The organism is Leisingera sp. ANG-M7 (genome assembly GCF_000813965.1).
Classification (GTDB): Bacteria; Pseudomonadota; Alphaproteobacteria; order Rhodobacterales; family Rhodobacteraceae; genus Leisingera.
The window spans coordinates 163,446-220,157 of the sequence record NZ_JWLI01000016.1; the positions used below are offsets into that span (position 1 = coordinate 163,446).

Consider the following 56,712-nt stretch of genomic DNA (forward strand, 5'->3'; position numbering starts at 1 on the left):
ACCGGGCGGATTTCCTCTATGCCAAGCAGATGGGCATGAAGCTGCTCTGCGCAAACCCGGACATCATCGTCGACCGGGGCGAAAAGCGGGAGTGGTGCGCGGGGGCGCTGGCGCGGCTTTATACAGAAATGGGCGGCGAGAGCCTGTACTTCGGCAAGCCGCATCCGCCGATCTATGACCTGGCCCGGCTGCGGCTGCAGGAGGTCGCCCCGGGAATTGCCGATTCCGAGATCCTGGCGATCGGCGACGGGCCGCATACGGATATTGCCGGCGCCATGGGCGAAGGCATCGATTCCCTGTTCATCACCGGCGGGCTTGCGGCCAGAGAAACAAAGACATCAGTCCAGCCGGATCCGGACGCGCTGGCGGCATACCTGGCGCAGGAGCAGTCCGCGCCGACCTATGCCATTGGTTTCCTGCGGTAAATACAGCGACCGGCACGCTTGCCAGCACACATTGCCTTGCAACCCTGCCCGCTTTGGGCGGGGTTTTCTTTTGTCAGAAATGTCTTGATTTTCTGCAGTTGCAAAGTAATAAAGTTGCGCAAGCGGCCATTCCGGCGCGCAAAAGTTACAACGCCGAACGGTCAGCCAGCATGATCAGGACCGGGCGAACGGAGGATGAAATGTTGGACAACATGCCGCGCGGAACCATCTGCATCGAAGACATCGAGATGGGCATGGTGCGTTACCTGCGCAAAGTCATCACCGACGAGGACATCGAGAAGTTCGCCCAGGTCTCCACCGACCGCAACCCGGTGCATCTGGATGATGACTATGCCCAGGACACCATCTTCGAGGGGCGGATCGCCCATGGGATGCTGACCGCCGGGCTGATCTCAGCCGTCATCGGCGAGCAGCTGCCCGGTCATGGCACCATCTACATGAGCCAGTCGCTCAAGTTCCTGGCGCCGGTGCGCCCGGGCGATCTGGTGCTGGCGGAGGTCGAGGTGACCGACATCGTAATTGACAAGCGCCGGGTCAAGCTGGACTGCCGCTGCATCGTGGATGGCAAGAAGGTGCTGGTGGGCGAAGCCATGGTGATGGCGCCCTCGCGCAAGTTCGACTGAGTTTTCCGCACGCAGCCGTTTCAGCCGCCGGGGGCCGTTGCCCTTGGCGGTTTCTTCTTGCCGTGTCTGTTGTTCTGTTCGTTCCGTTCGGTTGTTGCGCTGAAACCCAATTAAGGGGGCGGCGCCGCCGGGTGGAGGTGGACAGACCCCGCCGGGGGCCTGCTCGGACAGGATATCCTGGACGACCCCCTTTTTATCAGGGCCGGTCTCCGGGTGTCGCGCAGGCAGCCTCACAGATGCCTGCGCCTCGTATCATGGCCCATGCGCGGAGCCATGGCGGGGGATCGCGATCATCTGGCAGTCTGGCAGAGCCGGGTGAGAATTGCGTGAAGGGGGCGTACGGTGGGTACGCAACGCCCCGGTGAGGGTGGGCCATCCCGCCCGGAATCAAGGCGCGCAGCGCCGCCGGGCGAGCGCCTGCCGCCCCACCGGGCTGGCGCTTTGGCAAGTGCAGTAGTCCCATGATGAGTTGTACGGACGGTGCAGGGATAAACTGCCATGCATAACCGTTGCAGCGCCACCCCGCGGGCAGGCGCCCGCCCGGCTCTCTCGCTCTCCCGCCACTGGCTGCTTGAACCGCCGCGCGGGTGCGGATAGGCATGCGCCATGCGTATCGTCAGAGATTATCAATTCGTCGAACACCAGGACCGGGGCGCCACCGTTGCCATCGGCAATTTCGACGGCGTGCATCTGGGCCATCAGTCGGTGATCGAGCTGGCCCGCAAGGCCGCCCCCGAGGCGCCCTTGGGGGTGATGACGTTTGAGCCGCACCCGCGCGAATATTTTGCCCCCGATGCGCCGCCGTTCCGGCTGATGCGGGCCGAAACCCGTGCCCACCGGCTGGAGAAGCTGGGGGTGGAGCGGCTCTATGAGCTGAACTTCAACACCGCGCTGTCGAGCCTGACGCCGGAGGAGTTTGCCCGCGACGTGATCTCTGAAGGTCTGGGGCTGGCGCATGTGGTGGTGGGTGCCGATTTCTGTTTCGGCAAGGGGCGCGCGGGCAATGCCGAAGACCTGCAGCGCTTTGGCGAACAGTACGGGTTTGGCGTAACGATTGCGCCCTTGATGGAATATTCCGAACACGCGGTCTCCTCCACCGCGATCCGCAATGCATTGAGCGAGGGGCGGCCTGCCGATGCCAAGGAGATGCTGGGCCACTGGCACCGGATCGAGGGCACCGTGATCGGCGGCGAGCAGCGCGGGCGGGAGCTGGGCTTTCCCACGGCCAACATGTCGATCGACGGGCTGCATCAGCCGTGCTTTGGCGTCTATGCGGTGCTGGTTGATGTCCTGGACGGGCCGCATAAGGGCAGCTATCACGGCGCCGCCTCAGTCGGGGTGCGGCCGATGTTCGGCGGCGTGGTCCCGAATATCGAGACCTTCGTGTTCGAGTTCTCGGGCGATCTTTATGGCGCGACGCTGTCGGTGGGGCTGGTGGCTTTCCTGCGGCCGGAGATGAAGTTTGACGGGCTGGACGCGCTGATCGCGCAGATGGACGCGGATTGCGCCGAGGCGCGTGAAATTCTGGCGGCGCTATGAAACCTGCAAAAGACGTGATTGACCGCTCCGGCCTGGGCCAGCGCTTCTGGGAGAAGAAGCCGCTGGACAAGATGAGCCAGAAGGAATGGGAAGCGCTGTGCGACGGCTGCGGCAAATGCTGCCTCAACAAGCTGGAGGATGAGGAGACCGGCGAGGTCGCGCTGACCCGGGTGGCCTGCCGCCTGCTTGATGATGCAACCTGCCGCTGTGCCCAGTATCCGATCCGCCATCAGTTCATCCCCGAGTGCATCGTGCTGAAGCCGGAGAACCTGGACACCCACGCCTATTGGATGCCGGAAACCTGCGCCTACCGCCTGTTGTGGCAGGGCAAACCGCTGCCGGAATGGCACCCGCTGCTGACCGGAACGCCGGAAAGCGTGCATGAGGCTGGCGTTTCAGTGCGCGGCTGGACGGTGTCGGAGTTCGAGATCGCCGAGGATGAGTGGGAAGACCACATCATTGAAGAGCCGACCGGCTGAGCCTGCAGCCTGCGCAAGGGATGCTGCTGTTAAACAGAAATGCAATTTAAGGTTGCATTGCACGCAGCCCCGCCGCCATGATGAGGGAATCCCAAAAGGTTTCCCAATGAGGAGGGCGGCAGATGCCATTCGAGCACGGCACCTATTTCAGCGAAAGAGAGACCTATAAAGCCCGGGAGTTCCTTTCGACTCTGGGTCTGAGCAGCAAGCAAGCCAGTGAAATCAAGGCTTGGCACCAGTACCGCCTTGGCAAGCAGCTGATGATTTGGGCCACGGCGGGAACCATTTCCGGCATTGTGCTGGGGCTGCTGTTTGCGCAGATGTTCTGACCCGGCGGCTGCCCGGAACGGCCTTGGCACCGGCGCCGGAACTCCCTACTGCTAGGCAATACCACTGGCAGATCAAGGGACTTCGCTGATGCATTTCGCCTCTGACAACTCCGGCCCGGTGCCGCAGCAGATCCTCGACGCGCTGGCGCGGGCCAACCGGGGCTATGCCATGGGCTATGGCGCCGATGCGGAAATGGCCGAGATGACGGCGCGCATCCGCGAGATTTTCGAAGCGCCTGAGGCGGCTGTTTATCTGGTGGCCACCGGCACCGCTGCCAATGTGCTGGCGCTGTCAACGCTGGCGCAGCCTTGGCAGACGGTGTTCTGCACCAAGCCCGCCCATATCAACATGGACGAATGCAACGCGCCGGAGTTTTACACCGGCGGCGCCAAGCTGACGCTGGTGACGGACGCGGACAAGTTGACCTCCGAAGGATTGCGGGCGGCCATCGAGGGCGAGGAGACCCGCGGCGTGCACGGGCCGCAGCGGGGGCCGGTGTCGCTGACGCAGGTGACGGAGTTCGGCACCGTCTACAGTCTGGCGGAGCTGCAGGCCATCTGCGGAGCGGCCAAGGAGTACGGGCTGCCGGTACATATGGACGGCGCCCGGTTTACCAATGCGCTGGTGTCGCTGGGCTGCACGCCCGCAGAGATGACCTGGAAAGCCGGCGTTGATGCGGTGTCCTTTGGCGGCACCAAGAACGGCTGCATGGGGGTGGAGGCGGTGATTTTCTTTGATCCCCGCCACGCGCAGGAATTCGAGTACCGCCGCAAGCGCGGCGCGCATCTGTTTTCCAAGCACCGCTATCTGTCGGCGCAGATGCTGGCCTACCTGAGCGACGATCTGTGGCTGGAGAACGCCCGCGCGGCCAACGCGAAAACAGCGCTGCTGGCCGAGGGGCTGGAGGCGGCGGGCGCGCATTTCACCCATCCCGCCCAGGCCAACCTGATCTTTGCCGCCCTGCCCCGCCGCAAGCATCAGGAGCTGTTCGCTGCAGGTGCGATCTACCACCTGTGGGACGGGCTGCTGCAGGGTCCGGAGAACGAGATGGTCACAGCCCGGTTTGTCTGCGACTGGTCAGTGCCGGAAGAGGACATCCGGGCGTTTCTGTCGCTGCTCTGATCTGTTGCAGGGCGGCGCCTAGCGTTTGCCCTGCGCCCAGAGAAGCGCGTCTTCCAGCCGGTCGTCGCCCCAGAACACCTCGCCCGCCACGACGAAGCTGGGGGCGCCGAAAATGCCCAGCGCCATTGCTTCCTCGGTTGCGTCCGCGAGCATTTTGACCGTTTTGTCCGACACCGCCTCTGCCAGCACCCTGCCCGGGTCCTGGCCCGCGGCCTGCAGGCTGGCGGAAAGGTTCGGGTCCTCGCCCGCGGGCTGGCCGGCCTCGAACCAGCAGCGGTAGGCGGCCTGGGTATAGGCCTCGCCCCAGCCCTCTGCCACGCCCAGCGCCGCCACCTGGTTGGCCAGCACCAGCTCCGGCAGCGGATAGGGCGCGGGCAGCCGCACATGCAGGCCGTAGCGCCCGGCGCGGCGTTCGATGTCACGCCACATATAGGCGGTCTTTTCCGGCTTGTCCTTGAACGGGATGTTGTTCTGCACCGTCATCACATGGCGCACGTTGAATGGGCGCCAGCGGACGGGAATGCCGGCCTGCGCCGCCGCGTCGCCTATGCGCATCACCGTCAGGTAGCTGTAGGTGCTGCCGATAGAATACCAGAAATCCAGTCCGGGCATGGGGGCCTCCTGTCAGTCACTCCTGCGGTAGAGTTTAGCAGCGGGACGCAGTTTATCCACACACACGGCCTGCCTGCCCCCTGCTGTTGCAGGCTGTTTTGTGATAGAGTTGCGGAAGCGGCGGGTGAGAAAACCCGCGTCCTGGGGCCCTGTGCGAGCAGCAATTGCCAGCGAGGGAGGGGACATTCATGACACGATCCACCAAGGATAGCGCGGCGCTGGAGTATGCCGCGGGCGGCGGGCTGCTGAGCCGCCGGATGCTGCTGGCCTCAGCCGCAGCGGGAGGCGCCGCGGGGCTGCTGCAACCGAGCATGGCCCGCGCAGAAGCAGAGATCCCGGAATGGACCAAAGCGGCGGGCGCGCGGGCGCGTGGTTATGGCGCACCCGCGGCGGCAGAGTCCGCTGTGCAACGCGCCATTATCGAACCCTGGCAGGATGTGGCGCCGGCCTTCAGCCTGTCGGGCACGCCGCATCACAAGCTGCGCGGCACCATCACCCCCAGCGGGCTGCATTACGAGGTGCACCACGGCGGCCGGCCGGACATTGACCCGGCCCGCCACCGCCTGATGATCCATGGGCTGGTGGAACGCCCGCTCCAGTTCGACCTGGACGTGCTGGAGCGCTATCCGATGGTGACGGCGACCCATTTCCTGGAATGCGCTGGCAACAGCCTGTTCAACGCGGTGATGCCTGAGCCGATGCAGGCGGGCTGCGACATGCTGCACGGGCTGGTGTCGAATACCGAATGGGCAGGCATTCCCATGCGCGTTCTGATGGAGGAAGCTGGGGTGAAGCCCGAGGGCAAATGGGTGGTCGCCGCGGGTGCTGACGGGCCGAGCCTGGCGCGCTCCATCCCGATGGAAAAGATCATGAGCGACGGGATGCTGGCACTCTATCAGAACGGCGAGCGGATCCGGCCCGAGCAGGGCTATCCGATGCGGCTGCTGCTGCCCGGGTTCGAGGGCAACATGAACATCAAGTGGCTGACCAGCCTGTGGGTGACGGAGGCGCCGGTGCATACCAAGGATGAATCGGGCGAATACACCGAAATCCTCGCCGATGGCTCCTCCCTCCAGTTCACCTTTGCAATGGGGGTGAAGAGCTTCATCACCCATCCGTCTTCGACCATGACGATGAGCGGGCCGGGGTTTTACGAGATTTCCGGGCTGGCATGGACCGGTTCCGGCAAGGTGGCCAAGGTTGAGGTGTCAGCCGACGGCGGCACCAGCTGGGCCGAGGGCGCACTGGCAGGCCCGGTGCTGCCGCAAGCGCTGACGCGGTTCAGCCTGCCCTGGCACTGGGACGGATCACCGCTGGTGCTGATGAGCCGCGCTTGGGACGAGACCGGCGCAGTGCAGCCTCCGCGCGCCGACTGGAAGGCGCGCTATCACGCGTCGAACTTCCTGCACTACAACGCCATCCAGCCCTGGCAGGTCACGGCAGAAGGAGCGGTTCAGAATGTCTATCTTTAAATGCACCGCCACCGCCGCCCTTCTGCTGACAGCCGCTGCCGCCCGGGCCGAAGGGCCGGGGCTGGGGCAGCCATTGGAAGCCGCGGACATTCCGTTTTACGCCACCTATGTAACGCCTGAGGGCACCGGCCTGCCTGCTGGCAGCGGCACTGCGGCGCAGGGGGCGGAAATCTATGCTGCGAAATGTGCCACCTGCCACGGCGCGACCGGCAGCGAAGGCCCGGTGATGCCGCCGGTTGGCCCCAATGACATCTGGGCCAAGCCCGCGGGCAGCTATTGGCCCTATGCCACCACGCTGTTTGATTACATCCGCCGGGCGATGCCGCTAGAGGCTCCGAAGTCGCTGAGCGATGACGAGGTTTACGCGCTGGCGGCCTATATCCTGGAGCGCAACGGAGTGATTGATGAACAGACCGCGATGACGGCAGAGACCCTGCCTGCGGTGAAGATGCCGAACCACGGCAATTTCCTGGACGTCTGGACCAAGCAGGGCGCGAAGCCCTGGTGAGGACGAGCCGGGCTTAGAACTTGCCGTTGTCGTTCTTCCACTCGCTGCGCGGGGGGATGGCCTCGATGGTGTCCCAGTGCTCGGCGATCCTGCCGTCCTCGATGCGGTAGAGATCGTAGAAGCTGGTGTGGATGCCGCCCCGCTGGCCCTCGCAGGCGCAGAGCACGAAGTTGCCCTCTGCCAGCACCCGGTGGAGATGCTTGTACCGTATCGCGGGGATGCCGCTTTCTATGGCTGACAGTGCGTCATTCAAGGCAGGCAGGCCGTCGGTCAGATCCGGGTTATGCTGGATGAGGTCTGCACGGACGTAATCCGGCAGCAGGTCCAGCTGCCGCTGGATCAGCACCAGCTCCGTGTAACGGCGCGCCAGAGAGCGGTTTTCCCCGGTCTTATGCAGATCGGTGATTTCCGTGGCGCCGTCCTGCATGCCGCGCCCCGACGGACTGGGGCCGCGCAGGGGCTGGATATTGTCCCAGTGCTCTACCGCCTTGCCATCCTCAAAGCGGAACACCTCGAAGGCTGCGCGCAGCGAGGAGAAGTCATATTCGATATGGGCAAAGGCAAAATCACCATCCTCGAACACCCGTTTGAAGGTGACGCGGGGCGAGGTCTTGGCCAAGCGGGCGAAAAGCACCGCCAGCCCCTCGCTGCCCTCATGGGTTTGCGGGTTGTGCTGGATGTACTTTGCCTCGTTCACAACGGCGGCGGAGGCCGGGTCGCCGGTCTCCAGCCCTTTGAGGAGGGTTTTCAGCAGGTCCTTTTTCGATGCCATCTGTGCCGTCTCCTCCATAAGGGGCCATGGTCCCTATCCTGCCCCGTCCATCGCAGTGGTGCAAAGGGTCAGTGCCGGTGCCAGAAGTTGCGCAGCAACGCGGCGGTCTCCTGCGGGTGGGTGATTGGCAGCATGTGGCCCGCGCCCGGCACCGCAGTGTGCGCGGCATCCAGGCGGCGGCTGAGGCTGCGGGCGATGGCGGGGATCACCGGCGGGCTGTCCGCGCCGGTCAGGATCTGAACCCGCATGGCGACCGCATCCAGCGCGCCCGGGGCCAGGATGCCGTTTTCATCGTCGTAAAGCGTGCCGTGGCTGCCTATCACCGCCGGCATGGCGCGCAGCATTGCCGCACGGGCAGGCTCTGGCAGGTCTGGCCATTTCACCTCGCCGGTGCCCCACATGCGGTTGAACAAACGGGTTGCCAGTTCGCGGTCGCCAGACGCCCATGCAGCTTCAGCCGGCTGGCTGGCCTCCTCCAAAGCGGCAAAGGCTGCGGGGTCTTCGCCGCGCGCAGCAGCAAACAGCACCGGCTCGATCAGGGTGAGGCTGCGTACCAGGTCCGGCCGGGCCATCGCCATCCGCAAAGCCACCGTGGCGCCGAAGGAGTGGCCGACGAGGTCCACGGAGGCCGTCAGCAGCGAAAGCCCTGCCTGCATGTTCAGCAGCTGGTAGTTGCCCTGCCCGTCCCAGTCCGGACTGCGGCCATGGCTGAGCATATCGAAGGCGGACAGGGTGACCTCCTCCGCCATCTGCTCTGCCACCCCGCGCCAGGCGCCGGAGTGGGCCAGCGAGCAATGCACCGCCAGCACGGGGCGCGGGCCGTTGCCGAAGTTGCGGTGGTACACCTGGGGGGCGCGGCACGAAGTTTGACGCGGGGTTGAAGGGGGTTTCCCGGATGCCACCAAAAGCTGTTTCTCCCGCTTAGAACTATGCGCGAGGGTAAGTGCATGATAAGCGGGGTTCAATATCACGAATCTGACACATTGCCATTGCTGCCTGGGGATAACAGCCAATGCCGACCTTGAACGAACCCAAGCTGATTGCTGGGAACGCCAACCTTCCTCTTGCCCAAGCCATTACCCGCCGCATGAGCATGCACCGCGGTGTCGACCAGGGGCTGGTGGATGCCCGCGTCGAGCGGTTCAATGACGGCGAGATCTTCGTCGAAGTCTATGAGAACGTCCGCGGCGAGGACATGTTCATCATCCAGCCGACCTCGAACCCGGCCAATGACAACCTGATGGAGCTCTTGATCATCGCCGACGCGCTGCGCCGCTCCTCGGCCCAGCGCATCACCGCGGTGATCCCCTACTTCGGCTATGCCCGCCAGGACCGCCGCACCAAGGCGCGCACGCCGATCTCGGCCAAGCTGGTCGCCAACATGCTGACCGGTGCGGGCATCGAGCGGGTTCTGACCATGGACCTGCACGCGGCGCAGATCCAGGGCTTCTTCGACATTCCGGTGGACAACCTCTATGCCAGCCCGATCTTTGCGCTGGACGTGAAGGACCAGTTCAAGGACCGGATGGGCGAGCTGATGGTGGTGTCGCCGGACGTTGGCGGCGTGGCCCGCGCCCGCGAGCTGGCCAAGCGCATCAACGCGCCGCTGTCGATCGTCGACAAGCGCCGCGAGAAGCCCGGTGAAGTGGCGGAGATGACCGTGATCGGCGACGTGAAGGACAAGATCTGCCTGATCGTCGATGACATGTGCGACACTGCCGGCACCCTGTGCAAGGCTGCCCAGGTCCTGTTGGACAACGGTGCCAAGGAAGTGCACGCCTATATCACCCACGGCGTGATGAGTGGCCCAGCGGTTGAGCGCGTCACCAACTCGGTGATGAAATCGCTGGTGCTGACCGACTCGATCCAGCCGACCGAAGAAGTGAAGGCTGCGCCGAACATCCGTATCGTGCCCACCGCACCGCTGTTCACCCAAGCGATCCTGAACATCTGGCACGGCACCAGCGTTTCGTCGCTGTTCGAGGACAAGACGCTGGTTCCAATCTACGAGAGCCTCTATTCCAACGGCGGCTGAGGAAGCCCTGTTTGAAGGATTTGAGAAAGCCCCGCCGTTGTGCGGGGCTTTTCTTTTACGGGGCAACGCGGCGACGGCCTGCGGACAGGGCAACGGTCAAGGCCGCCAGTGCCATCAGCGAAATACCCGCTGCAGCAATGCCGAATGTGCCGCCGTAGCCCCACCGGGCAATGGCCGGCGTGGTGAAGAACGGCGACAGGAACTGACCGCAGAACACCGAGGCCGTGAGGATGGCGCCCGCAGTGCCGCGGCGCCCGGACGGAGCCAGCGCCAGGGCGATCGCGACAAATCCCGGCGAAACCGTGGCGTAGCCGATGCCGACAGCCATCGCGCCTGCGAGGGACAGGACGGCGCTGCCCTGCTGTGCCAGCACCGTGAACCCCAGAGCAAGCGCGCCATAGCCGAGGGCAAATACGGCACTGTGCAGCAGCCTGGATTTGAGCCGGCCGTAAAAGAGCGCGGCGATACCACCGCAAAGCGACAAGAGGCCCAGCCCGGCCCCGGTCATCAGCGCGCTGTTGAGGCCCTGGGAGGCAAAGAAGAACGGCAGCTGGGTCGGCATCATGAAGAACAAGCCATTGGTCAGCATCTGCAGTGCAGAGACGGCAATGACCAGCAGCAGCCAGGCCGGGTGGCCCGGTGTTTCCACCAGCCCTGCCCTGCCGGTGCTGCGCCGGGGTTCGGGGGCGTGGCGCCAGACGGTGTAAAGACACAGCACCGCCAGCCCGTAGATCAGGAACGGCAGCCGCGGCGACAGGGTGGCGACCAGCCCGGCGGTGCCGATGAAAACCAGCCCGCCGAAGTTGCGGGCGGAGATCTGCAGCCCGGTCAGGATCTGGCGGCTGGCACCGGTGAAATAGTCGCCGATCAGCGCGGTCTGCGCGGTCATGATCAGCCCGACGGCAATACCAAGTCCAAAGCGGCTGATGAGCATCAGGGGCAGGTCCGGCAGGTAATACCCCGCGGTGCCGCACAGGAGGAACAGCCAGATCCCCGCCAGCAGCACGGGCCGCCGCCCCTTGCGGTCGGTGAGCCAGCCCGCCAGCGGCGCGGTCAGCATCACCCCGAGCGAGGGCGCGGTGACCAGCAGCCGCACCAGGAAACCCGCATCAGGCTCCTCTGCAAATTCCCGCTCCAGCCCTGCCAGTGCCGGGCTGATCGTGGCGTTGGCCATCACCGTAAGGCTGGCGGCCATCAGCAGCGCAATGGCCTGGGGATTCCGCCAAAGGCTTTGGTTGTTGCTCGTCATCGGGGATTTTCCTTGTCCTGTCCGTTCAAGGCTGGCAGCCTGCCAATTGAAGCCAACTTGAGGTCAAGGATGAAACTTCTGGATATTGGTGAGGTCGCGGAACGCTCCGGCGTGGCGCCGTCAGCGCTGCGGTATTACGAGGACCTGGGGCTGATCACCTCTGCGGCGCGCAAGGGGCTCAGGCGGCAGTTCGGGCCAGAGGTCCTGCTGCAGCTGTCGCTGATCACGCTGGGCAAGGCGGCAGGATTTTCGCTGCAGGAGGTCGAGGGCATGTTCGGCAAGGACGGCCAGCCCGATCTGCCGCGGGACCAGCTGCACGAGCGTGCCGATGCGCTGGAGGCGCAGATCCGCGAGCTGACGCTGCTGAAGGAGGCGCTGCGCCATGTGGCGGACTGCCCGGCGCCCAGCCATCTGGAATGCCCGAAGTTTCAAAAGCTGCTGCAGGCCGGGTCGATCACGGCGGAGGTTTAATCGACGTCCCAATCGTCGGCGTGCGGCAGTTCGCCGATAGCCAGCCAGGCGGCGCGCAGGCGGGCGGCCCGGCTGTCGGCCCAGGTGCGGAAGACGACCTCGAACCCGTCGCAGGTGATACTTTCCGCCACCAGTTCCGCGCGGATCGGAGCGGTGGTGGCCATATCCCAGAGCGACACCGAGACATGCACTGCCGGCGGGCTGGCATAGGGCGTGCTGAAAGCAACCGGCTGGCGTCGCACCCGCGGCCCGGTGCCGGTCCACATTTCGCCGCCCTCCTCGAAATCCGAGAAAACGGTGACATCGCCCTGTTCGACCCCGGTCCGGGGATTACGCAGCCTTTTCATTCCAGTTCCCAAGCAGTTAGCCCGCTTCTCAGAGTAAGTCATACAGCTGGATAATCCAGAAACCAGCCGAAATACGGCCGAATATGTGGCCTTTCGCGCACGGCGGAATACGGCGGTGCTGCAGCCGCGTTTCCCTTAACGGCACGGGCAGAAACGGCCAGAACGAGGGAAATTTCCCCTCAACCGTCCATATCTCCCCGAAACGGGCCATTCTCCCCGAATGTCGCAATATCTGTGGATTCCGGCGCGCTGGCATCGAGTCCGCGGCGGCGATCTCTGGTGTGTATTCGCATCCGCCAATGCCAGGCGTTTTTGACCCAAGGGAGGAGAAACCCCGTGTCACCATCTGATCCGAATACCGCAAAACCCGGTCTGGGACTGGCGCTGCTGCCGATCCTGCTGACCCTCTTGGTGCTGGGCATCCAGCTGTTCTATTTCGGGGATTTCACCCCGCATATCCCGCTGGCGATCGGCATTGCCATCACCGCGCTGGTCGGCCTGAAGCTGGGCCACAAGTGGAACAATATCGAAGAGGGCGTGTTCCACGTCATCAATATCTCGCTGCCGTCGGTGTCGATCTTGATTACCGTCGGCATGATCGTCGGCATCTGGATTGCCAGCGGCACCGTGCCGACGCTGATCTACTATGGCCTGAAAATCCTGTCGCCGGAGCTGTTCCTGGCTGCGGGCATGGTGCTGTGCTCCATTGTGTCGGTGTCGCTGGGCACCTCCTGGGGCACCGTGGGCACCGTCGGCCTGGCGCTGATGGGGATCGGCGCGGGTTTCGGCATTCCGATGTACTGGACTGCAGGCGCGGTGGTTTCCGGCGCGTTCTTCGGCGACAAGATCTCGCCGCTGTCGGACACCACCAACCTAGCCCCGGCCGTCACCGGCACCAACCTGTTCGACCATATCCGCAACATGCTGCCGACCACCGTGCCGTCGATGCTGATTGCGCTGGGGATCTACCTAGTTGTCGGCTTCACCCTGATCGACACCTCGCAAGTTTCGTTTCAGCGGATCGACGCGATCACCGCGGCGCTGGACGATGCGTTCTGGATTTCGCCGCTGATGCTGCTGCCTGCGCTGCTGGTCATCGTGCTGGCGGTGAAGAAGCAGCCGCCGATCCCGTCGCTGTTTGCCGGTGCTGTTGTCGGCGGCATCATGGCGATGGCCTGCCAGGGCGCGGGCCTGCATGAGACCTTCACCTTTGCCAACAGCGGGTATTCCATCGACACCGGCGTGGCGGAAATCGACCCGCTGCTGAACCGCGGCGGCATTCAGTCGATGATGTGGACCATCTCGCTGGTGCTGCTGGCGCTTGGGTTCGGCGGCGCACTGGAGCGCACCGGCTGCCTGCAGGCGATCATCGAGGTGATCATCGCCCGGGTGAAGAGCTTTGCCGGTATCCAGACCTCGGCCATTCTGACCTCGGTGGCAACCAACACCGTGGCGGGTGATCCGTATCTGTCGATTGCGCTGCCGGGGCGGATGTACGCACCGGTTTACCGTGGCATGAAGTATTCGCCGCTGAACCTGTCGCGCGCCATCGAGGAAGGCGGCACGCTGGTGTCACCGCTGATCCCCTGGAACGCGGGCGGCGCCTTTGTGATCTCGGCGCTGGCGCTGGGGATTGCCGACGGCAACTTTGAGAACCTGCTGTACATCCCGCTGGCCTTTGCCTGCTGGCTGTCGCCGCTCATCGGTATCTTCTACGCGATGACCGGGCTGTTCTCACCCAAGGCAAGCGACGACGAGATCGCGGCCTGGGAGGACAGCGGCGAGCCGGTGCAGGAACTGACCGCCTGATCCTTCCCCGCGCGCGCCGGAGCCTCCCCTCCGGCGCGCGTTTCACTGTGAACGCCCCATCTGTTAGGTTAGCGATATGACATTCCGCAGCTTTGTCCCGAAGGGTGCGGCCAGTTTCCGGGTCGATTACGACGGGCCGCCCAAAGACATCTACTTTCTGCTTCTGCCGAAGCTGACCATGCTGGCCTTCAGCGCCGCGGTGGAGCCGTTGCGGATTGCCAACCAGGTCACCGGCAAGGAGCTGTACCGCTGGTTCCTGCTGAGCGAGGACGGCGCACCAGTTCCCTGCTCCAACGGCATTGAAATCAACACCGGCATGGCGCTGGAGGACCTGCCGCGGGGCAGTTTCGGGTTTGTCTGCGCGGGCATCGAGCCATCGGAGAGCGCCAGCCCCAGGGTGCTGGCCTGGATGCGGCGGCAGAACGCCCACGGCAGCCGCTTCGGCGGCATCTGCACCGGCGCCTTTGCCCTGGCCCAGGCGGGGCTGCTGCAGGGGCAGCGGTTTACCCTGCACTGGGAGAACCAGCCGTCGTTCTCGGAGTATTTCCCCAGGCTGGAGCCGACTGCAAACCTCTATGAGATCGACAAGGGGCTGATGACCTGCGGCGGCGGCAATGCGGCCACTGACATGATGCTGGAACTGATCCAGACCGACCACGGCAAGGACCTGGCGGTGATCGTGTCCGACATGTGCATCCACTTCCGCTCCAACAACCGCGAGGCGCTGCAGAAGTCGGCCTATTCGGTGGCGCTCAGCAGCCGCAACCAGCATCTGATCAATGCCATGCAGTTCATGCATGAGACCATCGAGGAACCGGTGGAGGTTGGCGTGGTGGCAGAGCACGCGCAGATCTCGCGGCGCCAGCTGGAGCGGCTGTTCCAGCGCTATGTCGGCACCTCGCCGGTGCAGTTCTATATCGACCTGCGCGTGGGGCGGGCACTGGCGCTGCTGAACGAGACCAACATGACGGTGGCCGAGATTTCCGCCGCCACAGGCTTCAGCAGCGCCACCCAGCTGTCGATCCGTTTCAAGAAGCGATACGGGCAATCGCCCGCGTCCTTCCGCAAGAGCTGGGCCGAGAAAAAGGGTTAGGGTCAGGCCTCTTCGCTGGCGAGGGCGGTGCTGAGTTCGGAAATACGTTCGAGCCGGGCGGAAATGCGGTCTTGGAACACGCCAAGCTCATCAATGATTGAATTCAGCGATTCCCCGACATTGCCCAGCCGGGCGCATTCGATCTTGCACAGCACCCGGGTGGTGGTCAGCGCCATGAAATGGCGGTGCAGGGTCAGGCAGGCCTTTTGGATGCGCCCGGCCTCAAAGCGGACCGCCTGCAGGCTGGCGCGGGCTTTGCTGAACTGGACGTCCGTCAGGTCATTCAGAATGCCCTTCTCGCGGGGAATGTCGACGGCAGCGGCGGCGCTTTCCTGCTCCAGCTGGTGCCCGCATTCGGTCAGGATCCGGGCCAGGCCTTCGACGAAGATGGCCGCAGTCACCGTGCCCTTGATGGCGCGGAAGTTGCTGTCCTTGCCCCAGACGTGGGCTTCGAACCAGTTCGACATCTCGCGCGACATGGCGCTGTAGTTCTGGGAAAGCACCGTCACCGGCCCGCCGGCCGGTTCAATCCGCGAGGCGATGACCCGCAGGTTGTGGGGGATTGTGCGCATCGATTCAAAATCCTGCACCAGCGCCTCGGTCTCCTCAAACAGCTGACCGGCGGTGGCGTGCATCGCCCGGCGTTCCGCCAGACGGGCGCAAGGCGGCCGTTTCAGGCCGGTATCACGGGCCAGCAATTCCTCTGCCAGGGCATGGCCTGCAAAATCGCTGTAGGCGGCAAAGCCCAGTTCCTTCAGGCGGGCCAACAGGCGGGCGGCGCTGTCCTCGGGGCTCAGCTCCTCTGCCTGTTCGGCCTGGCGCAGGGTGCTGTATTCCTGCTGCACTGTCTTGAGCAGCGGGCTGGTCGGCTTGATCCGGGCCGAGAGGTAGCCGCCGTCGCAGGGTGTAACCACGGCAAACACCCAGTAATAGCTGCCGTCACGGGCGCGATTTTTGACATAGGCACCAACGGTTTCCCCGGCCTTGATTGTGTCCCACAACAGCTGAAAGACGGCACGCGGCATGTCCGGGTGCCGGATCACCTTGTGCGGCGCGCCCAGGAGTTCCTCCAGCGGGTATTTGGCGACCCGGGTGAACACGGCATTGCCGGCCCGGATCACTCCGCGGGGATCGGTGCGGGAAAAGAACACTTCATCAAGAGCAAAAGCCGATTCCCGGCCAGTGGATTGAGCAGCCAGCGCGCGGTCTTCAAAGGACACGTTTCAGTTCCTGTCAGTGATTGTCTCGTGCCGTACCTGTTTACCGGCCAGTGCTTGCCGAAATGCTAATGCGGAGCGGGTTGCGGGTGCTTTCCCGCCCCGGCATTTTCACCGTTCAGGCTGCGGCCTCCTGCATCTGCGCTGCGGGCTGGCTGCTGTCCTCAAGCGTCACCCCCAGACTTTGGCAGAGCGGCAGGCGGCGGGCGGCGAAATTGCCTGCGCGGGCGCGCAGCAACGCCAGGTTTTCCTCTTCGGTTTCCAGAACCCTGCCCTCGTGCTGCAGGCGCTGGCCCTGCGGGGCCAGGATGCGCCAGACCAGATCCGCCCATTCTGCCGGGGTTTCCAGCCCCTCGCTGCGCGCGAGCAGGAACAGCTGCTCGAACCGGTCCAGCTCCACCCCGCCGCCGGTGACCGGCGAAGCCAGATAGCGCAGGGTATCGCTGTCTTCGGCCCGTTTGCAAACCGCGAGGTTGAAGGCGCGGCAGGCGGCGGTCCGGCTCTCCAGCCCTTCCAGCGGCAGCGCGGGCGCGATCTGGCCGGCGCTGGCCAGCACCATCAGCATGCGGGTGATGGCACCCCACTCCATGGCGCCGAACGCGCCCTGATCCAGCAGGCTGCGCACCGTGGCCGGACCTGTGCTGAGCGCCTGCAGGACCGGTGCGTAGTCCGCTTGTTTCAGCGGCACATCCCGGCCGCGGTGGTGGAATTTGAGCGTCCCGCCATGGTAGGGCCGGGTCAGCGCCAGCGGGGTGGCGAACCAGGCGCCGATGCCGCCGCGCGGGGTATGGGCCAGCTTGCCCTTCACAAAAACGTCGGTGCGGAAGTGCTCGTTCAGCAGAACGTCGCGCAGGCCTTCACGCCGGACCGGATCGCTTTCGCTGTCCAGCAAGGCGCGCTGCTGCGGGTTGAAGCGGAGGGCATCGAGATTGTCCATCAAGCTGACAGAACCTGCAAAGCTGAGCTTGGCGGTGCCCAGTTCCGCGGCCAGATCCTCGAAGAAGAAGGGGGTCCAGTCCGTGTTGAAATACTCATGCGCCACGTAATTCGCAGGCATCGATGCCATGTGATCGAGGCGGGCAGCAACCGCGGGATTGCGCTCGAAATAACCGCCGCCGGTGCCGGCCAGCTGGCGGCCGAACGCCATCGCTTCCTGGATGCGTTCCGGCAGGGTGCCCCTGCCCTGTTCAGCCCGGGCCATCAGAATCCGGCGCAGCGGCATGGCGGCCGCCCAGCCGGGCTGGGTGTTGCAGCTGACATAGACCAGCCCGCCCGGTTTCAGACGGTCTGCGATAAAGCGCAGAATGTGCTGGCGGTTCTCCTGCGACACCCAGCTGTAGACGCCGTGCAGCGCGATGATGTCGAAGGACGCAGGCAGGCCGGAAGTCTCGCCGAAATCCTCGAAACTGCGCTCGTGGAAGCGCACGTTCTCCAGCGCCGCCTCCTGCGCCAGCTCAGCTGCGCCGGCAATATGCGAGGGACTGAAATCCATCGCATGGAATTCGATGTGCGGGTTGGCGGCTGCCAGCAGGTTGGCGGAGAAGCCCTGACCGCAGCCCAGCTCGCAAAAGGTGATGTTTTCGCCGTCCAGCCCGTGCCGGAGCCCCTGCGCGGTAGCAGCAAAGCCCAGCAAGGCCGGGGTCAGCTGGCGGTGGAAGTCGAAAGTGTAGTCGATGCCGGCGACATAGCCGGAGGTCCAATCTGTCACGGAGAATCCTGCTGTTTGGGTAAACGTCCTGCAGGGCAATTTCGGAAAATTTGGTGAGAATTGGGTTAAGGAGCAGGGAATGACATGGCAGAAAACAAATCCAGGATGCGGAGGAACAGGGCCGGCAGGCACAGCACTTACGTCGGTTCGTTTCCCAAAAACCTGGTCAAATTATTGACCTGGACACCTGATTTTCTGCGGCTGGCGTCATCCCACGCGTTTGTTCAACCATTGACGAGAGGCTTCTTCGACAAACCAATCAAATGTATCCACATTCCAGAGAAGGTCATCGCGGGTCCACGGTGAACCATCTGGTTTGGGGCGCCGAGCCAGATGGTACGCTTTGTCGGACCACTCAAGATAGCCATACTGTTCTTCGACAACTCCGGCGGCTGAAAACCGTTGGAAAAGGCCTTGCAAAGTTCCTGGATGCCCCAGCTTCTCGTTTTTATGATACATTTTGAACACCGCAGAGAAAGCGTTTCCCAAGTGAGACTGGTTGCAAAGGGGGAGTAACGGTGATGTTTGCAGCTCAAATTTATCGCTTGAAAGGATCAGCTTGCAGGCGAAATACGGCTCCTGAACTTTGACCGCAAACCCACATGTTAACAAAGCCCCCATGGCCAACTCATAGGCGGTCAGCGCATGATCCACTAGAATGGTTCCCGCTGGCACTGTTCCGTCTGCAAGCGTCTGCGGGTCAATGGACAGATGTTCCACATCAAAGTTGGTGGTGAACGCAAACAGTGCTTGAGCATGGTATTTACACAGCTCAACCATCAGGTCACATTCAGCTCTGCTCCAAATTTCCCGCTCAATTTTCATTCGGCCCCACTCTCAAAAGGCGTACGGATACCAAAGCAATCCTCCATGCAACCGGTACAAAAGGCGAGGTAGCCCACTGATTGGCCTTCGGTTTCTTTAATAAGTGAGACGAGAAAAAACGTGGATCCGATTAGCTCAACATAACGCGCCGCTCATCTCCGTGTCGAGGCTCACTCCCGCCCAAAAAACAAAACCGGCCCCCAAAGGGAGCCGGTTTCTAAATCGTCCAAGCCGCGGTTGGATCAGAGGGACATATGGGTGCCCAGGGCTTCCATGTCGGCGAGCAGCTTGGCTGCGTCCTCGACCAGGCCGTGGGGCTGATCTTCCTCTTTCGCGGTCTTGTACATCTCGCGTGCTTCCTCGATCAGATCGTTCATCTGATCGCGGGTCATTTCAGCCATCGGGATCGCGCGTTCGGCCAGAACCGACAGGCTGTCGCCTGCGATTTCAGCAAAACCGCCGGTCACCAGATACTCCGAGTTGCCTTCGGGGCTTTCGACCTTCAGCACGCCGGGGCGCAGGGTGGTGATTGTCGGCGCGTGGCTCGGCATCGCTGTCATATCGCCCTCGGCGCCGGGGATCTGAACCGCGCTGGCCTGCAGCGACGCCAGGGCGCGCTCGGGGCTCACGAGGTCGAATTGCATCGTTTGTGCCATTGGGGCCTCCTTTCAGGGTCCCCCCGCACCGCGGGGCGCGGGGGAAAATCCGTTCTTAGGCGGCTTCCGCAGCCATCTTCTCGGCTTTGGCGAGCACTTCGTCGATGCCGCCAACCATGTAGAAGGCGCCTTCGGGCAGGTGGTCGTATTCGCCGGCCACAACGGCCTTGAAGGACGAGATGGTGTCTTCCAGCGGAACCTGCACACCGTCGGAGCCGGTGAACACCTTCGCAACGTCGAACGGCTGGGACAGGAAACGCTGGATCTTACGCGCACGCGCAACGGTCAGCTTGTCCTCTTCCGACAGTTCGTCCATGCCGAGGATGGCGATGATGTCCTGCAGCGACTTGTAGCGCTGGAGGATCTGCTGAACGTCGGAAGCCACTTTGTAGTGCTCTTCGCCAACGATCTGCGGGTCCATCAGGCGCGACGAGGAGTCGAGCGGGTCCACAGCGGGGTAGATGCCGAGCTCGGAGATCGCCCGGTTAAGAACAGTGGTCGCGTCCAGGTGGGCAAAGGTGGTTGCCGGTGCCGGGTCGGTAAGGTCGTCCGCGGGAACGTAGACGGCCTGGATCGAGGTGATCGAGCCGTTCTTGGTGGAGGTGATGCGTTCCTGCATGGCGCCCATGTCGGTGGCCAGGGTCGGCTGGTAGCCCACAGCCGAAGGAATACGGCCGAGCAGAGCGGACACCTCAGAACCAGCCTGGGTGAAGCGGAAGATGTTGTCCACGAAGAACAGAACGTCGGTGCCGGACTGGTCGCGGAACTGTTCGGCCAGGGTCAGGCCGGTCAGCGCAACACGGGCACGGGCTCCCGGAGGTTCGTTCATCTGACCGTAAACCAGGGCCACCTGGGATTCTTCCAGATTGTCCGGCTTGATCACGTTGGATTCGATCATTTCCCAGTACAGGTCGTTGCCTTCACGGGTCCGTTCGCCAACACCCGCGAACACGGAGAAGCCCGAGTGCACTTTTGCGATGTTGTTGATCAGTTCCATGATGAGAACGGTCTTGCCCACGCCGGCGCCGCCGAACAGGCCGATCTTGCCGCCTTTGGCGTAGGGTGCCAGCAGGTCGATCACCTTGATGCCGGTCACCAGAACCTCGGACTCGGTGGACTGGTCGTTGAATTCCGGTGCGGGCTGGTGGATCGCGCGGGTCTCGGTTGCGTTCACCGGGCCCTTTTCGTCCACGGGCTCACCCACAACGTTCAGGATGCGGCCCAGGGTGGCGTTGCCGACCGGGATCGAGATCGGCGCGCCGGTGTCGGATACGGCCTGACCGCGGACCAGGCCCTCGGTTGCGTCCATTGCGATGGTGCGGACGGTGTTTTCGCCGAGGTGCTGGGCAACTTCCAGAACCAGGGTTTTGCCATCGTTTTCGGTGTGCAGTGCGTTCAGAATTGCGGGCAGGTGGTCGTCGAACTGGACGTCCACAACGGCGCCGATGATCTGGGTCACCTTGCCTTTTGCTTGTGCCATTTGTTGGTCTCCGGTTGTCTCTTAGAGCGCCTCAGCGCCCGAAATGATTTCAATCAGCTCGTTGGTGATCACGGCCTGACGGGAACGGTTGAACTCGATGGTCAGCTTGTCGATCATCTCGCCCGCGTTGCGGGTCGCGTTGTCCATAGCGCTCATCCGGGCACCCTGTTCGGATGCGCCGTTTTCCAGCAGGCCAGAGAAGATCTGGGTCGCCACGCCGCGCGGCAGCAGGTCCGCCAGGATCTGCTCTTCGCCCGGTTCATAGTCGTAGACGGCGCCAGAGCTTTCACCTTCCTCGGCCTCAAAGGATGCCGGGATGATCTGCTGCGCGGTCGGGATCTGGGTCACGACGTTCACGAACTCCGAGTAGAAGATCGTGGCAACGTCGAATTCACCAGCGTCGAACCGGGTCAGGATGTCCTTGGCGATCGTCTGCGCGTTGACATAGCCGATACGCTTGACTTCGCTGAGGTCCACATGGCCGACGAAATCACTGCCGAGGTCGCGCTTCAGGGCATCACGGCCCTTCTTGCCGACGGTCAGAACCTTGACCGTCTTGCCCGCGCCCTTGAGCTCAGCCGCCTTCTGGCGGGCGAGCTTGGCAATGTTCGAGTTGAAGCCGCCGCAGAGGCCGCGTTCGGCGGTCATGACGACCAGGAGGTGAACCTGGTCCGAGCCGGTGCCGCGGAGCAGCTTGGGCGCGGAGTCGCTGCCGCCGACCGAGGCCGCCAGCCCTGCCATCACGGCGTTGAACCGCTTGGCGTAGGGCCGGGAATCCTCGGCAGCTTCTTGGGCGCGGCGAAGTTTCGCCGCGGCCACCATTTGCATGGCTTTGGTGATCTTGCGGGTCGATTTGACCGACTCGATCCTGTTTTTAAGGTCTTTGAGAGAAGGCATGTCCCGACTCTCTCCTTATGCGAAGGTGGCGGCGTATTCGTCGATCGCAGCCTTGAGTTTGTCAGCGGCGTCGCCCTTGATCTTGGGATCTTCGTTGGTGATCCAATCCAGGACGTCTTTGCCTTTGCTGCGCATATGCGCCAGCAGGCCTGCCTCGTAACGGCCCACGTCCTTGACGTCGACCTTGTCGAGGTAGCCGTTGGTGCCTGCAAAGATGACGCAGACGATTTCCGCGTTGGTCAGCGGCGAGTACTGCGCCTGCTTCATCAGCTCGGTCAGACGGGCGCCTCGGGCCAGCAGCTGCTGGGTGGCGGCGTCCAGGTCGGAGCCGAACTGCGCGAAGGCAGCCATTTCGCGGTACTGGGCCAGCGACAGTTTAACCGGGCCTGCAACCGAGGACATCGCCTTGGTCTGAGCCGAGGAGCCAACGCGCGAAACCGACAGACCGGTGTTCACGGCGGGACGGATGCCCTGGTAGAACAGTTCGGTTTCCAGGAAGATCTGGCCGTCGGTGATCGAGATCACGTTGGTCGGAATAAACGCGGACACGTCGCCGCCCTGGGTCTCGATGATCGGCAGCGCGGTCAGCGAGCCGGCACCGAAGTCCTCGTTCAGCTTGGCCGAACGCTCCAGCAGGCGGGAGTGCAGGTAGAAAACGTCGCCCGGGTAGGCTTCACGTCCCGGCGGACGGCGCAGCAGCAGCGACATCTGACGGTAAGCAACCGCCTGTTTGGACAGGTCATCATAGATGATCAGCGCGTGGCGGCCGTTGTCGCGGAAGAATTCCGCCATTGCGGTTGCGGCATAGGGTGCCAGGAACTGCAGCGGTGCCGGGTCGGACGCGGTTGCGGCCACAACGATGGAGTATTCCATCGCGCCGGACTCTTCCAGTTTCTTCACCAGCTGGGCAACGGTGGAGCGCTTCTGGCCAACCGCGACGTAAACGCAGTACAGCTTCTTGCTCTCGTCGTCGCCTGCGGCGTCGTTGTAGGATTTCTGGTTCAGCATCGCGTCCAGAGCAACGGCGGTCTTGCCGGTCTGACGGTCGCCGATGATCAGCTCGCGCTGGCCGCGGCCGATCGGGATCATCGCGTCAACGGACTTGAGGCCGGTTGCCATCGGCTCGTGAACCGATTTACGCGGGATGATGCCCGGTGCCTTCACGTCGGCGACGCCGCGGGTGACGTCTTCGATCGGGCCCTTGCCGTCCAGCGGGTTGCCCAGGCCGTCAACAACGCGGCCCAAGAGGCCGTTGCCGACCGGAACGTCCACAATCGCGTTGGTGCGCTTGACGGTGTCGCCTTCTTTAATGTCGCGGTCGGAGCCGAAGATCACGATACCGACGTTGTCGGCTTCGAGGTTCAGCGCCATGCCCATGATGCCGCCCGGGAATTCGACCATCTCGCCGGCCTGGACGTTGTCGAGGCCGTAAACGCGGGCAATACCGTCACCGACGGACAGCACGCGGCCGATTTCTGCCACTTCGGCTTCTTGACCAAAATTCTTGATCTGGTCTTTCAGGATCGCAGAAATCTCTGCTGCTTGGATACCCATTTATCCGACCTCTTTCATTGCATTCTGTAGGGAGTTGAGCTTGGAGCGGATCGAACTGTCGATCATCTTCGAGCCCACTTTAACGACAAGACCGCCGATGATGGAGGCATCGACGGAAGCATTGATGGTAACTTTCTTGCCCACGCGCTCGGCCAGGGTCTTGGCCAGCTTTTCGCTTTGGGTCTTGGTCAGCGCCTTGGCAGAGACCACCTCGGCGGTGACTTCGCCGCGGGCGTCGGCCAGACGGGCGCGCAGCGCCTCGATCAGCGCGGGCAGCACAAACAGACGGCGCTTGTCGGCCATCAGCGCCAGGGTGTTGCGCAGCACAGGGTCCAGGCCCATCTTGTCTGCCACCGCGGTGATTGCGGCACCCTGCTCTTCGCGCGACACCAGCGGCGACTGGATCAGGCTGTTGAGCTCTTCGCTGTCAGCCAGGGCGGCTGCCAGATCATTGATGCTGGTTTCAAGGCTGTCGAGCGCCTTGTTCTCTTCCGCGATGTCGAACACCGCCGTGGCATAGCGCGCGGCAATGCCTGCAGAAATCGAAGCTGGTTCGGACACGTCCACCCTTCCGATATGTTTTTGGCCCCGGTTGGCGTACCTGGCGATCAGGAGGCGTCCGGGGGCGTGAGACATCCCCCTTGGCAGCGGGGCGTTGAAATCAGCGTGGGTCTAGCAGAGCGGATGCGACCTATCAACTGCCTATAACGGTAACAGGAAAAAGCATGTTTCGTTTACTTTCAATGGCTTGCAGCAAGTGCGGCCCTTTGACCACAGATGATTTTTAAAAAAGTGCGGCTGAACTGCAGGATTTGGCGATTCCGGAAAGCGGCATTTGCGGCAAAAATCGTCACATATGCCCTTTGAACCGCTGTTCCGGGCGCTTCGGAAGGCGCTGCAGCAGTTTCAGGGAATCGAAATCCGCCACCCTTCGGGTCACACCGGTTCCGGCATCGGGTTAGAGAGCCCTTCCAGCACCCGGATGCGGCTGGGGGCCTTGGTGCGGGTCATGTGGCCCTTCTGCGGATAGGTCTGTTTGCTGACCTCAACCATGAACACGCCGCCGGCCAGCATTGCGGGCAGCTTGCGGCCCATCTTTTCCAGCATGGCACCGGATTTCAGCCAGAACCGTTTGTGGCTGGGAAGCCTGTAGAGCGCTGCCGTGTGCTGCTCGATGGCGAACTGATGCTGCCGCAGCTGCCCCTCCAGCTGGCGCAGTGTGTAGGGGCGGCCATAGCCGAAAGGTGTCAGATCGGAGCGCGCCCAGAGGCCGGCCCGGTTCGGCACAATGAAAATCGCACGCCCGCCCGGTCCCAGCACCCGCCAGCATTCCTCCAGCAGCTTGCTGGGGCGTTCCGAAGTTTCCAGCCCGTGCATCACCACCAGCCGGTCGGCGCGGCCGGTGTCGATGGGCCAGCTGGTCTCCTCGCACAGGACCGAGACATTGGGCAGGCCTGCAGGCCATTGCATCACCCCCTGCGGCCCTGGCATCAGCGCCATAACCCGGCGTGCTTCCGGCAGGTAAGGACGCAACAGCGGAGCGGCAAAGCCAAAGCCCGCCACGGTCAGCCCCTCTGCCTCTGGCCACAGTTCCAGCAGGCGGCCGCGGATCGAAGCCTGCGCCGCACGCCCCAGGGTGCTGCGGTAGTAGAAGTTCCTGAGATCCTGAACATCAAGATGCATTGCGGGCGCCTGCTGCTTCGGCCAATCTGGGCGCAGTTTAGCAATGTAAAGGCGAATGACCATGCCTCTTGAGATCATCACCCTGCCCTGCCTGTCGGATAACTATGCCTTTTTGATCCATAATCCGGCCTCCGGGGAGACCGCGCTGGTGGATGCGCCCGAGGCAGGCGCCGTCAAGGCCGCCCTGTCTGAGCGCGGCTGGGGGCTGGACTGGATCCTGCTGACCCACCACCACTGGGACCACGTGGACGGTGTGGCGGAGCTGCGCGCGGCTTATGGTGCCAAGGTGATCGGTGCCGCGGTGGACGCGCACCGGCTGCCAGAGCTGGATATGGCCGTTGCGGACGGCGGCACTTTCACCCTGCTAGGCGAGGAGGTGCAGGTGATGGATGTATCCGGCCACACGGTCGGCCATATCGCCTTTTACATGCCCGGCGCCGAGGCGGTTTTCACCGCCGACAGCCTGATGGCGCTGGGCTGCGGGCGGCTTTTTGAAGGCACACCGCAGCAGATGTGGGCCAGCCTGTCAAAACTTGCCACGCTACCGCCGCAAACTATGGTTTATTCAGGACATGAATACACCCAGACGAACGGTGCCTTTGCGGTCACCGTGGACCCCGGCAACCCGGCGTTGCAGGCGCGGGTGAGCGATATCGCACAGGCCCGGGAAAACGGTGTCCCGACGGTGCCGTCCTCTTTGCAATTGGAACTTGACACCAATCCCTTCCTGCGCGCTGCTGACACTGCTGTTAGAGCGCATTTGGGCATGCAAGACGCTGAAGATTCAGAAGTTTTTGCCGAAATTCGCCAGCGGAAGGACAATTTCTGAGCCAATCAAGTGTATCGGGGCGCAACAGCGAGAAAATAATTGTGACCCCAAAATGAAGAAAAGACCTTGAAGCCGGCGCTCTATCAACCAAACTCTAACCTTATAAGCACATGGTTGAACTGAGGGGTTGGTTAATACCGCCCCACCGGCCAACCCAAGATCAGAGGAGCACGACCGTGCCTTCATTCTCGAGCACCCTGGAACAGGCCATTCACGCAGCGCTGGCGCTGGCGAATGAACGCCGTCATGAATTTGCAACCCTGGAACATCTGCTTCTGGCCCTGATCGACGAGCCCGACGCGGCCCGCGTGATGCGCGCCTGCAGTGTCGACCTGAGTGAATTGCGATCATCGCTGGTGGAGTTCGTGGATGAGGATCTTGCCAACCTTGTGACCGATATCGACGGATCGGAGGCGGTGCCGACTGCTGCCTTCCAGCGCGTCATCCAACGCGCCGCGATCCACGTCCAGAGTTCTGGCCGCACTGAGGTAACGGGGGCGAATGTGCTGGTCGCCATCTTTGCCGAACGCGAGAGCGATGCCGCCTATTTCCTGCAGGACCAGGAGATGACCCGCTATGATGCGGTCAACTTCATTGCCCATGGCGTCGCCAAGGACCCGGCCTACGGGGAATCCCGCCCCGTAACCGGCGCGACCGAGCAGGAAGAGGACAACCTGACCGCCGCGCCCGAGGGCGAGAAGAAAGAGTCGGCGCTGGCGAAATACTGCGTCGACCTGAACGCGAAATCCCGCGACGGCGACATCGACCCGCTGATCGGCCGCGATCACGAGGTGGAGCGCTGCATCCAGGTGCTGTGCCGCCGCCGCAAGAACAACCCGCTGCTGGTGGGCGACCCCGGTGTCGGCAAGACCGCCATCGCGGAAGGCCTGGCGCGCCGCATTGTCTCTGGCGAAACCCCGGAGATCCTGTCGGAGACCACGATCTATTCGCTCGACATGGGCGCATTGCTGGCCGGCACCCGTTACCGCGGCGATTTCGAGGAACGCCTGAAGGCTGTCGTCTCCGAACTGGAGGAACACCCGGACGCGGTGCTGTTCATCGACGAGATCCACACCGTGATCGGTGCCGGCGCCACCTCTGGCGGTGCGATGGATGCGTCCAACCTGCTGAAACCTGCGCTGCAGGGCGGCAAGCTGCGCACCATGGGCTCCACCACCTACAAGGAGTTCCGCCAGCACTTCGAGAAGGACCGCGCGCTGTCCCGCCGGTTCCAGAAGATCGACGTGAACGAGCCGACGGTGGAGGATTCCATCGAGATCCTGAAGGGCCTGAAACCCTATTTCGAGGAGCATCACGGCATCAAGTTCACCGGCGATGCAATCAAGACCGCGGTGGAGCTGTCGGCGCGCTACATCAACGACCGCAAGCTGCCGGACAAGGCCATCGACGTGATCGACGAGGCCGGCGCCGCGCAGCATCTGATCATCGAGAGCAAGCGCCGCAAGACCATCGGCGTCAAGGAGATCGAGGCTGTCGTGGCGAAGATCGCCCGCATCCCGCCCAAGAACGTCTCCAAGGACGATGCCGAGGTGCTGAAGGATCTGGAGAAGTCGCTGAAACGCGTGGTCTTCGGCCAGGACGATGCCATCACCGCCCTGTCGAGCGCTATCAAGTTGGCCCGTGCCGGCCTGCGCGAACCGGAAAAGCCGATTGGCAACTACCTGTTTGCAGGTCCCACCGGTGTCGGCAAAACCGAGGTCGCGAAACAGCTGGCGGATCAGCTGGGCGTCGAGCTGCTGCGCTTCGACATGTCGGAATACATGGAGAAACATGCGGTTTCCCGCCTGATCGGCGCGCCTCCGGGCTATGTCGGGTTTGATCAGGGCGGCCTTCTGACGGATGGTGTTGACCAGCACCCGCACTGCGTGCTGCTGCTGGATGAGATCGAGAAGGCGCACCCGGATGTCTACAACATCCTGCTGCAGGTGATGGATAACGGCCAGCTGACCGACCACAACGGCCGCACCGTGAACTTCCGCAACGTGATCCTGATCATGACCTCCAACGCGGGCGCATCGGAGCAGGCGAAGGCCGCCATCGGCTTTGGCCGCGACCGCCGCGAGGGTGAGGACACCGCCGCCATTGAGCGCACCTTCACACCGGAGTTCCGCAACCGCCTGGATGCGGTGATCTCCTTCGCGCCGCTGGGCAAAGAGGTGATCCTGCAGGTGGTCGAGAAGTTCGTGCTGCAGCTGGAAGCGCAGCTGATGGACCGCAACGTCTCGATCGAACTGACCCGCAAGGCTGCCGAATGGCTGGCCGACAAGGGTTACGACGACCGTATGGGCGCGCGTCCCCTGGGCCGGGTCATTCAGGAGCACATCAAGAAACCGCTGGCCGAAGAGCTGCTGTTCGGCAAGCTGACCAAGGGCGGCGTGGTCCAGGTCGGCATCAAGGATGGCAAATTGGACCTGCGACTGGAAGGCCCGAGCAAGCCGCGGATCTCTGGCGACAAGCCGCCGCTTCTGACCGCGGACTGATGCGCCTCCTAGCGCTGATGACATCCTTATCGCTCGCCGCGCCTGCCGCGGCGGGCGATTTGGTTTTGCAGTTCCCGCTGGACTGTACCCTGGGCGAGGACTGCCGCATCCAGCAATTCGTGGACCGCGACCCCGGTAAGGGGGCCACGGATTTCACCTGCGGCACGCTCAGCTATGACGGGCACAAGGGCACTGACATCGCCCTGCCCTACCTTTCGGACATGCAGGCAGGCGTTCAGGTGCGTGCGGCCGCGGACGGGGTTGTGCTGGGCACCCGCAACACAATGGCGGACCAGTATGCCACAGCGGATAATGCAGACAGCATCGACGGCAAGGAATGCGGCAATGGCGTGGTGCTGCGCCATGGCGGCGGCTGGGAGACCCAGTACTGCCACATGAAGCGCGGTTCGGTGCTGGTGGAGAACGGCCAGAAGGTGAAGGCCGGTGATGTTCTGGGCGAGGTTGGCCTTTCTGGCAAGACCCAGTTCCCGCATCTGCATCTGTCAGTGCGCAAGGACGGTGCGGTCGTGGATCCGTTTTCCCCAGGCGCACTGGACACCTGCGGCAGCCCCGCAGCGCAAACACTTTGGGCTGATCCCCTGCCCTACCAGCCAGGCGGGCTGATCGGAGCTGGTTTTTCCACTGCCGTTCCGGAGTTCGACGCAATTCAGGCCGGCACCGCCAATCAGGCGCCACTGGCTGCGGATGCGCCTGCACTGGTGTTCTGGGCCTATGCCTATGGCAGCCAGGCCGGCGACCGGCTGGAACTGAACGTAACAGGGCCGGGCGGCGAGCTGGTCTCCCACAGCGAGGCGCTGGAGCGGACACAGGCTCAGTTGTTCCGCGCCGCCGGGCGGCGCCTGCGCGGCGGGCAATGGCCTGCGGGCAGCTATACCGGTGTAGCCCGGTTGCTCCGGGACGGTCAGGAGATTGCCCGCTTCGCCCGCAGCATGACTGTAGCGGCCCAATAACGCGCCCGGGAAACCGACCTGGAGCCGCAGCGCGGCTGCCTGGCCCAACGGGCGCAGCCGTCATTGCAAGGGCGAATTAGCTTCGGCCGCGAGCCTCCCGCGCCTGCATATGGTGCTTGGACTGAGGCCGGAAATCCACCTGCTGGATTTGATAAAGCCCGCATCCGCAATAGTTTATAGCTAGCCCTGCTGCCCGGCGGGGCCGCAACCCGCGTGTAACTAGTAGCTTGTCTCCATTAGTGAAGCGGGTTGCACCTTGCTGTGGCCGCAGGACAGGCAGACGCCGGCCACCAGCAACCTGGCCTTGTGGTCATCCGGCACAGTTATCCGGTTCATTTTTCAGTGAATTTCAACTCGATCCGGCGGTTTTGCGCACGCGCCTCCGGTGTGTCTTCCGGGTTCACCGGCTGATATTCCCCGAAACCGTTGGCCGCCAGCCGCGAGGGCGGCACGCCCAGCGCCTCAACCATGTAGCGCACGACAGACAGCGCCCGGCCTTGGCTGAGCTCCCAGTTGTCGGCAAATTTCGGATGCACTCCCAAAGGCGTATTGTCGGTGTGCCCGTCCACCCGGATGATCCAGTTGATCTCCGGCGGGATCGCAGTCATCACGCTTTGCAGGATCGACACCACCTTGGCGATCTCCACCCGGCCCGCAGGCGACAGGGTGGCGCTGCCGGGTGGGAACAGCACCTCGGAGGCAAAGACAAAGCGGTCGCCCTGGATGCGGACGCCCTCCTGCGTGCCCAGCAGGTCGCGCAGGCGTCCGAAGAACTCTGAGCGGTAGCGCTCCAGGTCCTGTGCCTTGGCGGTAAGCGCCTCCGCTTCGGCCTCCAGCCGCTTGCGCTCCTGCTCTTCCAGCAGCCGCCGCTTGCGTTCTTCGGATGCCGCGCGGGCCAGGGCCGCGTTCAGGTCCTGGCCGAGGTTCTGCAACTGCACCTGCTGCGCCGCGTCGCGGGCCTGATAGTCGTCGAGGATGGCCTGCAGTCCGCCCAGCTGTTCGCGCAAGGCCGCGACCTGCTGATTGAGCAGCGCGGTTTCGCGGCGGGCCTCTTCTGACACGGCCTGCTCTTGCGACAGCGCGTCCCGCGCCTGCGCCAGCAGGGCGGCGCGTTCTTCGGCCCGGGTCAACTGCTCAGCGGCGCTGGCTTCTGCAGTCTCCTGCGCGGCCAGTGCGGCGAGCAGGCGCTGGCGCAGGACATCCAGGTCTTCCGACTGGGTTTCCGCCGCGACCAGAGCTGCCTTGGCCGCGGCCAGTTCAGCTTCCAGCCGCCCGGCCTCAGCGTCTGAGCCTGCACGTGCGGTTTCCAGTTCAGAGAGCTGCGCATCCAGCTGCTTTCGCGCCGCCTCTGCCGCGGCCAGCAGGGTCAGGGTGTCCTCCGCCTGCTGACGCTGCGCCTCCAAGGCCAGGGTCATGGCGGTCAGTTCGGCATCCGCCGACTGCAGTTTTTCGCGCAAGGCTTCGGCGGCTGCGGCCTCCAGCAACCGGGCTGTTTCCTCCGCATTCAGTTGCTCCTGCAGGCCCGCGATTTCTTCAGTTCTCGCGGCTTGCTCCGATTCAAGGCTGGCGATCAGCGCCTCCATTGCCTCGCGCTCGGCCGCCGCCAGCCGGGCGGCTTCTGCCTGGGCATCGATTTCGCCGCGGGCCTGGGCCAACGCGAGGTTCAGGGCGTCCTGCTCGCTGAGGAGTGCGGCGCGGGCTGCCTCGAGGGTTTCGCGTTCGGCGTCCAGATCCGCAACCCGCGCCTGGGCGGCGTCGCGGCTGGCGATCAGAGCCGCCACTTGGGCCTCGAAACTGGTGATGCGGCTGGCAGCCTCGGCCAGTTCTCCGGCCTGGCGGTCGCGTTCAGCCGTCAGCGAGGTGATCAGGCTGCGGGCATGCGCCAGATCCTGTTCCGCCGTGTTGAGGGTCGAGGTCAATGCCCCCAGCCGGGCGTTCAGCCGGCTGTTCTCGCGTTCCTCAAGCCCCAGTGCTGAGGCCAGTGCGCGGACCTCGGCGGAGAGTTCATCCAGCTGGCTTTCCTGTCCGGTGATGGTTTCGCGCAGCACGAATTGCACTACCATGAAGATGGTCAGCACAAACATCAGAACCAGCAGCAGCCCGGTCATGGCATCGACGAAGCCGGGCCAGATCGAGGCCTGGAACCGCTGCCCTGTGCGCCGGGAAAGGGCCATCCGTTATTCCCCCGGGCCCCGGTCCGGCAGACCGCCGCGGGACAGTCCGCGCGGACGCGCGAAGGCCTTGATCATCAGGTCGATATCCTTGCGCAGTTCGGCCAGGCTCTCCTGGCGGCCTGCGGAGATTTCTTCGAGGATGCGCAGCATCTGCACGTCGATGGAGCGCAGCCGCATCCGGCTTTCGGCGTCGATGCCGCCGTGCTCTCCCTGCGCGCGCAGGATCTCGGTCAGCGCCTCCTGCCCTACCGCAACCCGGTCCAGTGCCGCGGTGATGGTGCCGGTCTGATCCTGGCGGCGGTTCATTTCCTGAATGGTTTCCACCAGCTCGGTTAGCCGCTGGTCCACCGCTGCGCGGCCTTCGGCAGTCTCGACAAACATTTCCTGAAGCATCTCCATCTGCTCCGCCATGGTGTCGAGCACCTGGGAAACCACGCCGCTTTCGCCGGCGCCCTCCTCGCCTGAGGAGAAGCTGACGCGGGTGATGGAGGAAAGCCATTCCTCCAGCTCGCGGTAAAAGCGGTTCTGGCCATGGCCCGCAAACAGCTCCAGCAGGCCGACGATCAGCGATCCGGCAAGGCCCAGCAGCGAGGAAGCGAAGGCCACGCCCATGCCGCCCAGCTGCGCTTCAAGGCCTGTCATCAGGCGGTTGAAAACCGACAGGCCTTCTTCGCCCTCCTGCGGCGCCAGGCTGCGGATGGTGTCGACGACGGCGGGAACGGTGGTGGCAAGGCCGTAGAACGTGCCGAGAAGGCCCAGGAAAATCAGCAAGTTGACGATATACCGGGTGATTTCGCGGTCTTCGTCAATACGGCTGGCCACCGAGTCCAGTATGGAGCGGGTGGAGGCCGAACCCAGCTGCATCCGGGCGCTGCGCGAGCCCAGGAGCGAGGCCAGAGGCGCCAGTATCGAGGGCGGGCGGCGGTGCTCCTGATTGTCGCCGCCGGCAAAGCGTTCGATCCAGCGCACCGAGCCGATCAGCTGCACCACCTGCCAGAAGCAGGCCAGCACCCCGATCACAAAGACAAAGACGATGAACCCGTTGAGCCAAGGATTGGCCTGGAACACCGGCAGCACCCGCGGCAGCGCCACAAAGGCGCCAAACCCGGATAGCCCCAGCGCGATCAGCATCATGATGATCTGCCGCACCGGCTGGGAGAACTGCGGCCGGGTCTTACGGTCTGGCTGCGCCATTTCCTGTGGCTCCTGACACTTTTGTCTGCTCGTGTTGCCACGCAGCCTATAAGCAAAGTGTCAGAACCGCCAAGGCTTTATGCGGTGATTTCCCGCACCCGGCTTGCCAGCCAGTCCAGATCGCTGTCATGCAGGCCGATCTCGGCCAGGTGCTCCGCCGTGTTATAAAGGTATTCGGTGTTGGGACCGCGGCCGCCCACGGCATGGGCGATGATCTGGGCCTGATCCTCCAGGCTGAGGCCGCCGCAGTACTGCACATGATGCGGGTCGATCACGTAGGTGACGGCGGTGACCAAGGCACCATCCGCCAGTTCCACCTTGAGGTCGCGCTCCAGATAGGCCGAGGAGATCAGCTCGCGCTCCCGCAGCTCTGCCAGGGTCTGTTCCTCGTTGCCCGTTTCGACAGCCAGGGCAATGCCCTTGCAATGGGCGTCTTGAACGGCATCCAGCGCCAGCACCAGGCCGGGCTTTTCCTCGCTGCCGCGGTGGTGGATCGAGGACATGCAGAAGGACCGGGCATAACCGTGCAGCACCGCGACCTCGCGCCGCGCCACCGGGAAACCGGGGTTCCAAAGAAGTGATCCGTATCCGAAAACCCACATTGTCATGTCATCTGGCCCTTTCCGTGCCCTCCCTATAAACAGCAATCCTGACCCGGACAAAAGAGGCTATGCGATGCGCCTGGCAAAACTGCTGATTGCGGCCCTGCTGCTGTGGAGCCTGTATTGGGCAGCGGCCGCATGGGGGCTGAAGCGCGGCATTGCCGCCTGGTTCGAAGTGCAGGAAAACCGCGGCTGGCAGGCGGAGTATGCAGGGCTGGAGACGCAGGGCTATCCATTCCGCCACCAGACCCGGATCAGCCGCCTGGCGCTGGCGGATCCGCGCAGCGGCACTGCCTGGCGGGCGGATTGGCTGGACCTGGACAGCCCCGCCGCCTGGCCCGGGCATTTGGAGCTGCATTTCCCGGCGACGGCGCAGCGACTGTCCTATTATGACCAGACCGCGGTGACCACCGCTAACGGACTGCAGGCCAGCCTGCATCTGAAGCCTGGTGCGGCGCTGGAGCTGGAGCAGATGGCGGCTGTTGCTGACAGTTGGCAGATTGCAAGGGATGGCGAAACGGTGCTGAGCGGTGCGGCGCTGGATCTGCGGGCGGTTCAGTCGGAGAGCCTGGAAACCTACCGGATCACTGCAGACATCAGGGAGTTTGCCCCGCGGGCCGCCTGGCGGCGGCTCTTGGCGGCCAGTGCGCCGCTGCCGGAGCGCTTCGACACGCTGGCGCTTGAGATGACGGTGGCCTTTGACGCACCCTGGGACCGCTCCGCACTGGAGCAGCGGCGGCCGCAGCCGCGCCGGATTGATCTGAAGCTGGCCGATGCCCGCTGGGGCGATCTGCGGCTCAAGGCCACTGGCGCGCTGACGGTGGATGAACAGGGTCTGCCGGAGGGAGAGATTGCCCTGCAGGCGGAAAACTGGCGCGGGCTAGTGCTGATGGCTGAGCGCAGTGGCGCATTGCCCCCTTCCTTGCGCAACTCGGTGGAGCGGGTGCTGGGACTGCTGGCCGGCGCCAGCGGCAACCCGCAGAACCTGGATATCACGCTGGGGTTTGCGGACGGCTATGTCACCCTTGGTCCGCTGCCGCTGGGCTACGCACCGCGGCTGATCATCCGCTAGGCCAAACGCTGGCTCGTATCCATCCGGGAATTTTTCGCGAGGCTCTGCCTCGCGCTCCGGGGCATTGGGGGTCAGAGGAACAGGGGATCCTGGATTGCTGCCCGGGGCCTCAACGGCAATAGGTGCCGCCGCGGTGGCGAGCCACGTCCAGGTGGAAATGGTCCTTGTGATAGCGGTCCGCCTCTGGCCCCAGCACGGTACCGAAGGGGCCGCAGGCGGCGCGCCAGATCTTTTTCAGCTTCTTGCGGGTCTTGCGGTTCTGCCAGCCGTGCAGGACTGTGACAGTCTCACCGCTGGCAAGCGTAAAACCGGAGATGTCGATCGCCTTTCCCTTGCCGTGCTCCGAGATCTTGGCTCCGGGGCGGTTGTTCCGGGTGCGGCAGGCGTAATGGGCGGCAACGCGCAGAGACACCACCTTGTTGCCGCGGCCAAAGGCGGTTTCGACCTCACGGTTGATCCAGGTCTTCAGCGCCCGGGCGGTGTTGCAGGTCATCAGCGAAGCCTGGCTGAGGCGCACCCCGGCGATCTCGCGCACCCTCACCGCGTCCTTGGCACCGCAGCCCGGCAGCGTGCCAGAGACATGGCCCACATCGTCCCCCTGGATGTCGATGTCACCGCAGACCGAGCCCTTGCGGCGCTGGCGGCGTTTGAAAAGCACTTGTTCTGCCAGGCTGTCCGGGCGTGCAAATGGCTGCAAGGATGCACCGGGGGCCAGCAGCGGAAGGTCCGCGGGCCGTGAGGCTGCTGCAAGGCGCTGCTCCGAAGGCGGACGGGAGACCGGGCGCATGCCCGGCAACGGTGCTGCCGCGGCTTCAAGGCGCGCGTCCGGTACCGGACGTGCGGGCGGCTCCATCGAGGCATCCGGTGTCGAGGCCAGAGATGCCCCGCCGAACGCGGCAGCCAGGATCAGCACGCCCGCACGCATCATTTCTTCTGCCCCCGGCCGAAGTCCGGCGCGTCCGTGTCCTGGCCTGCTTCGATGATGCCGCGGCGGATGGCGCGGGTGCGGGTGAAATAATCGTGCAGGTGGTCGCCGTCGCCGGTGCGGATCGCGCGCTGGAGGGCAAACAGCTCTTCGGTGAAGCGCCCCAGGATTTCCAGCGTCGCGTCCTTGTTGGTCAGGAACACGTCGCGCCACATGGTGGGATCCGAGGCGGCGATGCGGGTGAAATCGCGGAAACCGGCGGCGGAATACTTGATCACTTCGCTGTCTGTCACCCGGCGCAGGTCATCCGCCACGCCGACCATGGTGTAGGCAATCAGGTGCGGCGTGTGCGAGGTGACGGCCAGCACCAGGTCATGGTGGTCGGCGTCCATCTCGTCGACATGCGCCCCCATGCCCTCCCAAAGCGCGCGCAGGCGGGCGGTGGCCTCGGGGTCGGTGCCTTCGACCGGGACCAGCAGCGACCAGCGGTTGTCGAACAGTTCGGCAAACCCGGATTCGGGACCGGAATGCTCAGTCCCTGCCAGCGGGTGAGCGGGGACGAAGTGCACACCGTCTGGAATATGCGGCTGCACCGCCTCGATCACATGGCGCTTGACCGAGCCGACGTCCGACACGGTCGCGCCGGGCTTCAGCACCGGCGCGATGTCTTCCATCACCGGCCCCATGGCGCCGACCGGCACACAGAGCACAATCAGATCGGCGTCCTGCACCGCTTCGCGTGCGCTGTCGCAGACGCGGTCGCAGAGGCCGATCCTGCGAGCCGTCGCACGGGTTTCTTCGCTCCTGGCATAGCCGGTAACCTCGCCTGCCAGCCCTGCGCGTTTCATCGCCCAGAACATTGAAGAAGCAATCAGGCCCAGGCCGATCAGCGCGACGCGGCCATATACTTGCTCGCTCATGCCTTGCCCTCTTTGAACGCTTTGACACCTTGCGCAATACGGCGGCAGGAGTCCTCGTCACCGATGGTAATGCGCAATGCGGTGGGCAGGTTGTAGCCCGCCACCCGGCGCACAATCAGCCCCTGCGCCTGCAGGTAAAGATCGCAGGCCTCCGCCTCCGCCTGGCTGGAAAAGCGGGCCAGAATAAAGTTGGTGCTGGAGACGTCAGACGGTACGCCGAGTTCGGCCAGCGCATTGGCCAGCCAGGCGCGCCACTTGGCATTCTCGGCGCGGCAGTGGTCCACGTAATCCGTGTCGCGCACCGATGCCTCGGCCCCGGCCAGCGCTGTGCTGGACACATTGAAGGGGCCGCGCACCCGGTTCAGCACGTTGATGATTTCCCTGGGTCCATAGCCCCAGCCGATCCGGGCGCCGCCCAAACCGTAGATCTTGGAGAAGGTGCGGGTCATGAAAACGTTGCTGCGGGAGGAAATGATGGCCGCGCCGGCATCAAAACCCTCGACATATTCCGCATAGGCGCCGTCCAGCACCAGCAGCGCACCCGCGGGGATGCCATCGGCCAGCCGGGCCACCTCGGCCTCGCTGATCATGGTGCCAGTCGGGTTGTTGGGGTTGGCGATGAACACCAGCTTGGTCCTGGCGGTGCAGCCTGCCAGCAGCGCATCCACGTCTGTAACACGCTCGCGCTCCTTCACCTCTACCGGGGTGGCGCCGGCAGCCAGCGCGCTGATCCGGTACATCGCAAAGCCGTGTTCGGTGTAAAGCACCTCATCCCCCGGGCCGGCGTAGGCCTGGCACAGGAAGGCGATAATCTCGTCGCTGCCGGCGCCGCAGATGATCTGCTCCGGTTCCAGCCCGTGCACCTCGCCGATCGCCTGCCGCAGCGCCGCGTGATCCGAGCCGGGATAGCGGTGCATATTCGCCGCCGCATCCTGCATCGCCTGAACGGCGCGCGGGCTGGGGCCAAGCGGGTTCTCGTTCGAGGAGAGCTTCACAACATTGCTCACCCCTTTCACATGGGCAGCCCCGCCCTGATACAGAGCGATGTCCATGATACCGGGCTGCGGTGTGAGTTGGGTCATAATACGGGCTCCTTAATTCCAACCCGTCATAACGGCCCAAACGCTGGCGGGGAAGCACCAAGATGACGCTTCCCCCTTGCTGCCACCCCCCAGCGGCAGCCTGCCCCGGCCGCATGCTCGCGTTAATGCGCGGCTGCGCCCTTGGGCATTTTGCGTTTGGCTTCTGCCATGATGATCTTCTGGATCTGCTTACGCAGCTCCATGTCTTTGCGCATCGCCTCATTTGCCTGCTTTTGCATGGTCGAGGCCGATTGCGAGCCATCCGCGCCGTTCAGCGCCTCGCCAGCATATTTGCTGAGCGTCTTGCCGGAAATCTGCTTGGCGATTTCGCCATAGATGGCATCCCCGTGCAGCTTGATAAAATCCTCGGTCGCCTTGGTGCCGTATTTGGCGATGAGATCCTTCTTGACCGCGCCCTCCATGGCGGCAGGGGCCAGTTTCGTCTTGAGGAACTTCTCGGCACCCGAAGTGAAACCCGAAGAGAATTTGTCGAGCACCTTGCCAGCACCTGCGGACATGATGCCCGCGGTCAGGATCTTGGCGATGCTTTCCTTGATCTCCTTGGTGTTCGGCGGGCGGCCCTTTTCGATTAGGGGCTTGGCCAGACCGATGGTTTCCTTCAAGGCTTCTGTCACCATGGCTTCGCCGGCCTTGGACTTCAGGAACTTTTCGAAAAAGACCTTCACCGCCTTTTTGGGCATCTCGCGCGAAAGCTTGGAGGCGGCGGCCTTGGCCAGGTCATCGGCAAGGCCCGCGGACAGCTTGGCCGTCAGCTTGCCACCCGCTGCGCCCGCGAGGCCCGCGATGAAGCTGTCGATGAAGACCTTCTTGGCGGCACCGTCCCAGGTGACCTTGTTGCCTGCCAGATGCTCACCCAGCTGGCCTGCACTGGATTTCAGAGCCTCGGTGCTGGCTGCCGCGATGGCGTGGGCCTTGGCCGGTGACATACCCTTGGTCGCCACAAGACGCGCTGTCATGTAGGTTTCGACCACGGCAAAGGAGACTTCCCGCACCACTTCCAGTTTCCAGACTATGCCGCCGGCCGTGGCGATCCGCTGGTCGATAAACTTTTTGAAAGCCTTGCCACCGGTGTTATAGGCCTTGGAGGCCTTCACATCCTGCTTGTAGACCTTTTTCCAGTCCGGTTTTTTCTTGCTGGTCAGTGTCTTGAGGAAGCTTGCCTCGGATCGCGCATTCAGGATCGGGGTCCAAGGCGGATCGGTCTTGTCGTTAACCATGCTGACGGCAAATTCGGTCAGCGCATTCAGAAAGGTTTCGTTGCCCTGGCGGGTATTCTCCACTTCGTTACAGAAATCCACCCAGGATTCCGCCTGGCCGTACATCATGTTGGCCTTGGCCAGAAGCTTGCGGCGCAGTTCCTCCTGACCGGCCTCGAACTCAGCAACCGTGATGAGCTTGGTTTTGCCGTTCTCGACCACCTCGACCCGCTCGATCTTGGTGTCGGCGGCATGCATTGCTGCCAGTTTGGGCAGACCCGCGTTCCAAGTGCGCATGCCGGGATCGACGATGCCGTCGGGCTTTCTGAAACCCAGCTTCTTCTTCTGGAAATCCTTGATGGTGCTTATCAGTCCGGAATCGCATTTGGTGCTGATGCCGATGGAATAGCCGTTCGCCTTGAGCATGAGGCGCACAAGTTCGACATCTGCCGGGGCATTCTTGACCGGTTTGAATTTGCTTTCGCCGGTTTTCGGGTCCGGCTTGGTAATCCGTTTCTTGTCGCCAACAGGGGCGGAAAGCTTGAGAGCCATGACGTTGCTCCAACAAAATAACTACTGTCGGAAGCCTGACATGCCCGCGGCGTGCAGTCGCGGGGGATTTGGAATAGACATTCCCCCTTTAAATACCGGGGGCGGCTGCCTACATATCACAAGTATGTGAGGTGCTTCCCTAAAGCAGGAAAGCACCCCTTGCGTTTGCTTCAGGCGGCCTGGGATTTGAACCGCGCGGTCGCAGGGTCAGCATTGTAGCGAACAGAAAATTCCCCTGCCTTCTTTGTCAGGTCATTGACGCAATCAATGATGTACTGCGCCTTCTCCTCCTCCATCAGGTAGGAGAAGTTGAGCCGAACCCAACCGGGTTTCTTCATCTCTTCCCCCGCCTGCAGGTCGGCAAACAGGGTTTCGGATTCCGGCTGCGCGATGCCCAGCAGACGGTGCGCATACGGGCCTGCACAGGCGCAGCCGCCGCGGGCCTGGATGCCGTAAACATCGCTGAGCATACGGGTGAACAGTTGCTGGTGCACCGGGTTGCCGGCCGCATCCCTGACCAGGAAAGAGAAGATCGGCAGCCGGTGCGCACCACGATGGCCGAGGATGCGCAGGCGCGGGTTGGCGGACCAGCCCTGCCAGGCCATCTGCGCGAATTTCGCCTCGCGGGATTCGATCTGCTCTTGACCCACGGCTTCCTTGACCAGAAACGCCAGCGCCGCACGGATGTCACCAATCACGTTGGGGGTTCCGGCCTCCTCGCGGGCGGCCAGGTCCTGGCTGTATTCATGCCGCCAGGGAGAAACAAAGCTGACGGTGCCGCCGCCGGGCCAGGACGGGCAGCGGCGGCGCACTGCGGTCTGGTTGACGATCAGCACGCCGGAGGCGCCGGGGCCACCAGGGAACTTGTGCGGCGAGACCACGACAGCATCTTTGCGCGCAGCGCCGCCCTGCCCCATGTCGATAGGCAAATAGGGGCCGCCGCCGGCGTAATCCCAGACCGACAGCGCGCCGTGTTCGCGCAGCAGGCGGCTGATGGGATCGGGGTCAGTCACGATGCCGGTGACGTTGGAAGCGGCAGAGAAGCTGCCGATTTTCAGCTCGCTGTCCGCATGCTGCTTCAGCGCCAATTCCAGCACCGCAAGGTCCGGGCCGCCTTCTGCGGCCTCCGGGATCTCCACCACCTCTGCCTTGCTTTCGCGCCAGGGCAGGATGTTGGAGTGATGCTCATACGGGCCGATGAAGACAACCGGGCGGGCGGCCTCGTTCACACCAAACAGGCTGACCAGCCGGTTGAGGCCCGCAGTGGCGCCGGAGCCGGTGAAGATCACCGCGTCCTGTGCAGTGGCGCCGGTGAGACGGGCGATCTCGGCCCGTGCCTCGCGGCGCAGGCGGGTCATCTGGGTGCCGCAATAGGACGCCTCAGTGTGGGAGTTGGCGTAGAAGGGCAGGACCTGGCCGACCACGAAATCCTCCACCTGGCGCAGGGCGCGGCCAGAGGCGACATAGTCGGCATAGACCAGCGGCACATCGCCATCGAGGCCGGGGATCATCACCCCGTCGCCAATCACGCTGCGGCCAAGGGTGCCGTCCTGTGCGGCTTGCCGGACTGTCTGTTTGAATGCTGCCAAGGTCATGTCGCGCCTCCGAATTCTATTGAAGAATTATGAACGGAAACTGGCGCGTAAACTTTATCAATAACTGAGTAGATATCGCATTTTTTGTGTCATATGATCGCACCATGAGCAAAAATGCTGATAAGATTGACCGCGCCATTTTGCGTGCCCTGCAACAGGATGCCAGCCTGTCCCAGCGGGAGCTGGCGGATCAAGTGGGGCTGTCGCAGAATGCCTGCTGGCGGCGGCTGAAGGCGCTGAACGAAAGCGGGCTGCTGAAGGGCTCCACCGCTCGGCTGGACCGCAAGCAGCTGGGGCTGGATCTGGTGGTGTTTGTGCTCTTGCGCACCCGGCATCATTCGGCGGACTGGCTGCAGAAGTTCCGCCGCCACGTGCTGACCATCCCGGAAGTGGTGGATTTCCACCGCATCGGCGGCGACTACGACTACCAGCTGAAAGTGGTGACCGAGGACATGGCCAGCTATGACAAGGTCTACCAGCGGCTGATCGCAGGCGTGGAGCTGGACAGCGTGACATCCTATTTTGCGATGGAAGCCATCACTGAGGGGCGCCCGCTGCCCTTGTGAGGATGCTGGCAGGGAATGCGCACCCTGCCCCGCAGTCTTGACTGTCAGTGCCCGAAGGCGCTGTCTTTCATCCATTTCGGCCGCTTGCCATCCGGCCCCATCCGCATGTGCAGGCAGGCGGTGCCAAGACGCTGGAAATAGAGGATGTCAACCGGGTACCAGCCGGCCGAGGGTACCTCGACTTGGGTGAGGATGGTGCTGTCGCAGGACTGACGGCCATCGTATTCACCCACGACCTGACCGCCGATCCTAGCCAGCAGCCCGTCGTTGGTCAGAAAGTCGATATTGTGGACACCCGGGGTGTCCAGCTTGACATAGCCGGTGATGCGGGCCGCCACATGCATCGGCCGTTTGGCAGTTAGTGTGTTCTGCCCTTCTTCGGTATCTCGGTTGTCCAGCCCGGCAATCGGACGGCCCGGTTCGCTGCTGATTTTCAGCGCTGAGGAGGCTTCGGCCAGAGTCTTCACATCCTGTGGATAAGCGTAAACCACCGCCAGGCCAGGCATGACGCCTGAGGGCTGGGGATTCGCTGGTGTGAGCTTCAGCGGTGCGGCGCCAGCCGATGCAGCCAGCACCGCGAGCGTTGCCGCGGCGGCGGCTTTCATCAAGATCTTCATTGGTCACTCCCTGATGTTTTGCCTCAGGATAGACCCAATACCGCCGCCGAGCCACCGCTTTTGGGGTGCCCGTCCGGCACGGTTCCAGCCTGGCAAACCGGCAAAGAAAAAGGGCTGCCCGAATGGACAGCCCTTCCGCCAGATGCCCCAGTGGGCAGCAGGCTTAGTTCTTGGCGTAGAATTCGACGACCAGGTTCGGTTCCATCACAACCGGGTACGGCACGTCGCCCAGACCGGGGGTGCGCACGAAGGTTGCGGTCATCTTGGAGTGGTCGGCTTCGATGTAGTCCGGAACGTCGCGCTCAGCCAGCTGGGTGGCTTCCAGAAGCGCAACCATCTGCTTGGACTTGTCGCGGACCTCAATCACGTCGCCCTCTTTCACACGGTAGGAGGGGATGTTCACGCGCTTGCCGTTCACGGTCACGTGGCCGTGGTTCACAAACTGGCGGGCAGCAAAGACGGTTGCCACGAACTTGGCGCGGTAGACGACGGCGTCCAGGCGGCGCTCCAGCAGACCGATCAGGTTTTCACCGGTGTCGCCGGTCACACGCACGGCTTCGCCGTAGATGCGGCGGAACTGCTTTTCGGTCAGGTCGCCATAGTAGCCCTTGAGCTTCTGCTTGGCGCGCAGCTGGATGCCGAAGTCGGACAGCTTGCCCTTGCGGCGCTGGCCGTGCTGCCCCGGGCCGTAGTCGCGGCGGTTGACCGGGGACTTCGGGCGGCCCCAGATGTTTTCGCCCATGCGGCGGTCGATTTTGTACTTGGCAGACGTGCGTTTGGTCACGGCTGATCTCCTTCTTAAGTTTCGAAGGGCGTTGTCCTCTTGCCTTTTCGGCATGACAGGGATCCCCTTGCGGGGGCCACCAACACCAATGAAGCCGCGCTTATATAGGGGGATGGGGCAGAGTCAACACAGTGATTGCCTGTCCGGCAGGAAATCTGCATCGCCTCCCCGCTTCTGGCCGTGAAGTAACCCTCTGCCCCTGCCGCCGAAAGGGGTCAGGCTGCCTCATGCCCCAGAATCGCCGCCTCCGTGGCGCTGAGGTTACGGCGCGCATGGGCGCCATAGGCCAGCGGATCGTGCTCCAGCTCCGGCTGCAGGTGGAACAGGCGTTCCCGGTCAGGCTGGCTGAGTGCAGTCAGCGATGTGTTGCAGGGATGGAAGCTCTCTGTTTCCACCCCGTTGGCCCAGAGCACCTGGTGATTGGCCAGCATCAGGTGAATGTAGGTGACTTCTCGCACGGAGGTGTCGGGCTGGATGGTGGAGCCATTGACCAGATCACCGGCAGCAACCAGTACCTCGGGCGTGTTGAACAGTGTCCGCACTCCGGCACCGCGCAGAAGCATCCGGTGATCAGGGGACACCAGAAGTTCCCGCTCCGGCCGGTCAATGCCCAAGGCCCCCGCCTGAATGCGGACTGGCCGCAACTGCGGCATGACGTACAGCCGTGCGCCGCTGATCCGGCGGGAACCGATCCAGAGGATTTCCTGCACGCCATTGTCCCGGGTCTGAACCTTGCCGCCTTCGCGCAGCTGCTCCACCGGCTGCGGCCCGTCAGGGGTTGCAATCCGCGTGCCAGGAGTAAAGCAGATGACCCCGGCTTCGCCGCCTGGGCGGGCTGTCCCGGCGGTGCCAAGCACGTGGTGCACGACCCACAGGTCGGTTCCGCGTGGCGGCAGCTGATCGACAAACATCAACAGCGGGTTCTGGTCCGGCCCTGCCTCAATTAGCGTTGCCGTAAAGCTTTGCACTCCATTGGTGACGACAAACCAGCTGTCCATCAGCGGCTCGTCAATTTCAACCGCATCGACATCGGTCCGGTTCTGCACCGCAGCCCCAACCAGCCTGCGCACAGAACGTGCCGCCCGGCGGCGCAACTCTGCCTCGCCGTTTGCCCCACCCAGCCGCAACAGCCCTGCAGGCCCATCCACCTGCACGGCATCTCCGTGCCAGGACCACGCCGCCCCCGCATCAAGTGCGTCCTTGGGAGCAGCCGGGAGGCCGTCGATCTCAGTTTGCGACCAGGAAATAACAAACGTGCCACGAAAGCCCGTTTTCATCTGCCTGTATGCCTGCTTCGTCTTTTATTAACGGTACGTTAACAATGTGACGCGCCACTGGAAACAGTGAGCCGTTAAAATGCCTGTGAGCGTGCCCAATGCGCACCATTTCTGGGGCATCTGGTCCTGATGCGTCCGCCTTGCCACGGAGGCAGGCGGCCAGCTGTTCACCACAACGGGCCCCTGCCCCGCTTCAGCTCATTGGAGCATAGCTGGCCCGCAGGCCGTCCGCAGCCTGGCGGACCACTTCAGCCACCTGCATCAGCTGCCGTGCCAGCGGGTTGCTGCGGCGCCAGATCATGCCAATGGTGCGCGAGGGCTGCGGATCACGGAAGCGGGAAACTGACACCACGGCAGACCGGGTTTCCACTGGCACCGCCATTTCCGGGATCAGCGTCACGCCTATTCCGGCGCTGACCATTTGCACCAGTGTCGACAAAGAACTGCCGTCCAGCAGTTCCCGCGGGGCGGCGGACTGCATATTGCAGAAGGAAAGCGCCTGATCGCGGAAGCAATGCCCCTCCTCCAGAAGCAGGAGGCGCATTTCGCGCAGGCCATCCGGGCCAGGAGCAGGGGTGCCCGCATCCTCGCCAGGGCGCACAAGGACGAAGTCCTCGGAGAACAGCGGCACCTCTTCATAGGATGGCTCAGAAACCGGCAGTGCGACGATGGCCGTGTCCAGCCGCCCCTCCCCCAATTCCTCCAGCAGCTTGGGCGTCACCGTTTCGCGAACGCGAATGTCGGCCTCGGGGTACTGACGAGTGAGCGTGCCCACGATGGAGGGCAGCAGATAGGGGGCAATGGTGGGAATCACCCCGATACGCAGCCGCCCTGCCAGCCCGTCACGCGAGGCCCGGGCCAGCTCGCCCAGCTCATCCACCGAGCGCAGGATGCCGCGCACACGGGCGGCCAGATCCTCGCCCAGGCTGGTGAGCCGCACCTGCCGGGCGCCGCGTTCCACCAGCTGCACCCCCAGTGCCTCCTCCAACTCTTTGATCTGAACAGACAAAGCCGGCTGAGAAACCGCGCAGGCATCGGCCGCGCGTCCGAAATGGCGATGCAGGGCCAGCGCCTCGAAGTAGCGCATCTGGCGAAGGGTCACGTTTATCATAGGAATTGATTATCAGAGCGATGAATAAATGCAACTTATCCCAATGGCTTTTCCCTGCTAGCCTCATGATCAGAAAGACAGGGAGACCCGGCACAGGCAGCCTGTGACCCGCTTGCATTTCCAGGCGGCACTCAGGCTCGCGAATTGGTTCCGGGAGGCCTCCCCCACATCGCAGTTCAAACAATTGAAGCCACGATCGGAGATGGAAATGGACGGAAATACCCCCGCAGGAAAATGCCCGGTGATGCACGGCGCAGCGCTGAACACCGACGCCGGCGGCACCTCGAACCAGGATTGGTGGCCGAACCAGCTGAACCTGAAGATCCTGCACCAGCATTCGCCCAAGTCGAACCCGATGGGAGCGGACTTCAACTACGCCGAGGAGTTCAAGACTCTTGACCTGGAAGCGGTGAAGAAAGACCTGTTTGCGCTGATGACCGACAGCCAGGACTGGTGGCCGGCCGACTATGGCCATTACGGCGGCCTGTTCATCCGCATGGCCTGGCACAGTGCCGGCACCTACCGCACTGCCGACGGGCGCGGCGGCGGCGGCACCGGCAACCAGCGGTTCGCGCCGGTGAACTCATGGCCGGACAACGGCAACCTGGACAAGGCGCGCCGCCTGCTGTGGCCCATCAAGCAGAAATACGGCAACAAGATCTCCTGGGCGGATCTGATGATCCTGGCGGGCAACTGCGCAATTGAATCGATGGGCGGGCCGGTGTTCGGCTTTGGCGGCGGCCGCGAGGATATCTGGGCGCCGGAGGAAGACATCTATTGGGGCACCGAGACCGAGTGGCTGGGCGACAAGCGCTATTCCGGCGACCGAGACCTGGAGAACCCGCTGGCCGCAGTGCAGATGGGCCTGATCTACGTGAACCCGGAAGGGCCGAACGGCAATCCGGACCCGGTGGCGTCAGGCTTCGACGTGCGCGACACCTTTGCGCGGATGGGCATGAACGACGAGGAAACCGTGGCGCTGGTGGCAGGCGGCCATACCTTTGGCAAGGCGCATGGCGCGGGCGACCCGGAGCTGGTGGGAGCCGAGCCGGAAGCAGGCGCAATGGAGCAGATGGGCTTTGGCTGGGCCAATGCGCATGGCACCGGCAAAGGGGGAGACGCCACCACTTCGGGTATCGAAGGCGCGTGGAAGCCGAACCCGACCACCTGGGACATGGGTTATTTCGACGTGCTGTTCGGCTATGAGTGGAAGCTGGTCAAAAGCCCGGCAGGCGCTCAGCAGTGGGAAGCACAGGACGTAAAGCCCGAACACATGGTGGTGGATGCCCATGATCCCAGCAAACGCCATGCCCCGATGATGACCACCGCCGACATGTCGCTGCGGATGGACCCGGAATACGAGAAGATCTCGCGCGATTTCCATGCCAACTCGGAGAAATTCGCCGATGCCTTTGCGCGCGCCTGGTTCAAGCTGTGCCACCGCGACATGGGGCCGAAGTCGCGTTATCTGGGGACCGACGTGCCCGCGGAAGACCTGATCTGGCAGGACCCCCTGCCGGCCGCTGATCACCCATTGGTCAATGCACAGGATGTTTCGCAGCTGAAGGCGGCCATTCTGGGCACTGGGCTTTCAGTTGCAGAACTGGTTTCCACGGCCTGGGCTTCGGCCTCGACTTTCCGCGGTTCCGACATGCGCGGCGGTGCCAATGGCGGCCGCATCCGGCTGGCGCCGCAGAAGGACTGGGAGGTCAACGAGCCCGTCAAGCTGGCCAAGGTGCTGAAAGCGCTGGAACAGGTGCAGAGCGGCTTCAACGCCAATGCGTCCGGCGGCAAGAAAGTGTCGATGGCTGACCTGATCGTGCTGGCAGGCAGCGTTGGTGTCGAGGAAGCCGCCAAGGCGGCAGGCCACCCGGTCGATGTGCCCTTCACCCCGGGCCGCACCGATGCCACGCAAGAGCAGACCGACGTCGAGAGCTTTGCGGTTCTGGAGCCGGAGGCCGATGGGTTCCGCAACTACCAGAAGGCGGAGTACAGCGTCCCAGCCGAAAAGATGCTGGTGGACCGGGCGCAACTGCTGACCTTGGGCGCGCCGGAGATGACCGCGCTGATTGGCGGGTTGCGGGTGCTGGGTGCCAACCACGGCGATTCCAAGCATGGTGTGTTCACGGACAGGGTTGGTGTACTGAGCACCGATTTCTTCAGCGGCATCGTGGATATGGGTGTTGAGTGGAAACCGTCTGGCGACGGCACTTACGAGGGCCGTGAATGGGCCAGCGGCGAAGTCAAGTGGACCGGCACCCGCGCGGATCTGGTGTTTGGCTCAAACTCACAGCTGCGGGCGCTGGCGGAGGTCTATGCCCAGGATGATGGCGCCGCAGCCTTTGTCCGCGACTTTGCGGCGGCCTGGGTCAAGGTGATGAACGCCGACCGGTTCGACCTGACGGCATAAACCGCCACAGGCAAGACATAGAGGCGCCCCGGATATCCGGGGCGCTTTTTTGTGCGCGGTTTTCCAGCCCGCCGCTGCACGGCGAAAAAAGAAGCCGAAGGATCTCTCCTCCGGCTTCTCAACCCCATCAGGGGTGGTTCGAAAACGGCCGGGCAAACGCGGCAGCGCTGCCCGGTGTTTTGTTCATTCGGCCGGAGCCGCAGCCTTTTCACGCTGGCCGTCGCGGAACAGCGCCTTGGCCAGTGACACGCACATCAGGCCCATGACCATGGTGAAAGGCAGCGCGCCGATAATCATCGCGCTTTTCAGCGCTTCCATCGGGTCGGCTCCGCCATTCTGCTTGCCTGCGAACAGCAGGGTGCCGATCACGGCGGTCAGGATCAGGCCCCAAACGATCTTGTGCTTGTTGCCGATGTTCTGGTCGCCGCCGGACATGATGGTGTTCATCACCAGGATGCCGGAGTCTGCCGAAGTGACCAGGAAGGTCATGATCAGCACAACGCACATGATGGTGATGCCGGAAAGCAGGCCTCCGTCGATCATGCTCTGAAGGGTCACAAACAGCTTGGCGGTGTTGGAGGCGCCGATGATGGCACCTTCGGCTGCACCGTTCAGTTCCAGGTCGATGGCAGTGCCGCCCAGGATGGCCATCCAGGCAAAGCAGACCAGTGCCGGAGCGATCACACAACCGAGGATGAACTCACGCACCGAGCGGCCGCGGGAAATGCGCGCCAGGAACAGGCCCACGAAGGGCGAGAACGCGATCCACCAGGCCCAATAGAAGGTGGTCCAGCCTGCCTGCCAGCCGAACTGGCGCTGCGCCTCACCGGCTGCGTAGGTTGCTGCCAGAACGTCGTCGGACAGAGCTGCGGCTTCACCTTCCAGGCCGGACTTGAAGCCATCGAAGGAGCCCCAGGCGTTGGTTGCACCGCCGCGCAGCGCGTCGGCGTAAGGTGCTGCCTCAGCCGGCAGGGCTGCTGCGAAGTCAGCCGGGGACTGCGGGCCGTAGGCACCGAAGCTGAGCGATGTGAAGTGCAGGATGTAGTCCACGAAAGCCGAGGCATAGGTGGTCATGGCGAACATGAAGGAGCCGAAGACCACGAAGGTCAGCAGCAGGATCAGCGACAGAACCAGGTTCAGGTTCGACAGATACTTCACGCCGCGGCCAACACCGGACACAGCCGAGATGATCGACAGGCCCATGATTGCGAACAGGCCGGCCAGCAGGCCAACGGTGCCCGGAGCAGGCGCGTCGCCGCTCATGTCCATCATCCATTCCATGCCGGTGATGGCATAGACGCCGTCCACGAACTGCGAGACGCCGAAGCCGATGGTCACGGAGACACCCAAGATGGTGGCAACAACGCCCAGCACGTCAACGACATGGCCCAGGAAGCCGTTCATGAGCTTGCCGAACAGCGGTGTCAGCGCGGTGCGGATGGTGAGGGGCATATCACGGGTATAGGCGTAGTAGGCCAGCGACAGGCCGGTCACCACGTAGATCGCCCAGGCATGGAAGCCGTAGTGCAGGAACGTGTAGCGGAAGCCGGACTGAACGGCCTCTTCGGTGTTGGCAGTCACTTCCTGTGCCAGGACCACCGGGTTGGAGCCCCAGAGGCCCAGCGGTTCGGCGGTTGCAAAGACCATCAGGCCGACGCCCAATCCGGCGCCGAACATCATCGAGAACCAGGAGAAATCCGAGAACTCCTTGCCTTGGCCCGGTCCCCCCATGATCCGCTTACCGGTTTGCGGCAATGCGGCGACCACAAACAGGAAAAAGGCGAAGAAACCGACGATGATGATGTAGAAGGCGTTGAAATCCTCAAGGATCCGCCAATTGAGGCTGCCCAGAACGCCCGTGGCGTTTGCCGGCCAGACCAGGGCCCAGAGAACCAGGGCGACCATGATCCCCTTGCTGAGCAAGGCGATCTCGACGCTGTGCCCCTTATAGAAGCCCTCGTCGGAGGTCTTGATCTCCAGATCCGTAAAAGGTTGCTTTATTGACATGCGTTTCCTCCCGTTTCGCACGTGCCGCACCGGGGTGCGGATTGTCCGGCGGTTCGCGCAACCGCCGGTATCTGGCGTCAGCCCAGCAGGGCTTCGATCCTTGCCAGCGTTGCCACGCTGACAGCGACGCCGTCCTGACGGGCCTGCAAGCGTTTTGCCCGCCGCCCGTCTCCGGGCAGATGTGCGCCGTCTTGGCCGCGCACCGCTTCTACGATCCCGGCCATTCCGGCACTAAAAGCGTCATTTGCTGTCGCAACCGGGTCGATTACGATGAACATCTGGCCGGTTTTCGGCGGTCCGCCTGCTGTGCCGGAGAACGGCGAGGCGTTGATGCCCAGCGTGGCACCGGTCAGCGCAGCAGCCATGATTTCGGTCAGCAGCGCCACGCCGACGCCCTTGTAGCCGCCCGAAGGCGCCATTGAGCCTTTGAGGCCCGCGTCCGGATCGGTGGTCGGGTTGCCGTCGGCATCCAGCGCCCAGCCCAACGGGATCTCCTTGCCTTCCCGGGCGTGCTTCATTACTTCGCTTTTGGCGATGGTGCTGGCGCTCTGGTCGATCAGCAGCTCCGGCTCGCCATCCGCGCCAGGTACAGCAACGGAGAACGGGTTGGTGCCGACAACCGGCTTCTTGCCGCCGGAGGGCGCGATTGAGGCCGGCGCGTTGGTGAAGCCCAGCCCCACCAGTCCGGCGCGCGCCAGGCGGGCGGTATGGTAGCCCAGAACACCGCAGTTGTAGCTGTTGCGGATGGCCAGCACCGCAACGCCCTGCTCGCGGGCGGCAGGGATCAGCGCTTCAAAGCCCTGGTCGATGGCGGAATGGGCAAAACCAGTGGCCGCATCCACTGCAACAACACCGGGACGGGGACGGGTCAGAACCGGAGCCGCCTGCCCGTCCACCTTGCCGCATTGCACATGCTCAGCATAGATCGGGATGTAAGCGAGGCCGTGGCTGGCAACGCCGTCCGCCTCGGTGGCCGCGGTGGCAACCGCCAGCGGACGGGCATTGGCCTCGGACGTGCCTGCGGCCACCAGGGCACGGAAGGCGATATCCTCGATCTCAGCAAGGGTCATGGTTCTGGTTTCGGTCATGTCGACGCCTCTTCAGTCGTTGTCCGACAACCCGGCGCCGGCGCCCAGCAGGCGCGACTCCTCGGTGGCCGGAGCGTAGGTTTTATGGGCAAAGCGGTTGAGGACGGCCCAGGCCGCCTCCGCTGGTTCAGCCCGAGTATGGCTGCGGTTCGGACGGGCAACAGTGCCCTCAGCGCGGACTGTCAGCCTGTCCGCCGCATCCGGCAGTTCGCCTTCGCACTGCAGCTGGAACCCGTCGGTGACGGCCTGAATGCCCTCCGCCTCGACAGCGATGCAGGCGCCAAGCTGGCGGGCCGCCAGCGCGGCGAATGGCAGGATCATCGCGGGCTGTGTGACAGATCCGAGCACCAGCGGTGCCTGCTTAAGACCGGCAGCACAGTCCGACAAGGCTGCGCCGGTTGCCAGCGGACAGAGAGGTGCCCCTGCCTGCCACTCTCCTTGCAAGCTTTGCGGCGCATGGGCGGACAAGTCCGCGGCATGTCCCGCTTCAAGCAGGCCTGCCAGCACAGCGGAACCGTCCAGCCCCTGCGCAGAGAGCCAGCGGGTGGCCTTTGCAGCCTCTTCGGCCAGACCCCAGCTGTAGCCAGCGCCGCGGGCGGCGCGTTTGGCGGTGGCTTCGACTTCGTTCAGCGAATAGCTCATTGATCTGCCTCCGGATAAACCCACAGGTCGGCATTGGCGGTGGTCAGGTCCTCCGGGTAGGGCGCGCCTGCATACATGCAGATCCGCACCCAGCGGTCGGAGCGTGGGTCGAAATGCGTCGCCCCGAAAAACGAGAGTTTCGCCCGCAGCATGTCGATTGGCAGCACCCGGTCGCTGATGGTGTTACTGCGGATTTCGCCGTAAGGCGCCACCAGGCTCATTTGCGCCCGGCGCACGGTATGGCGGTGTTCCGGGTGGCGCAGCAGGAAGGCTGCGATGGGCTCCTCCGCTTGCCAATCTGCCAGCGCGGCATGGGCCAAGGCCGCGTCACGGGCCGGGGCCAGCGGCTGCTCATACTCGGCAATCGGCTCATCAAAGCGTTCGCCCATGCGCGGTTCCAGTTTCTCCTCCGAAACATACCAGGCGCGGGCGATGTTTTCACGGGCAGCCCAATCCAGTTCCAGCGCCCAGCCAAAGCTGTCTTTCAGCAGCTGCCGCACCTGCGCGACCGGCATTGCACCGTCGATGATGAAAGCATCCTTGTTGGCGTCAGCCATGCAGTCAGACAGCCCGTCCACCAGATCGGCATAGGGTTCTAGGATCAGCGAGGCCGCCAGCTCCTGCCCCTCCAGGCTCAGCTCTGTCTCGCTCCAGCGGATCAAGCGGTCCCAGGGTTTATCATTGAGCAGATCATCTGAGGCGGTCCATGCGGCCAGAGCCTCAAGGTCCCTGTGAAGACTGGCCAGCTTCTCGATCTGAACTGGGTGTTCGGAGCGCCAGCGCGCTGCCGACAGCTCACTCCGCCGCAGCATGCGGCGGAAGCAGGCTGCTTCCTCTGCCGTGGCCGTTTCAACCGAGCGCACCCGGGCAATCGCCTCTTCCCGCGCCATGATCCAGTTGTTGAACAGCACCGGGTGGTTGACGATGTAGGGCGCCATACCGAGGCCGGTGGAGTTTCCGATACCCAGCCGAAGCGCGGTTTCCGGCGCCAGCGGCACGGCGTTTTCGCCGCCCTTTGCACGGGCCATGTACTCGACCAGATCGCGGACAAAGACGCGGGTGAGGTAAACCGACAGCATCTCTGCCTGGAACGGCGCGTTGAGTTCGGGGCGGTCCGCAATCGCCTCCCGGTCGGCAGCACCCAGCTTGCCGGAGCCGTAGACGGCGGTGGTGCGCATCAAGTAGCCGACGGCGTCCACCTGCGCGGGATCCGGCTGCTGGCCCTGCGACAAAGCATCGACGAAATGCGCCCACAGGCGCACAGAGCGATTGGCGCGAGAGACAGACAAGGATTTCTCGTTGACCCGCCCGGCTTCCTGATAAGGCACGTTCTTAGACAGACGCTCAATGTCAGCATCTGTTGGCACCCCGTCGAACAGGGTAAAGGTCGCATCCCAGGCGGTGGCGATCACCCGGTCCGACCGCATCTCCGGCGGCAGATCGTGGGCAAAGGCAATCAAGGAATAGGTCCGCGCAGGGCCGGTGGCGGTATAGACCGCCACCCCGACGCCCTTAGCATCGATATCGAACTTGGGGCGCGCAAAGCTCCAGTTTTCCCGGGCCATGCGGCGTGTCAGCACCCGCATGAAGCTGAGGCGGCACTGATGCAGGGAGCCGAGACGGCTTAGGCGCATCACCCGAGCCGGATCCCGTCGTGATATCGTTGTCTGCGCGGTTGTTTCCATGACCTATCCCTTTGGGCCAAAGTTTTCGGCAAAGAACCGGTACCAGTTCCCTCCCATGATGCCGCTGACCTCGTCATCGTTCATGCCCGTCGCGCGAAGGCCTTCTTCGATATTTCCAAAGTCGCGGTTGTCCTTGAACCAGCTGGGCATTTCCGGGAAACCCGGAGCGGCGGCTGATCCTTCGCCGTAATCGATTTCCTTGGTCCAGCGACCGACCCGCATCCATTCAACGATGCTGTCGGGCTGATCCTGGCAAAGGTCGGTGCCGATGCCGAGATGTTCTGCCCCGTATTTTTCTGCGGTGCGTGCAATCATCTCGCAGAAGCTTTGCAGGGTGCAGTCGGACTTGTCCTTCAGGTGGTGCGGATAGACCGAAAAGCCCAGCATGCCGCCGTGGCCGGTGACTGCGCGTATGACATCATCCTTCTTGTTGCGCAGCGCAGGCGACCATTCATGCGGGTTGGCATGGGTGATGGCGATCGGACGGGTGGAAATCTCCGCCGCCTCAATGGTGGAGCGGTCGGCGGAATGACTCATATCCACGACCAGGCCGACCCGGTTCATTTCCTTGATCACCTGCTTGCCCATGCGGGTGATCCCCATGTCGTCTGCCTCGTAGCAGCCGGTCGCCAGCAGAGACTGGTTGTTATAGGTTAGCTGCATGAAACGGGCGCCGAGCGTGTGCAGGATCTCGACCAGGCCGATGTCGTCCTCCATCGGCGAGGGGTTCTGGAAGCCGAAGAACACCGCGGTACGGCCGGTATCGCGGGCCTTGTCGATGTCCGAGGCCCACTGCCCCTTCATGATCAGATCCGGGTACTGCTCGAACCAGCGGTTCCATTTCTCGAAGTTCAGGACCGTCTCGCGGAAGTTCTCGTGATAGGCAATGGTGACATGGATCGCGTCCACGTTGCCTTCGCGCAGCTGGCGGAAGATCTTTTCCGACCAGTTGGCATATTGCAGGCAGTCGATACGGTATCCGGTCATTCAAGCACCTCGGTTTTATAAGTCCAGCACCCGGCCCTCAGGCAGCGGGCAGGAAGCGCCCGCCGCAGGGGAAACAAGGCGGGCGGGCGCTTCCGCAAACTGGCATGCCGGGGTCCGGCGCTGCCACGGTTTCATTCTCAGACCGGCTTGCCGGCGCTGATGTAGGCGGTCTTGACGGTGGTGTAGAACTCCGCCGCTGCCTTGCCCTGCTCGCGCGGGCCATAGGAGCTGTCGCCGCGGCCGCCGAAGGGCACGTGGTAGTCGGTGCCTGCGGTCGGCAGGTTGACGGTCACCACACCGGTGCGCGCATTGCGGCGGAAGTGGGTGGCGCGGGCCAGCGACTGGGTGACAATTCCCGAGGTAAGGCCAAAGTTGGTGTCATTCACCACGGACAGCGCCTCGTCGTAGCTGCCGACCTTGATCACGCTGGTCAGCGGCGCAAACATTTCTTCGCGGTTGATGCGCATGTCGTTGGTGGTGTTCAGGAACACGCCCGGGGACATGTAGAAGCCTTCGTGCGGCATCTCCAGGCGCTGGCCGCCGCAGGCCAGCTCGGCGCCTTCAGATTTGCCGAGGTCTACATAGGCCAGGTTTTCATTCAGCTGCTGCTCGCTGACCACCGGCCCCATCTGCACGCCCTCTTCCAGCGCGTGGCCCACTTTCATGGCCTGCGCCCCGGCGACAAGCTTGTCGACAAAGGCATCGTGAATGGCCGCGTGGACCACGAGCCGGGAGGAAGCGGTGCATTTCTGCCCGGTACCGCCAAAGGCACCGCCCAGCGCCAAGGAGACGGCCAGATCCAGGTCGGCGTCGTCCATTACGGCGAGCGCGTTCTTGGAGCCCATCTCCATCTGCACCTTGGTCAGGTTCTGGATAGCAGCAGACGCAATGCCCTTGCCCACCGGCACCGAGCCAGTGAAGGAGATTGCGTTCACCTTGGGACTTTCGACCAGGCGCTGGCCGATCGAACGGCCCGAACCCATAACCAGCGAGAACAGGCCCTTGGGGATGTCCTGCTTGGCAATGATTTCAGTCAGGGCAACAGCGGATGCCGGAGTGATATTCGCAGGCTTCCAAACAACGGCGTTGCCGTAGCACAGCGCCGGCGCGATTTTCCAGGATGCGGTTGCGGTCGGGAAGTTCCAAGGAGAGATGATTGCCACCACGCCCACCGCTTCGCGGCGCACGTCCACCTCGATGTCAGGGCGCACGGAGTCGGCATTTTCACCGATCTGACGCAGGCATTCGGCCGCATAATAGGTGAAGAATTGGCCGGCGCGGTAGACTTCGCCCTTGCCCTCGGCCAGCGGCTTGCCTTCTTCGCGGCTCAAGAGCGTGCCCAGTTCTTCGGCGCGGGCCATCAGCTCATTACCGATGTTCATCAGCACTGCCTGCTTGCGCTCCAGCCCGTAGGCAGCCCATTCGCGCTGTGCGGTCTGCGCCTGAGCCAGAGTGGCGTCTAGCTGATCGGAGCTGGCTTGGGCAAACATACCAACCAGATCGCTCAGGTCCGAAGGGTTGCGGTTTTCGATTTCGCTTTCGCCCGCCAGCCATTCGCCGGCAATCAGGTTCAGTTTGGTCACGGAAAAGCCCCAGATGCAGAATTTCAGGTTTACAGCAGGATGGACTCCACGGACCACATCAGTCAAACTCAATAAACTGTAAGCAACTTCAGGAAACTTAAAGCGTGGCCCTAAAAGTCGAAATGCTGCGCGCCTTCTGCACTGTGGCGCAGACCGGCAACCTGTCAGAAGCCGCAAACCGGCTGGGACGGACCCAATCCGCCGTTTCAATGACGCTGAAGCAGATGGAGGACCATCTGGGAAAGAAGCTGTTTGAGGGCGAGCGCAAGAACCAGCTGTCGCCGCTGGGTGCGCAGGTCTTTGAGCTGGCCCAGCAGCAAGTGCGCCGCTTTGACCAGACCGTGCAGAGCATCGAACTGGCAGCGGAAGCAGCGCACGGACTGCTGCAGATCGTGTCTGTCCCATCGGTTGCGGCGCTGGTTTTTCCGGAAGTGCTGGAGCACATGACAGCGCGCCACCCCGGTCTCAAGGTGGAACTGCGCGACACGGACACTCAGGAGGTGCTGGATGCGCTGGCAGAAGGCAAGGCGGACATCGGCATCGCCTCCGGCTACCACCCGCTGAACGGTGTTAAGGCGGTTCCCTTGTTCGAGGACCGTTTTGGACTGGTCTGTGCCACGGATCATCCGCTGTACCGGCAACAGGCCGCCCCAACCATCGCCGATGTGACCGGCGCATCCTTTGTCCGCAATGCGTTGTGCGACCTGATCCGCAACGAGTGCTTTGTGGAGGCCAGCAGCAATGCCGACGTGACGATCCACAACACCCATTCGCTGATCACCATGGTGCGCACCGGGAAATGGGTGACGGTGCTGCCGCAGACCGTTGCCCGCTTCATGCCGGAAGCCACCGCCTTCCGTCCGATTGCCGACCTGCCCGACAAGCGCGCGGTTTACCTGTACCAGCGCGAGCGGTCCCGCTTTGCCGCGCTGACAGAGGAGTGCTGCGCCTTTATCCAATCGTGCAACCTGTCCGGCGAGCCTAGCTGAAACTTCCTGCCTGTGGCCCTCTGCTCAGGCAGATAGTTTCAGGCAAGCTGGAACGATAGAAAGGGGGCTGTGCCCTCGGCATCCCGGACCCAGCGGGCCTTGATCCCGAATATGTCCGACACTGTTTCCGGAGCCAGCGCCTGCCCTGGTTCGCCAAAGGCCACCAGACGCCCATGCGACAGCACCGCTACCTTGTCGCAGGTCAGGGCCTGGTTGAGGTCATGCAAGGCAACCACAGTGGTCACCTTCAGGTTCCGGATGCAGTTCAAAATCGAAAGCTGATGGTGAATGTCCAGATGGTTTGTCGGCTCATCCAGCAGCAACAGCCCCGGGCGCTGCGCGAGGGCGCGGGCGATATGCAGCCGCTGCCGTTCGCCGCCAGACAATGTGGACCATTCACGGCTG

Annotated in this window: 52 protein-coding genes (2 of these 52 running past the window's edge); 19 read left to right on the forward strand and 33 right to left on the reverse strand. The window is 63.4% G+C overall.

Going from position 1 to position 56,712, the window contains the following annotated elements; all coding sequences use genetic code 11:
• The 6 genes from RA26_RS17500 to RA26_RS17525 form a co-directional block, all read left to right on the forward strand.
• On the forward strand, window positions 1–425 hold the end of the coding sequence (locus RA26_RS17500; protein ID WP_039186014.1) for a TIGR01459 family HAD-type hydrolase. The gene continues 451 nt to the left of window position 1, outside the view; the window shows 425 of its 876 coding nt (coding positions 452–876); its start codon lies beyond the left edge, outside the window; the stop codon is at window positions 423–425.
• A 200-nt stretch (window positions 426–625) separates the two neighbouring features.
• Window positions 626–1,069, forward strand: a complete 444-nt coding sequence (locus RA26_RS17505; RefSeq protein WP_019298602.1) for a MaoC family dehydratase — start codon at window positions 626–628, stop codon at window positions 1,067–1,069.
• A 606-nt stretch (window positions 1,070–1,675) separates the two neighbouring features.
• Window positions 1,676–2,608 (forward strand): bifunctional riboflavin kinase/FAD synthetase, encoded by a 933-nt coding sequence (locus RA26_RS17510; RefSeq protein WP_039185796.1) that lies wholly within the window; start codon window positions 1,676–1,678, stop codon window positions 2,606–2,608.
• Complete coding sequence (locus RA26_RS17515) at window positions 2,605–3,087, forward strand: YcgN family cysteine cluster protein (protein ID WP_039185799.1); 483 nt, start codon at window positions 2,605–2,607, stop codon at window positions 3,085–3,087. The genes RA26_RS17510 and RA26_RS17515 overlap by 4 nt, the downstream gene beginning before the upstream one ends.
• A gap of 122 nt (window positions 3,088–3,209) precedes the next feature.
• The gene (locus RA26_RS17520) at window positions 3,210–3,416 is read left to right on the forward strand and encodes a hypothetical protein (protein WP_039185800.1); all 207 of its coding nucleotides are present in this window, start codon (window positions 3,210–3,212) and stop codon (window positions 3,414–3,416) included.
• 88 nt (window positions 3,417–3,504) lie between these two features.
• A complete protein-coding gene (locus tag RA26_RS17525) occupies window positions 3,505–4,539 on the forward strand; it encodes a threonine aldolase family protein (protein WP_039185802.1) in 1,035 nt (344 codons plus the stop codon).
• A gap of 18 nt (window positions 4,540–4,557) precedes the next feature.
• On the opposite strand, the gene RA26_RS17530 is transcribed toward RA26_RS17525, so the two are convergent.
• Window positions 4,558–5,151, reverse strand: a complete 594-nt coding sequence (locus RA26_RS17530) for a 2-hydroxychromene-2-carboxylate isomerase (RefSeq protein ID WP_039185804.1) — start codon at window positions 5,149–5,151, stop codon at window positions 4,558–4,560.
• A gap of 188 nt (window positions 5,152–5,339) precedes the next feature.
• On the opposite strand from RA26_RS17530, the gene soxC reads away from it, so the two are divergent.
• Both soxC and RA26_RS17540 read left to right on the forward strand, forming a co-directional pair.
• Complete coding sequence (gene soxC, locus RA26_RS17535) at window positions 5,340–6,623, forward strand: sulfite dehydrogenase (RefSeq protein WP_039185806.1); 1,284 nt, start codon at window positions 5,340–5,342, stop codon at window positions 6,621–6,623.
• Window positions 6,610–7,131 (forward strand): c-type cytochrome, encoded by a 522-nt coding sequence (locus RA26_RS17540; RefSeq protein WP_039185810.1) that lies wholly within the window; start codon window positions 6,610–6,612, stop codon window positions 7,129–7,131. Before soxC ends, RA26_RS17540 begins: the two co-directional genes overlap by 14 nt.
• 13 nt (window positions 7,132–7,144) lie before the next feature.
• Here the strand turns inward: RA26_RS17540 and RA26_RS17545 are convergent, their stop codons facing one another.
• Together RA26_RS17545 and RA26_RS17550 are read right to left on the reverse strand one after the other, a co-directional pair.
• A complete protein-coding gene (locus RA26_RS17545; protein ID WP_039186018.1) occupies window positions 7,145–7,903 on the reverse strand; it encodes a nuclear transport factor 2 family protein in 759 nt (252 codons plus the stop codon).
• 68 nt (window positions 7,904–7,971) lie between these two features.
• Entirely contained in the window at window positions 7,972–8,748 is a 777-nt protein-coding gene (locus RA26_RS17550; protein WP_039185811.1) for an alpha/beta fold hydrolase, read from the reverse strand.
• 167 nt (window positions 8,749–8,915) lie between these two features.
• On the opposite strand from RA26_RS17550, the gene RA26_RS17555 reads away from it, so the two are divergent.
• Window positions 8,916–9,938, forward strand: coding sequence for a ribose-phosphate pyrophosphokinase (locus tag RA26_RS17555; RefSeq protein WP_039185814.1), 1,023 nt, complete (start codon window positions 8,916–8,918; stop codon window positions 9,936–9,938).
• Window positions 9,939–9,993: 55 nt separating this feature from the next.
• Here the strand turns inward: RA26_RS17555 and RA26_RS17560 are convergent, their stop codons facing one another.
• The gene (locus RA26_RS17560; protein ID WP_039185816.1) at window positions 9,994–11,187 is read right to left on the reverse strand and encodes an MFS transporter; all 1,194 of its coding nucleotides are present in this window, start codon (window positions 11,185–11,187) and stop codon (window positions 9,994–9,996) included.
• Between the two features lie 69 nt (window positions 11,188–11,256).
• Between RA26_RS17560 and RA26_RS17565 the strand changes: the two genes are divergently transcribed.
• On the forward strand, window positions 11,257–11,658 hold the full coding sequence (locus RA26_RS17565) for a helix-turn-helix domain-containing protein (protein WP_039185818.1): 402 nt from the start codon (window positions 11,257–11,259) through the stop codon (window positions 11,656–11,658).
• On the opposite strand, the gene RA26_RS17570 is transcribed toward RA26_RS17565, so the two are convergent.
• Window positions 11,655–12,005: an H-type lectin domain-containing protein gene (locus RA26_RS17570; protein ID WP_039185820.1), complete on the reverse strand. Its 351-nt coding sequence runs from the start codon at window positions 12,003–12,005 to the stop codon at window positions 11,655–11,657. The two genes, RA26_RS17565 and RA26_RS17570, sit on opposite strands and share 4 nt — an antisense overlap.
• A gap of 336 nt (window positions 12,006–12,341) precedes the next feature.
• On the opposite strand from RA26_RS17570, the gene nhaC reads away from it, so the two are divergent.
• Window positions 12,342–13,814 carry a Na+/H+ antiporter NhaC gene (nhaC, locus tag RA26_RS17575; protein WP_039185821.1) on the forward strand — a complete coding sequence of 491 codons (1,473 nt, stop codon included), beginning with the start codon at window positions 12,342–12,344 and terminating at the stop codon, window positions 13,812–13,814.
• A 76-nt stretch (window positions 13,815–13,890) separates the two neighbouring features.
• Window positions 13,891–14,907: a GlxA family transcriptional regulator gene (locus RA26_RS17580; RefSeq protein WP_039185823.1), complete on the forward strand. Its 1,017-nt coding sequence runs from the start codon at window positions 13,891–13,893 to the stop codon at window positions 14,905–14,907.
• A 2-nt stretch (window positions 14,908–14,909) separates the two neighbouring features.
• Here RA26_RS17580 and RA26_RS17585 read toward each other — a convergent pair whose 3' ends face one another.
• The 9 genes from RA26_RS17585 to RA26_RS17625 form a co-directional block, all read right to left on the reverse strand.
• Entirely contained in the window at window positions 14,910–16,127 is a 1,218-nt protein-coding gene (locus RA26_RS17585) for a PAS domain-containing protein (protein ID WP_039185826.1), read from the reverse strand.
• Window positions 16,128–16,242: 115 nt separating this feature from the next.
• Window positions 16,243–17,832: a class I SAM-dependent methyltransferase gene (locus RA26_RS17590; RefSeq protein ID WP_039185828.1), complete on the reverse strand. Its 1,590-nt coding sequence runs from the start codon at window positions 17,830–17,832 to the stop codon at window positions 16,243–16,245.
• A gap of 207 nt (window positions 17,833–18,039) precedes the next feature.
• The gene (locus RA26_RS17595) at window positions 18,040–18,657 is read right to left on the reverse strand and encodes a hypothetical protein (RefSeq protein WP_039185830.1); all 618 of its coding nucleotides are present in this window, start codon (window positions 18,655–18,657) and stop codon (window positions 18,040–18,042) included.
• 242 nt (window positions 18,658–18,899) lie between these two features.
• Window positions 18,900–19,313, reverse strand: a complete 414-nt coding sequence (locus tag RA26_RS17600; protein ID WP_039185835.1) for a F0F1 ATP synthase subunit epsilon — start codon at window positions 19,311–19,313, stop codon at window positions 18,900–18,902.
• Window positions 19,314–19,368: 55 nt separating this feature from the next.
• On the reverse strand, window positions 19,369–20,793 hold the full coding sequence (gene atpD / locus RA26_RS17605) for a F0F1 ATP synthase subunit beta (protein WP_039185837.1): 1,425 nt from the start codon (window positions 20,791–20,793) through the stop codon (window positions 19,369–19,371).
• A gap of 21 nt (window positions 20,794–20,814) precedes the next feature.
• A complete protein-coding gene (locus tag RA26_RS17610; protein WP_039185838.1) occupies window positions 20,815–21,690 on the reverse strand; it encodes a F0F1 ATP synthase subunit gamma in 876 nt (291 codons plus the stop codon).
• A 15-nt stretch (window positions 21,691–21,705) separates the two neighbouring features.
• The gene (atpA, locus tag RA26_RS17615) at window positions 21,706–23,244 is read right to left on the reverse strand and encodes a F0F1 ATP synthase subunit alpha (RefSeq protein ID WP_039185841.1); all 1,539 of its coding nucleotides are present in this window, start codon (window positions 23,242–23,244) and stop codon (window positions 21,706–21,708) included.
• On the reverse strand, window positions 23,245–23,805 hold the full coding sequence (locus RA26_RS17620) for a F0F1 ATP synthase subunit delta (protein ID WP_039185843.1): 561 nt from the start codon (window positions 23,803–23,805) through the stop codon (window positions 23,245–23,247).
• Window positions 23,806–24,180: 375 nt separating this feature from the next.
• Window positions 24,181–24,927 carry a class I SAM-dependent methyltransferase gene (locus RA26_RS17625; RefSeq protein ID WP_039185845.1) on the reverse strand — a complete coding sequence of 249 codons (747 nt, stop codon included), beginning with the start codon at window positions 24,925–24,927 and terminating at the stop codon, window positions 24,181–24,183.
• Between the two features lie 55 nt (window positions 24,928–24,982).
• Here RA26_RS17625 and gloB point away from each other — a divergent pair, with 55 nt between their 5' ends.
• From gloB to RA26_RS17640, 3 genes are all read left to right on the forward strand, one after another.
• Window positions 24,983–25,756, forward strand: coding sequence for a hydroxyacylglutathione hydrolase (gloB, locus tag RA26_RS17630; RefSeq protein WP_039185847.1), 774 nt, complete (start codon window positions 24,983–24,985; stop codon window positions 25,754–25,756).
• A 176-nt stretch (window positions 25,757–25,932) separates the two neighbouring features.
• Window positions 25,933–28,257 (forward strand): ATP-dependent Clp protease ATP-binding subunit ClpA, encoded by a 2,325-nt coding sequence (gene clpA, locus RA26_RS17635; protein ID WP_039185848.1) that lies wholly within the window; start codon window positions 25,933–25,935, stop codon window positions 28,255–28,257.
• Window positions 28,257–29,228, forward strand: coding sequence for a M23 family metallopeptidase (locus tag RA26_RS17640; RefSeq protein ID WP_039185850.1), 972 nt, complete (start codon window positions 28,257–28,259; stop codon window positions 29,226–29,228). Before clpA ends, RA26_RS17640 begins: the two co-directional genes overlap by 1 nt.
• A 332-nt stretch (window positions 29,229–29,560) precedes the next feature.
• On the opposite strand, the gene RA26_RS17645 is transcribed toward RA26_RS17640, so the two are convergent.
• The 3 genes from RA26_RS17645 to RA26_RS17655 all read right to left on the reverse strand — a co-directional run bounded on the left by RA26_RS17645 (window position 29,561) and on the right by RA26_RS17655 (window position 33,204).
• Complete coding sequence (locus RA26_RS17645; RefSeq protein ID WP_039185852.1) at window positions 29,561–31,402, reverse strand: peptidoglycan -binding protein; 1,842 nt, start codon at window positions 31,400–31,402, stop codon at window positions 29,561–29,563.
• 3 nt (window positions 31,403–31,405) lie between these two features.
• Window positions 31,406–32,596, reverse strand: coding sequence for a biopolymer transporter ExbB (locus tag RA26_RS17650; RefSeq protein ID WP_039185854.1), 1,191 nt, complete (start codon window positions 32,594–32,596; stop codon window positions 31,406–31,408).
• A 77-nt stretch (window positions 32,597–32,673) separates the two neighbouring features.
• Complete coding sequence (locus tag RA26_RS17655) at window positions 32,674–33,204, reverse strand: gamma-glutamylcyclotransferase (RefSeq protein WP_039185858.1); 531 nt, start codon at window positions 33,202–33,204, stop codon at window positions 32,674–32,676.
• A 67-nt stretch (window positions 33,205–33,271) separates the two neighbouring features.
• Here RA26_RS17655 and RA26_RS17660 point away from each other — a divergent pair, with 67 nt between their 5' ends.
• Window positions 33,272–34,270 (forward strand): DUF2125 domain-containing protein, encoded by a 999-nt coding sequence (locus RA26_RS17660; RefSeq protein WP_039185861.1) that lies wholly within the window; start codon window positions 33,272–33,274, stop codon window positions 34,268–34,270.
• 109 nt (window positions 34,271–34,379) lie between these two features.
• Here the strand turns inward: RA26_RS17660 and RA26_RS17665 are convergent, their stop codons facing one another.
• From RA26_RS17665 to RA26_RS17685, 5 genes are all read right to left on the reverse strand, one after another.
• Window positions 34,380–35,198 carry an extensin-like domain-containing protein gene (locus tag RA26_RS17665; RefSeq protein WP_039185863.1) on the reverse strand — a complete coding sequence of 273 codons (819 nt, stop codon included), beginning with the start codon at window positions 35,196–35,198 and terminating at the stop codon, window positions 34,380–34,382.
• Window positions 35,195–36,115: a prephenate/arogenate dehydrogenase family protein gene (locus tag RA26_RS17670; protein ID WP_039185866.1), complete on the reverse strand. Its 921-nt coding sequence runs from the start codon at window positions 36,113–36,115 to the stop codon at window positions 35,195–35,197. Before RA26_RS17670 ends, RA26_RS17665 begins: the two co-directional genes overlap by 4 nt.
• Window positions 36,112–37,197, reverse strand: coding sequence for a histidinol-phosphate transaminase (hisC, locus tag RA26_RS17675; RefSeq protein ID WP_039185868.1), 1,086 nt, complete (start codon window positions 37,195–37,197; stop codon window positions 36,112–36,114). Before hisC ends, RA26_RS17670 begins: the two co-directional genes overlap by 4 nt.
• 122 nt (window positions 37,198–37,319) lie before the next feature.
• Window positions 37,320–38,966, reverse strand: coding sequence for a peptidoglycan-binding protein (locus tag RA26_RS17680; protein WP_039185871.1), 1,647 nt, complete (start codon window positions 38,964–38,966; stop codon window positions 37,320–37,322).
• A gap of 170 nt (window positions 38,967–39,136) precedes the next feature.
• Entirely contained in the window at window positions 39,137–40,561 is a 1,425-nt protein-coding gene (locus RA26_RS17685) for an aminotransferase class V-fold PLP-dependent enzyme (protein WP_039185873.1), read from the reverse strand.
• 104 nt (window positions 40,562–40,665) lie between these two features.
• On the opposite strand from RA26_RS17685, the gene RA26_RS17690 reads away from it, so the two are divergent.
• The gene (locus RA26_RS17690) at window positions 40,666–41,127 is read left to right on the forward strand and encodes an Lrp/AsnC family transcriptional regulator (protein ID WP_039185874.1); all 462 of its coding nucleotides are present in this window, start codon (window positions 40,666–40,668) and stop codon (window positions 41,125–41,127) included.
• Window positions 41,128–41,171: 44 nt separating this feature from the next.
• On the opposite strand, the gene RA26_RS17695 is transcribed toward RA26_RS17690, so the two are convergent.
• The 4 genes from RA26_RS17695 to RA26_RS17710 all read right to left on the reverse strand — a co-directional run bounded on the left by RA26_RS17695 (window position 41,172) and on the right by RA26_RS17710 (window position 44,916).
• A complete protein-coding gene (locus tag RA26_RS17695) occupies window positions 41,172–41,744 on the reverse strand; it encodes a PA14 domain-containing protein (protein ID WP_039185877.1) in 573 nt (190 codons plus the stop codon).
• A gap of 163 nt (window positions 41,745–41,907) precedes the next feature.
• Window positions 41,908–42,528, reverse strand: a complete 621-nt coding sequence (rpsD, locus tag RA26_RS17700) for a 30S ribosomal protein S4 (RefSeq protein ID WP_019297863.1) — start codon at window positions 42,526–42,528, stop codon at window positions 41,908–41,910.
• A gap of 215 nt (window positions 42,529–42,743) precedes the next feature.
• Window positions 42,744–43,805 carry a Hint domain-containing protein gene (locus RA26_RS17705; protein WP_039185879.1) on the reverse strand — a complete coding sequence of 354 codons (1,062 nt, stop codon included), beginning with the start codon at window positions 43,803–43,805 and terminating at the stop codon, window positions 42,744–42,746.
• A 193-nt stretch (window positions 43,806–43,998) separates the two neighbouring features.
• Window positions 43,999–44,916, reverse strand: coding sequence for a LysR substrate-binding domain-containing protein (locus RA26_RS17710; RefSeq protein ID WP_039185880.1), 918 nt, complete (start codon window positions 44,914–44,916; stop codon window positions 43,999–44,001).
• A 208-nt stretch (window positions 44,917–45,124) separates the two neighbouring features.
• Between RA26_RS17710 and katG the strand changes: the two genes are divergently transcribed.
• Window positions 45,125–47,326 carry a catalase/peroxidase HPI gene (gene katG / locus RA26_RS17715; RefSeq protein WP_039186021.1) on the forward strand — a complete coding sequence of 734 codons (2,202 nt, stop codon included), beginning with the start codon at window positions 45,125–45,127 and terminating at the stop codon, window positions 47,324–47,326.
• A gap of 183 nt (window positions 47,327–47,509) precedes the next feature.
• Here katG and RA26_RS17720 read toward each other — a convergent pair whose 3' ends face one another.
• The 6 genes from RA26_RS17720 to RA26_RS17745 all read right to left on the reverse strand — a co-directional run bounded on the left by RA26_RS17720 (window position 47,510) and on the right by RA26_RS17745 (window position 55,318).
• Window positions 47,510–49,333 carry a BCCT family transporter gene (locus RA26_RS17720; protein ID WP_039185881.1) on the reverse strand — a complete coding sequence of 608 codons (1,824 nt, stop codon included), beginning with the start codon at window positions 49,331–49,333 and terminating at the stop codon, window positions 47,510–47,512.
• A 77-nt stretch (window positions 49,334–49,410) separates the two neighbouring features.
• Window positions 49,411–50,421 (reverse strand): Ldh family oxidoreductase, encoded by a 1,011-nt coding sequence (locus RA26_RS17725; RefSeq protein WP_039185882.1) that lies wholly within the window; start codon window positions 50,419–50,421, stop codon window positions 49,411–49,413.
• Window positions 50,422–50,433: 12 nt separating this feature from the next.
• Window positions 50,434–51,063, reverse strand: a complete 630-nt coding sequence (locus RA26_RS17730) for a DUF3726 domain-containing protein (protein ID WP_039185883.1) — start codon at window positions 51,061–51,063, stop codon at window positions 50,434–50,436.
• Window positions 51,060–52,748: a hypothetical protein gene (locus RA26_RS17735; protein WP_039185884.1), complete on the reverse strand. Its 1,689-nt coding sequence runs from the start codon at window positions 52,746–52,748 to the stop codon at window positions 51,060–51,062. Before RA26_RS17735 ends, RA26_RS17730 begins: the two co-directional genes overlap by 4 nt.
• Before the next feature lie 3 nt (window positions 52,749–52,751).
• Entirely contained in the window at window positions 52,752–53,735 is a 984-nt protein-coding gene (locus tag RA26_RS17740) for a membrane dipeptidase (protein ID WP_039185886.1), read from the reverse strand.
• A 137-nt stretch (window positions 53,736–53,872) separates the two neighbouring features.
• On the reverse strand, window positions 53,873–55,318 hold the full coding sequence (locus tag RA26_RS17745) for an aldehyde dehydrogenase family protein (RefSeq protein WP_039186023.1): 1,446 nt from the start codon (window positions 55,316–55,318) through the stop codon (window positions 53,873–53,875).
• 104 nt (window positions 55,319–55,422) lie between these two features.
• Between RA26_RS17745 and RA26_RS17750 the strand changes: the two genes are divergently transcribed.
• Complete coding sequence (locus RA26_RS17750) at window positions 55,423–56,307, forward strand: LysR family transcriptional regulator (protein ID WP_039185888.1); 885 nt, start codon at window positions 55,423–55,425, stop codon at window positions 56,305–56,307.
• 38 nt (window positions 56,308–56,345) lie between these two features.
• On the opposite strand, the gene RA26_RS17755 is transcribed toward RA26_RS17750, so the two are convergent.
• Window positions 56,346–56,712, reverse strand: the 3' portion of a protein-coding gene (locus tag RA26_RS17755) for an ABC transporter ATP-binding protein (RefSeq protein WP_039185891.1). 395 nt of this gene lie beyond the right edge of the window; the window shows 367 of its 762 coding nt (coding positions 396–762); its start codon lies off the right edge, out of view; its stop codon occupies window positions 56,346–56,348.

Excerpts from the sequence above, each read along its gene's own strand:
- RA26_RS17505 (WP_019298602.1), top strand. The coding sequence starts at position 626 with ATGTTGGACAACATGCCGCGCGGAACCATCTGCATCGAAGACATCGAG.
- RA26_RS17510 (WP_039185796.1), top strand. The coding sequence starts at position 1,676 with ATGCGTATCGTCAGAGATTATCAATTCGTCGAACACCAGGACCGGGGC.
- RA26_RS17515 (WP_039185799.1), top strand. The coding sequence starts at position 2,605 with ATGAAACCTGCAAAAGACGTGATTGACCGCTCCGGCCTGGGCCAGCGC.
- RA26_RS17520 (WP_039185800.1), top strand. The coding sequence starts at position 3,210 with ATGCCATTCGAGCACGGCACCTATTTCAGCGAAAGAGAGACCTATAAA.
- RA26_RS17525 (WP_039185802.1), top strand. The coding sequence starts at position 3,505 with ATGCATTTCGCCTCTGACAACTCCGGCCCGGTGCCGCAGCAGATCCTC.
- RA26_RS17530 (WP_039185804.1), bottom strand. The coding sequence starts at position 5,151 with ATGCCCGGACTGGATTTCTGGTATTCTATCGGCAGCACCTACAGCTAC.
- soxC (WP_039185806.1), top strand. The coding sequence starts at position 5,340 with ATGACACGATCCACCAAGGATAGCGCGGCGCTGGAGTATGCCGCGGGC.
- RA26_RS17540 (WP_039185810.1), top strand. The coding sequence starts at position 6,610 with ATGTCTATCTTTAAATGCACCGCCACCGCCGCCCTTCTGCTGACAGCC.
- RA26_RS17545 (WP_039186018.1), bottom strand. The coding sequence starts at position 7,903 with ATGGCATCGAAAAAGGACCTGCTGAAAACCCTCCTCAAAGGGCTGGAG.
- RA26_RS17555 (WP_039185814.1), top strand. The coding sequence starts at position 8,916 with ATGCCGACCTTGAACGAACCCAAGCTGATTGCTGGGAACGCCAACCTT.
- RA26_RS17560 (WP_039185816.1), bottom strand. The coding sequence starts at position 11,187 with ATGACGAGCAACAACCAAAGCCTTTGGCGGAATCCCCAGGCCATTGCG.
- RA26_RS17565 (WP_039185818.1), top strand. The coding sequence starts at position 11,257 with ATGAAACTTCTGGATATTGGTGAGGTCGCGGAACGCTCCGGCGTGGCG.
- RA26_RS17570 (WP_039185820.1), bottom strand. The coding sequence starts at position 12,005 with ATGAAAAGGCTGCGTAATCCCCGGACCGGGGTCGAACAGGGCGATGTC.
- RA26_RS17580 (WP_039185823.1), top strand. The coding sequence starts at position 13,891 with ATGACATTCCGCAGCTTTGTCCCGAAGGGTGCGGCCAGTTTCCGGGTC.
- RA26_RS17595 (WP_039185830.1), bottom strand. The coding sequence starts at position 18,657 with ATGAAAATTGAGCGGGAAATTTGGAGCAGAGCTGAATGTGACCTGATG.
- RA26_RS17600 (WP_039185835.1), bottom strand. The coding sequence starts at position 19,313 with ATGGCACAAACGATGCAATTCGACCTCGTGAGCCCCGAGCGCGCCCTG.
- atpD (WP_039185837.1), bottom strand. The coding sequence starts at position 20,793 with ATGGCACAAGCAAAAGGCAAGGTGACCCAGATCATCGGCGCCGTTGTG.
- RA26_RS17610 (WP_039185838.1), bottom strand. The coding sequence starts at position 21,690 with ATGCCTTCTCTCAAAGACCTTAAAAACAGGATCGAGTCGGTCAAATCG.
- atpA (WP_039185841.1), bottom strand. The coding sequence starts at position 23,244 with ATGGGTATCCAAGCAGCAGAGATTTCTGCGATCCTGAAAGACCAGATC.
- RA26_RS17625 (WP_039185845.1), bottom strand. The coding sequence starts at position 24,927 with ATGCATCTTGATGTTCAGGATCTCAGGAACTTCTACTACCGCAGCACC.
- gloB (WP_039185847.1), top strand. The coding sequence starts at position 24,983 with ATGACCATGCCTCTTGAGATCATCACCCTGCCCTGCCTGTCGGATAAC.
- RA26_RS17640 (WP_039185850.1), top strand. The coding sequence starts at position 28,257 with ATGCGCCTCCTAGCGCTGATGACATCCTTATCGCTCGCCGCGCCTGCC.
- RA26_RS17645 (WP_039185852.1), bottom strand. The coding sequence starts at position 31,402 with ATGGCCCTTTCCCGGCGCACAGGGCAGCGGTTCCAGGCCTCGATCTGG.
- RA26_RS17650 (WP_039185854.1), bottom strand. The coding sequence starts at position 32,596 with ATGGCGCAGCCAGACCGTAAGACCCGGCCGCAGTTCTCCCAGCCGGTG.
- RA26_RS17655 (WP_039185858.1), bottom strand. The coding sequence starts at position 33,204 with ATGACAATGTGGGTTTTCGGATACGGATCACTTCTTTGGAACCCCGGT.
- RA26_RS17660 (WP_039185861.1), top strand. The coding sequence starts at position 33,272 with ATGCGCCTGGCAAAACTGCTGATTGCGGCCCTGCTGCTGTGGAGCCTG.
- RA26_RS17665 (WP_039185863.1), bottom strand. The coding sequence starts at position 35,198 with ATGATGCGTGCGGGCGTGCTGATCCTGGCTGCCGCGTTCGGCGGGGCA.
- RA26_RS17670 (WP_039185866.1), bottom strand. The coding sequence starts at position 36,115 with ATGAGCGAGCAAGTATATGGCCGCGTCGCGCTGATCGGCCTGGGCCTG.
- hisC (WP_039185868.1), bottom strand. The coding sequence starts at position 37,197 with ATGACCCAACTCACACCGCAGCCCGGTATCATGGACATCGCTCTGTAT.
- RA26_RS17680 (WP_039185871.1), bottom strand. The coding sequence starts at position 38,966 with ATGGCTCTCAAGCTTTCCGCCCCTGTTGGCGACAAGAAACGGATTACC.
- RA26_RS17685 (WP_039185873.1), bottom strand. The coding sequence starts at position 40,561 with ATGACCTTGGCAGCATTCAAACAGACAGTCCGGCAAGCCGCACAGGAC.
- RA26_RS17690 (WP_039185874.1), top strand. The coding sequence starts at position 40,666 with ATGAGCAAAAATGCTGATAAGATTGACCGCGCCATTTTGCGTGCCCTG.
- RA26_RS17695 (WP_039185877.1), bottom strand. The coding sequence starts at position 41,744 with ATGAAGATCTTGATGAAAGCCGCCGCCGCGGCAACGCTCGCGGTGCTG.
- RA26_RS17705 (WP_039185879.1), bottom strand. The coding sequence starts at position 43,805 with ATGAAAACGGGCTTTCGTGGCACGTTTGTTATTTCCTGGTCGCAAACT.
- RA26_RS17710 (WP_039185880.1), bottom strand. The coding sequence starts at position 44,916 with ATGATAAACGTGACCCTTCGCCAGATGCGCTACTTCGAGGCGCTGGCC.
- katG (WP_039186021.1), top strand. The coding sequence starts at position 45,125 with ATGGACGGAAATACCCCCGCAGGAAAATGCCCGGTGATGCACGGCGCA.
- RA26_RS17720 (WP_039185881.1), bottom strand. The coding sequence starts at position 49,333 with ATGTCAATAAAGCAACCTTTTACGGATCTGGAGATCAAGACCTCCGAC.
- RA26_RS17725 (WP_039185882.1), bottom strand. The coding sequence starts at position 50,421 with ATGACCGAAACCAGAACCATGACCCTTGCTGAGATCGAGGATATCGCC.
- RA26_RS17730 (WP_039185883.1), bottom strand. The coding sequence starts at position 51,063 with ATGAGCTATTCGCTGAACGAAGTCGAAGCCACCGCCAAACGCGCCGCC.
- RA26_RS17735 (WP_039185884.1), bottom strand. The coding sequence starts at position 52,748 with ATGGAAACAACCGCGCAGACAACGATATCACGACGGGATCCGGCTCGG.
- RA26_RS17740 (WP_039185886.1), bottom strand. The coding sequence starts at position 53,735 with ATGACCGGATACCGTATCGACTGCCTGCAATATGCCAACTGGTCGGAA.